A 56,112-nucleotide genomic window follows, 5' to 3' on the forward strand; every position below is an offset into this window, starting at 1 on the left:
CGCCGCTCGTGCTGCAGCTGCGCGATTTCCTGCGCGACAAGTGCGCGGAGTTGCCATAAAGTAACGTTTCATTACAACTCGTTGCAAATGGCAATCATGCGCAGGTCAACGAGGGCGTACTCTCAAGCATTCTGGTTGAAACCGCCTGAAGGATCGCCATGACCCCCAACCGACTGCTGCCGTCCACCCTCATTTCCCTGCTGTTGCTGGCTGGCTGCGCCGGCACCGCCGGCCATGGCAGCGCGCTGGCGCCGGCCGGCGATGCACGCGCCGGCGCGCCGGAAAATGCCGCGCAAGGCATCGCCATGCTCGAGCGCGTCAGCTGGGGCGTGAACGGCGGCAGCGCGCGCCAGTTGCAGGCGGAAGGCTGGCAGCGCTACCTGCAGGCGCAATTGCATCCCGGCAAAGCCAGCCTGCCGCCCGCCATCCAGGCCCAGATCGACGCCATGACCATCAGCCAGGTGCCCCTCGACCAGCTCGTCATGACCATGGAGCAGAAGCGCAAGGAGTCGGCCGCCGTGATGGATGACATGGCCAAGCAGCAGGCGCAAAAGGAGTATCAGCAGGAACTGAACCGCCTGGCGCGCGAGGCGGCCACGCGTTCCTTGCTGTTGGACGTGTATTCGCCCAACCAGTTGCAGCAGCAGCTGGACTGGTTTTGGCTCAACCATTTCAGCGTGCACCAGGGCAAGCACAACTTGCGCGCCATGGTGGGCGATTACGAGGCGAACGCCATCGCCCCACATGCCTTGGGGAAATTCCGCGACTTGCTGGGCGCCACCGTCCACCATCCGGCCATGCTGCGCTACCTGGACAACGAGGCCAATGCCGCCAACCGCATCAATGAAAACTATGCGCGCGAGCTGATGGAACTGCACACCCTGGGCGTGAATGGCGGCTACAGCCAGAAGGACGTGCAGGAACTGGCGCGCATCCTCACGGGCGTGGGCGTGAACCTGGGCGCGGATGCGCCGAAGGTGAGGCCGGCCCTGCAATCGCAATACGTGCGCCGCGGCTTGTTCGAATTCAATCCGAACCGCCACGATTACGGCGACAAGCAATTCCTCGGCCAAACGGTGAAGGGCCGGGGCCTGGCCGAGCTGGACGAAGCGCTGGACCGCCTGAGCCGTAGTCCCGCCACGGCGCATTTCATCAGCGGCAAGCTGGCCCAGTATTTCGTCGGCGACAATCCGCCCGAGGCGCTGGTGGCGCGCATGGCGGCCACCTTCCAGCACAGCGACGGCATGATCGCCGACGTGCTGCAGACCATGTTCACCAGCCCCGAGTTCAGGCAATCGCTGGGCAAGAAGTTCAAGGACCCCATGCACTACGTGGTGTCGGCCGTGCGCCTCAGCTATGACGACAAGCCCATCCTGAATGCAGGACCCATGCTGAACTGGCTCTCGCGCATGGGCCAGCCCCTGTACGGGCGCCAGACGCCGGACGGCTATCCCTTGACGGACCCGTCCTGGGCCAGCCCCGGCCAGATGACGACGCGCTTCGATATCGCCCGCACCATCGCCTCGGGCAGCGCCGGCCTGTTCAAGACGGATGGCCCGCAGCCGCAGGAAAAAGTGGCGTTTCCCCAGTTGGCCAGCGCCCTGTATTTCCAGTCGCTGGAAGCGACCTTGAGCCCCGGCACGCGCCAGGCGCTGGCGCAGGCCGCCTCGCCCCAGGAGTGGAACACTTTCCTGCTGTCCTCGCCGGAAATGATGCACCGTTAGATTGAAAGGAACTGCCATGCACCGTCGTGACCTGTTGAAAGCCCTGGCCGCCGCCCCCTTGCTGGCCCATGCGGGCAAGCTGCTGGCCGCGCCCGCCACCAATGCGAAGCTGCTGTTCGTCTTCCTGCGCGGCGGCTATGACGCGAACAATCTGCTGGTGCCCGTGGGCAGCGATTTTTACTATGCGGCGCGGCCGAATATCGCCATTGCGAAGCCGGGCGCGGAGAACGGCGCGCTGGCGCTGAACGCCGACTGGGCCCTGCATCCGGCCTTGCGCGACACCATCTATCCCATGTTCAACAGCGGCGAGGCGGCCTTCATCCCGTTTGCCGGTACGACGGACTTGACGCGCAGCCATTTCGAAACCCAGGACACGATCGAGCTGGGGCAGGAAATCAATGCGCGCCGCGACTTCCGCTCGGGCTTCCTGAACCGCCTGGCGCAGACGCTCAACGCCAACCATGCCATCGCCTTCACGGACCAGCTGCCGCTGATTTTCCAGGGCGGCATGCAAGTGCCGAACATGGCGCTGCGTTCGCTGGGCAAGTCCGGCATTGATGCGCGTCAAAGCCAGATCATCGCCGCCATGTACCACGGCACGCCCCTGCAGCAGCAGGTGGCCGCCGGCTTCGTCGTGCGCGACGACGTCACGCGGGAACTGACGGGGGAAATGCAGGCAGCCAACCGCAACGCCATCTCTACCCGCGGCTTTGAACTGGAAGCGCAGCGCATCGCCCGCCTGATGAAGGACAAATACAACATCGGCTTCGTCGACGTGGGCGGCTGGGATACGCACGTGGGGCAGGGCGGGGCGAACGGCTACCTGGCGGGGCGCTTCGACGAGCTGGGACGGGGCCTGGCCGCGTTTTCGCAGGAAATGGGCAGCGAATGGCGCCAGACCGTCGTCGTCGTCGTCAGCGAATTTGGCCGCACCTTCCGCGAAAACGGCAACCGCGGCACGGACCACGGCCACGGCAGCGTATTCTGGGTGCTGGGCGGCGGCATCAAGGGGAAACAGGTGGCGGGCGAACAACTGGCCATCACGCAGGCGAATCTGTTCCAGAACCGCGACATGCCCGTGCTCAACGAATACCGGGCCGTGCTGGGCGGCTTGCTGCGCCGCACCTTCGGTTTGAGTCCGGCGCAGCTCGAGCACGTGTTTGCCGGCGTCAAGCCGACGGATCTGGGCCTCGTGTAGCCGCTGGCGCGGGGATGCGGGCGGCGCGGATACGGCAGGCCGCCATGTCCACGCATGGCAGGGGGGATGGGTGTTATGCATCGGCATGCCGCCGTGTTACGCTACGCCTGCGCAACTGGCGCGTAGCTTGGCCCCGTCATTGTTCCCGGTGCGGGGCACGAATGGAGTGGTATGACCGATACCCAGCGCGACATGCTCAGCGCAGGCTTTTCCCTGGCGCTGATAGCCCTGACGGCTTTCGTCATGCAGCGTTTCTTCTTGCCGCTCGTGTGGGCCGGCATCCTGTGCGTGGCCACCTGGCCCCTGTACCTGCGCGTGCGCGCGGCGCTGGGGCAGCGCACCATCGTGGCGGCGGCCCTGCTGACCCTGGCCTTTGCCTGCATCTTCATCATTCCCGTGCTGTTCGGCGTGGCGCAGGCGGCGCGCGAAGTGCCCGAACTGGCCAATTTCGTCGTCCATGCGAATACGGACGGCTTGCCCGTGCCGGACTGGGTGATGCACATTCCCCTGGCGGGCGACGCCATCGGCGACTGGTGGCTGGCCACCCTGAGCCAGCCCCACGGCCTGGGCCACTTCTTTGCGGGCAGCGCCGTGGGCGGCTTTCACTCCGCGCGCGACATGCTGAAAATCCTCGGCGCGGACGTCTTCCACCGCCTCGTCGATTTCGGCCTGGCGTTTCTATGCCTGTTTTTCTTCTACAAGGATGGCGAGGCGCTGACGCGCCAGATCACGGCCATCGGCAGCCATTTTTTGCGGCCCGAGCGGTGGGGCCGCTATGCGCAAAAGATTCCCACGGCCATACGCGCCACCGTCAACGGCCTGGTGCTGGTGGGCCTGGCAGAAGGCGTGCTGATCGGTATTGCCTATGCGATTGCCGGCTTGCCGTCGCCCGCCCTGTGGGCGTTTGCCACGGGCATCCTGGCCATCATTCCATTCGGCGCGCCGCTGGCCTACCTGTGCGCGGCCGCCTTGCTGCTGTTCCAGGGCAGCGTGGGCGCCGCCATCGGCGTGGCCGCGTGGGGCACCGTGGTGCTGTTCGTGGCCGACCATTTCGTGCGTCCCGGCATGATCGGCAATGCCACCCGCCTGCCTTTCCTGGCCGTGCTGTTCGGCATCCTGGGCGGCGTGGAAACCCTGGGCCTCGTGGGCCTGTTCATCGGTCCCGTCGTGATGGTGCTGTTCGTGACCTTGTGGTACGAGGCGAATGTGTTTGAGGCGGTGCCTCCAGTGCAAACACCTGCCAGCCCGGCCGCACCGGAACGCACGCAGTAATGAGGGGTCGGCCAGCGTTGCCGCCGGCCGGTACTGGCGCGTTCCCGGCGTGGCCGGGCGAGGCTTTCAAGCAAGATCGCCGAAAGCCCCGGAATACACCGGAAAAATCGGAGCGGACGGCAATGAGCCGTGGCCAGGAAGCGCAGCTGTACTTTGGTACAGCGAGCATCGCAGGCCGCACATCGCGCCGCGCGGCAGATTTTTAAGGCGTATTTAATGCGCTTTAGATAAGATCAACAACCAACGGCGCATCAGCAGCACTTCAACATAGCCCGGCTCGATGCCCGTACCGCACTCGATCAAGGGATTGACGGTGTAGTAGCGCTTGCGGAAGTCGCGGCAGACGAGGATTTCGCGCTTGCCCATGCGGACGAGGAAAGAGCTTGGGGCGTATTCCAGGCCGAACCGTGAGCCAAAACCGCTATTCAATGTTGCCATGACAATTCCTTTGAGGGAGATGTGTTGAACGAGTCATCAGAATAGCATAACTACTGTATGAATACACAGCTACTGTATGAATAAACAGTATTTTTTTAATGGTGTGGTTTTTTTGATCAGCACCGGGAACAGGGAAGAGGGATCAGTTTGCAACAGAAGAATGACATGGGCATGACCACGGGCTGGACCACGAAACTGCGCCGCTTCGTCGAGGCGCGCCTGTCGCCCGAGGGTGAGCTGGGCCTGCACATGACGGTGGGCGTGGCCGTGATGCTCGTCGCCATCGTCGTGTTCCACGAGATCGCCGAAGCCGTCATGGGCATGGCCCGGATCACCGTGATCGACCTGCAGGTGGCGCAGTGGTTCAACCAGCATGCCGTGCCGTGGGTCACCGGCTGCCTGCTGGTGGTCACGCACCTGCATGGGGTGATCGGCGCCATCACCCTGGCGGTCTTGCTGGGCTGGTACTGGTACCGCCGGGGCGCCACTTACTGGCTGCTGACCCTGGTGATAACCATGCCGGGCGTCATGTTTTTGAACCTGCTGCTAAAGTACATCTTTGTGCGCGCGCGGCCCAGCTTTGACACGCCCATCCTGCAGACGGCCCTGGGCACGTACAGCTTTCCCAGTGGCCATACGGCCACCTCGACGGCCCTGTACGGCTTGCTGGCCGCCTACCTGATTTGCCAGACGGCGCCGGGCGCGTGGGGCAGGCGCATCGCCATCGCGCTGGGCGCTTTCCTGATGGCGGCGCTGGTGGGCTTCAGCCGCATCTACCTGGGCGCGCACTACCTGAGCGACGTGCTGGCGGCCATGGCGGAAAGCTATGGCTGGCTGGCCATCTGCATCGCCGGCGTGTCGACTCTGCGCCGCCGCCGGCACATCCGGCAAACCACATAAGGGGAAACATCCTGAGCAAAATCGCCGTCATCATCAACGCGGGCGCCGGCTGCGGCTATGCGCCCGACTGGGCGCAGCAGCTCGAAGCACAATTCCTGGCCGTGGGACTCGACGCGGCCATCACCCTGGCGCAAGGGGGCGCCGAGATGATCGCCACGGCCGAGCAGGCCCTGCGCGATGGCGCACCCATCGTCGTGGCCGGCGGCGGCGATGGCACCATCAATGCTGTCGCTTCCGTCGTCGTCGGCAGCGGCACGCCGTTTGGCGTCTTGCCGCTGGGTACCTTGAACCATTTTGCCAAGGATCTGAACATTCCCCTCACGCTGGAGGCGGCCATTGCCAACGTGGCGCGGGGCGTGCGCGTGAAGGTCGACGTGGGCGAGGTCAATGGCCGCATCTTCCTGAACAATTCCAGCCTGGGCCTGTATCCCGACATCGTGCGCGACCGCGAAAAGCAGCAGCGCCGGCTGGGGCGGGGCAAGTGGCTGGCCTTCGGCTGGGCCCTGCTGGCCGCCCTGCGCCGCTATCCCTTCCTCAGCGTGCAATTAAAGCTCAACGACGCCGTGCATGCGCGGCGCACGCCCTTCGTCTTCATCGGCAATAATGAATACCTGATGGAAGGCTTGAATATCGGCGAACGCGAGCGGCTCGATGGCGGACAGCTGAGCCTGTACGTGGCGCAGCGTCCGGGCCGCCTGGGCCTCGTGCGCCTGGCCCTGCATGCGCTGTTCGGCAAGCTGTCGCAGGCCAGGGATTTCGACGTGCTGACGGCCACCGACCTGGAGATCGCCACGCACCACCGCCGCCTGCGCGTGGCCACCGACGGTGAAGTGACCATCATGAATACGCCTTTGCACTACCGCATCCGTCCCGCCGCGCTGGACGTGCTCGTGCCCGCGCCCGCCGCGGCGCCAGGCGGGGAGTAGGCCATGCGTACCCTCGTGCATTTGTCCGACCTGCATTTTGGCAGGGTCGATGCGGCCCTGCTGGCGCCCCTGCGCGCGCTCGTCGAGCGCCTCGAGCCGGACGTGGTGGTCGTCTCGGGCGACCTCACGCAGCGGGCCCGCAGCGCCGAATTCCGGCAGGCGCGGGCTTTTCTCGACAGTTTGCCGGGGCCGCAGATCGTCGTGCCGGGCAACCATGACGTGCCCCTGTACAACGTTTTTTCCCGCTTTTTGACGCCGCTGGTGAAGTACCGGCGCCACGTGACGGACGATTTGTCGCCCGAATACGTGGACGAGGAAATCGCCGTCCTGGGCATCAATACGGCCCGCTCGCTGACGTTCAAGGATGGCCGCATCAGCCATGAGCAGATCGATTTCCTGCGCGAACGCCTGGGCCGCTTGCCGCCCGGTTTGACGCGCATCATCGTCACGCATCATCCGTTTGACTTGCCCGAGCACTTCGACGAGGATGACCTGGTGGACCGCGCGCCGCTGGCGCTGCAGATGTTTTCCGAATGCGGCGTGGATTTATTGCTGGCAGGCCATTTTCACGCCAGCCATGCGGGCGATACCTCGGCGCGCTACAAGATCGACGGCTATGCCGCCCTGATGGTGCAGGCGGGCACGGCCACGTCCACGCGGGGCAGGGGCGAGTCGAATTCGTTCAATGTGCTGAAGGTGGAAGCGAGCTGCATCAGAGTCGAGCGCTACAGCTGGAATGAAGACAGTGCCGACTTTGAAAAGGCCAGCACGGAAGCGTTCGAGCGCCAGGGCGGCGTGTGGGCCAGCTTGCGGCCGCTGTGAGGCTTGCGCAGGTCGGAGATTAGCGGGGCGAAGCCGCGCGTAATCCGACAATATTGTTGGCGGTGGCGGTTTGCGTGGTGGTGTCGGCTTACGCTGCGCTAAGCCGACCTACGCCGACCTACGCCGACCTGCACCAGCGTGCGCCGGCCAGGGCCGGCCTTCCACTTTTCTGGCAACTTTGTGTTTTTAGTCATGATAATCTGCTAAGCTTGGCGGCTTTTATTGATGCAGCGACACGATGGCAGGCTTGCCCGTGGAGCGCACTTTTCCCCAAGGATACAATGTCAGCCAGATTGTTTGCCCACGCCGCTTGCCTGTGCAGTCTCTTGATCTCACCTCCCTTGCTGGCCGCCACCGCGGCAGACTTGCCGCCGCCCCCGGGCTGCGATGTGATTGCCGCCGGCGCGCCTGCCCGGGCGGCCACCACCGTGCAGACGGCCGTGTTCCCACCGCCCCAGCTCGACATGCGCACGCCGCTGGAACCGACCGTATTGGCCGGCACGGGACGCAATTATCTGCTCTACGAATTACATCTGCATAACTTTTCCGACGAGGCCATGACCTTGCGCGGCCTGGAAGTCCTCGCGGGCAGCGAACCGCAAGCCTTGCTGGCGCTGACAGCCGCGCAGCTCCGGCAGCGCGTGCGCGTGGCCGGCGCCGGCAGCGAGGAGGGAGCGGCGCAGCTGGCGGGCGGGCAGGGCGCCGTGGTCTATCTGTGTCTGGCGTTTGACGCCAGCGCCGCCGTGCCGGCCACCTTGCGCCATCGCTTGTTACTCGACGGGGCGCTGGCCGACGGTCCTCCCATCGGCACGCGCCATACGCCGCTGGCCGTGCTGGGACGTCCGCTGCAAGGCACGGGCTGGACGGCCGACAACGGCCCCAGCATCGATTCACATCACCGCATGGGCGTGTTCGTGGCCGGCGGCATGGCACAGCTCGCCCGGCGCTATGCGCTCGACTGGAAGAAATATCGCGATGGCAGCATGTTCGCAGGCGATGCGCGCGATGTGCGCAGCTATTTTGCGTATGGCGAAAACGTGCTGGCGGTGGCCGACGGGGAGATCGTCGGGGCGCGCGATGGCATGCCGGACAATATTCCCCGCACCGCGGCGGGCTTCACGCCAGCCGTGGCCATCACGATGGAAAATGTCGCCGGTAATTTCGTCACGCTGGCCCTGGGCAACGGGCAATTCGCGCAATATGTGCACCTGCAGCCCGGTAGCGTGCAGGTGAAGACAGGCGAGCGCGTGCGGCGCGGCCAGTTGCTGGGCAGGGTGGGCAATTCCGGCGATGCGCGGGTGCCGCATTTGCATTTCCAGGTAGCCAGCAATCCCGATATCCTGGCCAGCGAGGGCTTGCCTTTCCTGTTCGAACAGTACCGCCTGAAAGTGGCCGGGAACGCCTGGGAGGCGCGTGCGCGGGAATACCCGATCGGCGACGGCGTCATCGATTTCGGCCGGCCCTAGCCGCCGTTCAAGCGGGCGCGGCCGTTACAGCCAGTAGTGCATGAAGCGCGCCGCCCATTCCTTCATGCGGTCGGAAATCGGCCGCGTTTCCCATTTCGCCCTGGTGATTTCTTCCGAGTCGCGCAAGTCTTCCTGGAAGGCGTTTTCCATTTCGCGGCCGAAGCTGTCGCCCAGCACGATCACGTTCAGCTCGCTGTTGTGCAAAAAGCTGCGCATGTCGATATTCGTCGAGCCAACCGTCGACCAGGCACCGTCGATGACGGCCGTCTTGGCGTGCAGCACGGCCAGTTTCAGATGGAAGATGCGGATGCCGCCGGCCAGCAATTGATCATACAGCGCGTGTCCCGCGTGGAACACGAGGCCGCTGTCGGACACGCCGGGCAGCACCACGGTGACGTCCACGCCCCGTTTCGCCGCCGCCACCAGCGCGTCCACTGTCTGCTGGTCGGGCACGAAGTAGGCGGACGTGATGTGGATGGATTTCTTGGCTTCCTGGATGGCCAGGATGTAGGCCTTGTAGATCTCGAAGCCGCCGTCCGGCTCGCTGGCCACGACGCGCACCAGCTTGTCGCCCACTTCCGACAGGACGGGGAAGTAATTGGCATCCGGCAAGTCGGCCTGGTCCTGCTGGGCCCAGGTGCGGATAAACAGCCACTGGAAGGCGGCCACGGCCGGGCCTTCCACCTTCACGTGCGTGTCGCGCCAGCCTACGTCGCCCTTGTCGGCGGCCTTGTTCTTGGAGCGGAACAGCGAGCTCTTGGCATAGGTGTCGCTGATGTTGACGCCGCCCGTAAACGCCGTCTTGCCGTCGACGATGAGCACCTTGCGGTGGTCGCGGTTGTTGATCTTCCAGTCGTCGCCCTTGAGCTTGGCGGGATTGACGGGGTTGAAGGCCACCAGGTGCACGCCGGCCGCGCGCATGCGCTCGAAAAACGCCTGCGGCACGCCGATGGTGCCCACGCTGTCATAGATGACGTTGACCGTCACGCCGGCCTGCTGCTTTTCGATCAGCATGTCGGCGAACTTCAGGCCCAGCGGGTCCTGGTCGAAGATATACGTTTCCAGGTTGATGCTGGTCTTGGCGTCGCTGATGGCCTCGAACATGGCGGCCATGGTTTGCGGACCGTCAAACAGCAGGGTGACCTTGTTGCCCTTGATCAAAGGCACGCCCGTGGCTGCCTCTTCCAGCGCGGCCTGGGTCTTCAAGTCCATGCCGGACTTGGCCCAGCGCTTGTTGAGCAGGGCGGCGCGGCTGTTGACGTTCAGCACGGCGCCCTTGCCCGTGATCACCTTGGGCTTGGCCACGGGTTCCAGGGTGGTATTGAGGTTCTTGACATTGGGCAGCGCGGCGCATGCAACCAGGGTCCAGCACAGCAGGAGGGCGGTGAGGCAGGGTCGCATGCGACTAGCGGTCATTTGGGAGCCTTGGTGGTAGGTGACAGGTTTGCCGACTCGTCGGCCAGTGCCAGGGGCGGCGGATTTTTCGAGCCGAAGAAGAAGACGATGGGCGACTTCAGGAAGCGCTTGCCCAAAATCTTCAACAATTGCATGCCGTGCTTGAAATGTACCTGGCGCGAACGCAGGGCCACCCACAGGGCGAGGCCGAAGCTGACCAGCAAATTGGCCGTGCCGATGGCGAAGATGCCCGACAGCGACTTGACGGCCAGTTGCCAGCTCATGTTGTGGTCCAGTCCCACCAGGGCCGTGGCGAAGTTGGCGGCCGAGAAGGTGATGTGGCGGATATCGATGGGCAGGCCGATGAGGAAACCGAGGGTGCCGATGGTGCCGAGCAGGATACCGAAATAGAAATTCCCCATCAGGCCGCCCAGGTTGTTTTCCAGGTACAAGCCCAGGCGCTGCAGCCGCTCCTGGCCAATCACGCGGCCCAGGCCGCGCAATTGCGCGATGCGCTGCGCCCAGCGCGTGTACAGCGCCTGGTTGTCGTAGTAACCGGAAATCAGGCCGGCCACGAACAGGCACACGCCGGCGATCATGGCATAGAAGATGGCGGGGCTGCCGATGGGATCGATATCGTGCAGCAAGTGCATGGCCTTTTCCGGCGTCACCAGGTTGTGCCCGGTAATCGCCTTGTAGCCGAGGGCGATCAGCCAGGCCGTGGGGATGGCCGTGGCCAGGTTGCCCAGCACGGCCATGTTCTGCGTGCGGAAGACCTTGTTGATCAGTTCGGCCATGCTGTCGAGGTCGATATTCCGCCCATCCTTGCTGTGCAGGCCGGCGGCGATGCGCGAGGCCGTCATGGCCGGCTGCTTGGTGGCCACCGTGAAGTGCAGCAAATGGATGAACATGAAGCCGATCGAGTAATTCATGCTGAACATGAAGGCTTCGACCAGCGGCGCCGAGCGCAGGTAGGACATCAGTATCTTGAACAGGGCCATGAAACCGATGATCACGCCGGCGCCCGCCGACGAGAGGAACATGGCGCCCATCTCGCGGCGGTTTTCCGCGATGTAGTGCTCGCCCGTGCGGCTGGCGTTTTCCGTCACATTGCGCGCCAGCAAGTTGATATTGTCGGAAAACAGGTCGCTGACCTTGTACTTGTTGTTGTGCGCCTGGATCAGTTCCAGCGCCAGCGCGACGGAACCGGCGCGGCGGCGGCTGACGGGCTGGGCATCGTGCCAGTCCTGCGTGGCATCGACCGTGATGGCGGCGATGTCCACGTTGGCCGATGCAGGCAGCTCGCCGCTCGTGTCGACGAGAAACAGCAGCTTGCGCAGGCGGTCGATGCTCTGCGCCAATGCCACCAGCAAATAGGTGAGGGGAATGCTGGTGCCCTGGTACAGGGCCTTCTTGCGGATCTTGGCGATGACGGCGTCGCACTGGTCCAGCATCACCAGCAGGTGGCGCGCATCCTCGATGTGCTCGATATTTCCGTGCAGCAGGTTCGTATAGGCGTCCAGGTAGGCGTTCACTTCCGTGTTCTGCACCATGAAGGGCGACTGGAAGACTTCAATTTCGCTGTGGAAACGCGTCAGTTCCGGTTCCAGGCCCATGGCGCAGACGCGGTAGGACAAGGTGCGGATGGCGTCAAGCATGCCTGGCAGCATGATATTGCCGTCGCCGACGGCCAGCTCGATGTCGTCGCTGGTGAGCACGTCGAACAGTTCCAGCCAGTCCGCGGCGGGGACGTTGCTGATCCACAAATAATCGGTATTCAGGTACAGCACCTGGTCGAGTGCGTCGTTCAGGTATTCGTCGCCCAGGGCGGGCGGCAGCATGCGGTAGGCGATGCGGCGTTTCAATTCGGTGAAGAAACCGCTGTTCGACAGCACGCCGATGTCCGTATACAGGCTGGCGTGGCGGCGCGCGGCCAGCACGCGCAGCACGTATTCGTGCAGGGCGCGGGCCTGGGCAGGGTTACCTTTGAGAAGCTGGCGCAGGGTGCGCACGTTGGCAATCGCGGTAGCGCTGTCGTGGGGGCGCTTGGGACGCAGTGAGTTAAACAAGTCCACCAGCAAGTCGATATTGCTGGAGTTGGGATCAATGCGTTCGAGGATAGCTAGCATGCAGAAAAAACGGGCGAGCCGCTGTCGGTAAAACCAGTAGTGTACCGCCTGCGTCAAATCCCGCAACGTTCGCCACCGAACATTGCTTCACGGCAGGGCCTGCATTTAACGTCATTTTGCCGCAAATTGCACGAATCATGCTCACTCTTGCGTGTTGTCAGTGTGCGACTCTTCAAGCGAGCTAAGCTGGAGTATCTGTTGTACACCGCACAGATTGCTTGCCAAAAAGCGAGGATAAGGTAACACTTGGGTGTGACACACAGCGCATGTCCTGATCAATACCCGGCAGTTTCTTTTCACGTTACCGAGATATTTATCATGAAGACCTCGTATTTTGCGCTTGCTGTGATAGGGATGGGACCGCTCGCGCTATGCGCCCCGGCCCATGGCGCGGATGGCGCCGGCGGTGCGGCGAACGGCAATGTGGCCGTGTACGGCGTGCTCGACGCGGGTATCGTGGCCGAGCGGGGCTGCGCCGGCAATTGCGCCGGCACCAAGGTGTCGGGCGGCGTCGCTTCCGGCTCGCGCCTGGGCGTGCAGGGCCGCGAAGCGCTGGGCAACGACGTGTCTGCCGTGTTCACGCTGGAGGCGGGCATCCAGAACGACACGGGCCAGTCCGAGGAAGGCCGGCTGTTCGGCCGCCAGGCGTATGTGGGCCTCGACAGCCGCCTCGGCGCGCTGACCCTGGGGCGCCAGTACAACCCGCAATACCTGGCCCTGACCGACGTGGCCGACCCGTTCAAGGGCGGCATGGCCGGCAGCGCCAGCAACCTGGCCGGCTACAGCGTGAAACGCTACGACAACACCATCAAATATGCAACGCCCGCCCTGCGCGGCGTGACGGCCAGCGCCATCTACAGCTTTGGCGAGTCGCCGTACAGCAGCGCCAACAACCGCGCATATGGCGCCACCCTCGGCTATTCGGCCGGCGCCGTGAACGTCAGCATCTCGCACCAGCGCAAGAACAGCCTGATCCTGGCCAGCGGCACCGTGCCCGCCATCGACATGTCGGCCCGCAATACCCTCATCGCCGCGAATGTCGACCTGAAGGTGGCCACGGCCTTTGCCGCCGTCGGCATCAACAAGGGCTATGGCAGCTCGCCGTGGGACCCCAGCAACGACTACAGCTCGCTGGCCCTGTCGATGTCCTCCTCGGACAGCCGCGACACCTTGCTGGGCGTGGCCGTGCCCGTGGGCGGCGTCAAGCTGCTGGCGTCCTGGGTGCGCAAGGATGACCGCGACCTGGCCAACCGCGACGCCAGCCAGGTGGCCGTCGGCCTCACGTATGCGCTGTCAAGACGCAGCGATTTCTATGCCTCCTACGCGAAGATCCACAACAAGAACGGCGCCCGCTACACGGTGGGCAATGCCAGCGACGCGGGACGCGGTGACGCGGCATTCAACCTGGGCTTCCGTCACGGCTTCTGAACGGCGGCGGAGGGCGCGGGGCACGTTGCTCCCAGCCACTTGCCGCTGCTCGTCACGTTCACCTGTTCCGGCGCGCCGCGCGCGCTGGTCGTCACGGCCAGCTGCATGCTGAAGGCCTGGTCGCCGGAAAACAGCACCTTGCCTTCGCCGCTCGATTTCGGCTTCGCGCAGGTGAACGAGACATACATGCCGCCCGCGACGGAAGTGTTGTTCGACTTGCAGTCGCCAGGCTGGCCCGTGGGAATCTGCTTGCGCGCGGCCATGTCCGGCGTCACGCAGGCCGTCACGCGCACGGCGCCGTCGGCGCCCACGGTGGGCATGGCCATGCCGCGGCTGGCCGCCATGGCTTCCAGCTGCTTGCGCTGATCGGGGGGAAGGTTGCCCAGCTGCTGCAGCACCATGGACATGGCGTTGTCGGTGGCGGCGTCGGGCGAGGCCATCTTGCTGTCGACTTGCCACAGGCCCGGCTTGATGGCCGGCGGCTGGGCGTGGGCTTGCGCGCCGAGGGCGGCGCAGGCGAGCAAACTCAAACGTAGCAAGGATAGTTTCATGCGCAAGTCTCCTGATAGGGCAGACTCCAGCATACGGCATGGCAAGCGGGGCACGCTTGCCATTGTGTTACAAACTGTGATCGGGCTCGATGCGGCGCACGTCCACGCTGGCGATGCGGCGCTCGTCGGCCTCGAGGATTTCATAGCGCAGATCGTCGAGTTCCAGCACTTCGCCCACGGCCGGCATGTTTTCGAAATGCGCCAGCAAGAAGCCGGCCAGCGAGTTGTACTCGCCGTCTTCGCTGACCAGGGTTTCCGTCTCGAATACTTGCTCCAGGTAATGCAGGTCCGTCGCGCCATCGATGCGCCAGTGGCCGGGACCGAGCACTTCGACGTCCGGCTGCTCGTCCTCGTCGGGGAATTCGCCGGCGATGGCTTCGAGGATGTCGATGGGCGTGAGCACGCCCTGCACGGTGCCGAACTCGTCGACCACCAGCACCAGCTGGCCGCGCGAGCGCTTCAGGGTTTCCATGGCTTTCAGCACGCCGGCCGCTTCCGGCACGACGACGGCTTCGCGCATGCTGGCCGGGTCGATCTTGCCGTGCGAGACCAGATCCTCGATCAGGTCCTTGCTGCGCGCGATGCCCACGACGTTGTCGAGGTCGTCATTGCAGACAGGAATCATGCTGTGCGGCGTTTCGCGCAGCAGTTGCAGCATCTTGTCGCTGCTGTCGTTCAGGTTCACCCACGAGACGTCGCCGCGCGGCGTCATCACGGAGCGGATCGAGCGTTCGGCCAGGGTCAGCACGCCGCTGACCATATTGCGCTCTTCCACGCCAAAGGCGGACACGTCCGGCAGTTCCTTCACCTCGTGCTCCTCGGCCGCCTCGCGGCCCTTGCGTCCGCCCAGCAGGCTCAGCACGGCCTGCGCCGTGCGGTCGCGCAGCGGGGCGTTCGACTGCAGCTTGAGGAAGTTGCGGCGCGCCAGCTGGTTGAAGAACTCGATGACGATGGAGAAACCGATGGCCGCGTACAGATAGCCTTTCGGGATGTGGAAGCCCAGGCCTTCGGCCACCAGCGACAGGCCGATCATCAGCAAAAAGCTCAGGCACAGCACGACGACGGTGGGGTGGGCGTTGACGAAGCGCGTCAGCACCTTCGAGGCCAGCATCATGACGACGATGGAAATGACGACGGCGGCCATCATCACGTACAGGTTGTCCACCATGCCGACGGCCGTGATGACGGCGTCGAGCGAAAAGACGGCGTCGAGCACGACGATCTGCGCCACCACCAGGCCGAAGCCGGCGTAGACTTTCGGCCCCGTCTGGGCGTGCGTGACGCCTTCGAGGCGCTCGTGCAGCTCGGTGGTGGCCTTGAACAGCAGGAACAGGCCGCCGACGAGCAGGATCAGGTCCCGCCCCGAGAACGAAAAGGTCCAGATGGAAAACAAGGGCGTGGTGAGGGTGACCAGCCAGGAAATCAGCGACAGCAGGCCCAGGCGCATGACGAGGGCCAGGGTCAGGCCCAGCACGCGCGCCTTGTCGCGCTGGTGCGGCGGCAGCTTTTCGGCCAGGATGGCGATGAAGATCAGGTTGTCGATACCCAGTACGATTTCCAGTACGACCAGCGTCAGCAGGCCGACCCAGATTGTCGGGTCAAATAACCATTCCATGTGTGTAACCTTGTAAAGTCAATCAATGTAAAGCGTGCCTGGCGGCCATATGCCCCGGGCGTGTGCGTGCAGCGTGTTGCGGATCAGCGGCGGACGCGCGGCGGGCGGGTGGCCGGCCGCACGTCCGCTTCGGCAAGTGCGCCCGGTCCCGCTTGCCAAATGATGGCGTAAAACGGTACATCCTGGCGCGAGCCGGGGTAGAGCGTGATGGGATCGTTGTCGCATTCTTCGGTGGCGCAGCCGTCGCCGGGCAAGCCCGCATGGGCGCTGGCGTCGGGGCAATCCATGCCGAAGGCGGGCGTGGCGGTGACGCCGGCCGCAATTGCATGCTGGAATGGGGAAGGGCTGGCGTAGGCCATGCTGGCAAACGCCTGGGGTAACGCGATGAAAACAAAAAGGCAGAGCAGGACGAGAGCTCGTCTCATATACAGGCAGATAGTTCTGGAACGGTCGAGTATAACACGCCCGCATAACAGCTTGATGACAGGGGCTTGCGTAGTTGATAAGCATGCCGTAAATTGTGAGAGTAATAATTTCACCCGGCGGCGAAGACGCAGCGCGGGCCGGGTGAACATTCTTGCGCCCGTATCACATTGCGCTTGCGCTCCCTGTCTGCGCTCGCGCGTGTTTATTTCCAACGTCGTGTTACCAGGACTTTGCTTTGAAACCAATTACCGCTCTCCTGCTGGCCGCCGGCATCCTGTCGCCGTCGCTGGCCTTCGCCGCTACCCCGGTGCAAGCCGCCCCGACCCAGAAAACCGGCAAGGCCGCCGCCGGCCGCGCCGCCGCCGTCAAGGTCACTTCCGTCGAAGGCATCACCGAATACCGCCTGGCCAACGGCTTGCGCGTGCTGCTGTTTCCCGACGCCAGCAAGCCTACGCTCACCACCAACATCGTCTATCTGGTCGGTTCGCGCCATGAAAATTACGGCGAAACGGGCATGGCCCACTTGCTGGAGCACTTGCTGTTCAAGCCCAGCGCCAACTTCGGCATCAAGAAAGGGACCAAGACCCCCGTCGAGATCCTGAACTCGACGGGCGCGCAGTTCAACGGCACCACCTGGTACGACCGCACCAATTACTACGCCACCTTCCCCGCCAACGACGACAACCTGCGCCAGATGCTGGCCATGGAAGCGGACCGCATGGTCAACGCGGCCATCGACCAGAACGACCTGTGGAACCCGGTCACGAAAAAAGGCGAAATGACGGTGGTGCGCAACGAGTTCGAGATGGGCGAGAGCGACCCGATCGGCGTGACGAGCGAACGCATCCAGGCCATCGCCTACGACTGGCACAACTATGGCAAGTCGACCATCGGCGCCCGCTCCGATATCGAACAGGTCAACATTCCCCGCCTGCGCGCGTTCTATCATAAATATTATCAGCCGGATAACGCCGTGCTGATGGTGGCGGGCCGCTTCGACGAAGCGAAGGTCCTGGCGCAGATCAATGACTTGTTCGGCAAGATCCCGAAACCGACGCGCGTGATCGAACCGACCTACACGGCCGAACCCGTGCAGGATGGCGAGCGCGCCGTGACGGTGCGCCGCAGCGGCGGCACGCAGTTCGTCGGCGCCGGCTACCACGTGGCGCCGTCCGGCAACCCGGAAGCGGTGGCCATCGAAGTGCTGGGCCACGTGCTGACGGATGCCCCGGCCGGCCGCCTGCACAAGGCGCTGGTGGAAACCAAGCTGGCCAGCAAGATCGAATACAACGCGGTGAGCAACCTGGAGCCGGGCTACAACCTGTTCGGCGCGATCGTGCCCGCCGATGGCAACCTGGACGCAGCGCAAGCGGCCATGCTGAAGGTGCTGGAAGAGCTGAAATCGCAGCCGATCACGGATGCGGAAGTGGCGCGCGTGAAACAGCAGCTGAACAAGCAGGTCGAACTGATCACCTCGAACACGGCGCGCATGACGATTGCCCTGACGGAGTCCTTGGCAGCCGGCGACTGGCGCCTGTTCTTCCTGCAGCGCGACCAGCTCGACAAGCTGACGACGGCGCAGGTGCAGGCGGCGGCCGAGAAATACCTGAAGAGCTCGAACCGCACCCTGGGCCGCTTCATCCCCACCGATGCGCCGGACCGCACCGTCGTGCCGGCCTACGCGGACGTGGCGCCGCAGCTGGCCGGTTACACGGGCCGCGCCGTCGTGGCACAGGGCGAAGCATTCGACCCCAGCCCCGACAATATCGAAGCGCGCACCACGCGCTTTACCTTGCCGAACGGCTTGAAAGGCGCCTTGCTGCCGAAGAAAACCAAGGGCGGCACCGTCAGCGTGGCGCTCAAGCTGCAGCTGGGCACGGAAGACAGCTTGCGCGGCAAGGCGCAGGTGGGCAGCTACACGGCCAACCTGCTGTCGCGCGGCACGGCGACCCTGTCGCGCCAGGAAGTGAAGGACAAGTTCGACCAGCTGGGCACGCAAGTGGCGATTTCGGGCGGCGCCGAGGGCGTGACGGCATTGTTGATGGGCAAACGCGAGAACTTGCCGGCGGCCATGGACCTGCTGGCGCAAGTGCTGCAAAAACCGGCCCTGAACGAAACGGAATTCCTGGAATTGCAGCGCGAACGCGTGGGCCGCGCCGAGCAGGAATTGCCTGAACCGCAGCCGCTGGCCGTAAACGCCTTCCGCCGCCTGCTCGACGCCACGCCGGAAGGCCATGTGCGCCATGTGGCCACCCTGCCAGCCGAGCTGGCGCAATGGAAAGCCATCAAAGTTGCCGATGTGAAAGCCTTCCATGGCGCCTACTATGGCGCGTCGAACGCTACCTTTGCCGCCGTGGGCGACTTCGACCCGGCCGCGCTGAAGGCGCAAGTGGCCAGCCTGTACGGCAACTGGAAGGCGCAGCAGCCCTACGTGCGCATTCCCGACGCCGTCAAGGCCGTCAGCGGTGAAAAAGTGACGCTGGAAACGCCGGACAAGGCCAACAGCGTGCTGTTCGCCATCCAGCCGATTCCCCTCAAGGATGATGCCGCCAGCTATCCGGCCTTGCTGATGGCCAACCACATGCTCGGTGGCGGCGCCTTGCGCAGCCGCCTGGCCGACCGCATCCGCCAGAAGGAAGGCCTGTCCTATGGCGTCGGCTCGCAAGTGTCCGTGCCGTCGCGCGAGCCGGCCGGCTACTGGATGGCCTACGCCATCAGCGCGCCGCAGAACACGGTCAAGGTGGAAGCGGCCCTGCGCGAGGAAATCGCCAAGGTGCTGGCCGACGGCTTCACGCAAGAGGAACTGGCCGAAGCGAAGAAGGGCTGGCTGCAGTCGCAGGAAGTGGGCCGCACGCAGGATGCGGGCCTGGCGCGCGAACTGGCCGGCTACCTGGCGCAGGACCGCACCATGGCCTACGACAAGGACCTGGAAGCGAAAGTCGCCGCCCTGACCCTGGCGCAAGTGAACCAGGGCCTGCGCGACTACCTGAAGCCGGAAGCTGTCTCCGTCGTGACGGCCGGCGACTTTGCCAAGGTGGCGAAGGAAGGCGACAGCGGCGCCAAGGCCACGACGTCGAAGTAAGCTGCTTTAAATAAAGAAGCCCGCTGGCAAGTTACCTTGCCAGCGGGCTTTTTTATGCCTATCTCCCGGCCTTAGCGGGGAGCGAGCTCTGCTACGTAGATCTCGACGCGGCGATTGCGCGCGCGGCCGGCCGCATCCGCATTCGAGGCGATCGGTTCGCGCGCGCCGCGGCCTTCCGTGACGATGCGCGTCGGCGAGACGCCGCGCATGGCCAGGTAGTCGCGCGTGTGGGCGGCGCGTTCCACCGACAGCGGTTCGTTGATGGCATCGCTGCCCGTGCTGTCCGTATGGCCGATGATGCTGACCGTGGTGTTCGGGTTTTCATTCAGGGTGGCGGCAAAGCGGTCGAGGATGGGGCGGAAGTTGCCCTTGATGTCGGCGCGGTTGGTGTCGAAGGAAATATCGCTGGGGATTTCCATCTTCAGGCGGTTATCGGCCGTCTGGCTCACTTGCACGCCCGTGCCTTGCGTGGCCTGTTCCATCGCGCGCTTCTGGTTTTCCATGCGGTTCGACCAGATATTGCCGACGACAGCGCCTGCTGCCGCGCCCAGCAGGGCGCCGCCGGCCGTGCGGCCGCTGCTGCCGCCGCCCGTGGTGCCGCCGATCAGCGCACCGAGGCCCGCGCCGACGCCGGCGCCCGTGGCCGTGCCGCGTTGCGTCGGGGACATGTCCGCACAGCCGGTGGCGGCCATCGCGAGGACCAGCATGCCGATCAGGGATTTGGCGCCAGGGCCGGTTTGGAATACTTTCATGGATTTTCTCCTTGTTTTGTTATCGGGACATACCCAGGACTACGCGTATCAACTACCCGTACGCGTGAACTACCCGCACACGTTACTGCAAAATGGACCGGCTTGCCAGCACGCGCACGGCAGGCGCGCGGCGCACGCAAAAAGAGCGACGCCCGTCTGCACGCGCGCCGCCCCTGTGAGCCTGCGCCGCTGGCCAGGGCTATAAGCCGCGCCCGCTGATCAGGCGCAACAGGATCATGATGACCGCCACCACCAGCAGGATGTGAATGAAGCCGCCGATGGTATAGGAAGTGACCAGGCCCAGCAGCCAGAGAATGATGAGTACTACTGCGATTGTATAGAGCATGATGTGTCCTCCGAGAGTGTGTGTGGATGAGGGCTGCCTGGCTTGCAAGCTGCTAGCGTCTGGCGCCCACATCGGTTTTTGTCATTGCGCGGCGACCGGGTCGCTGAACGCTGATGCCATGACTTATTGTCTACTTTGTTTCTGAATTTATCTGTACGCTGCCGTACACAACCCTTATTTAGCCTTATGTAGCCCGCTTATTTGCCCAGGCCCCGCGCGGGCAGGCGGCGCTGCGGGCGCGCTTGTTCCTGTCCGCCATCCATGCCCGGTATCCAGGCCAGCATGCCGGCCATGCCGACGGCGCCCGCCATGCAGCTGAGCATGCCGCCCGTCAGCAGCAGCATGACGCCGAACACGGGGGCGCTGGCCTGCGCCGGCGCCAGGTCCAGCGCGCAAAAGCCCAGCGCCGTGGCCAGCATGCCGCCGCCGATAAAGCCCAGCCAGATCCTCTTGCTGCCTGCCTTGTCGCTTTCCATAGCATCTCCTTGAAGGACATCCGTTGAAATTTCCTGAATGCATCATCTCGCGTCATGGCTAGCGCATCTGTACGCCAGCGAACATGATCAAAAAGAAAACGCCCGGACGGGCCGGGCGTGTGTCTGATTTGCAACTTCTTCGGGCGGCGGCGCCGCGCGGCGTTTAGCCGATGGCGCGCAAGCCGCCGTTGACGACGCGCACGCGGTCGCCCTGGCGCCAGTTCGGCGCGGCGCTCTGGTGCACGGTGCGCGTCTTGCCGCTATCGAGGCGCACGACGATGTTGTAGCTGCGCGTGGCGCGCACATTGCCTTCGATCTGGTTGCCGGCTACGGCGCCGCCGACGGCGCCCAGCACGGTGGCCAGCTGCCGGCCGTGGCCGCCGCCCACCTGGTTGCCCAGCAGGCCGCCGACGACGGCGCCGCCGGCCGCGCCTACGCCGCTGCCTTCGGCGCGCGTATTGACTTCATGGATGGATTCGACGACGCCGCAATTGCTGCACACCTGGGGTGCCGGGGCGGCCGCCACATATTGCGGCTGCGGCTGGCGCACGGGTTGTGGCTGGGGTTGTTGCTGGACCGGCTGTGGCGGCGGTGGCAGGGCCGCCAGCGGCTGCGCGCCGGCAGGGGGCAGCGTCGTTTGCGGCTGGTTCGCCTGCAGGCTGGCCAGCTGCTCGGCCGAGGCGTTGGCCGACAGCGGCGGCGCTTCGCTTTGCGAGGAGGGCAGCCAGCCCATCAGGGCGGCCGTGCCGACGCCGCAGAACAGCAGTACGGCGACGGCGGCGGCAAGGACCAGCGGGTGGAGGGATTTGGTGGTGGTAGTCATGGAAGGCTCCTTGGTTCTTTTAAGTAATGAATGAGGGTAAAGCGTCTTGCGTCTTGGTCTTGCTGTCTTGCTTGCCGCCAGTGTGCGGCGCTGCGTCCTTCGCTTCCGTGCGTCACCGTACATACAGGACCGGTATCGCACCGTAGGCTAGGTAAAAATTATGTCGAGATGTAACGACAACCAGGAAAAGGCAATGCCAACCATGACCGCCAGCTTGAACTTGTCCCGTGATGCAGGCCGTGCCAGCCTGGGTGCGCCCGTGGCCGCGTCCGCCGCTGGCAACCGCTTGCTGGCGAGCCTGCCCGATGCCGACCTGCGCCACCTGGCAGCCCTCTTCGACAGCGTCACGGTCGAGGTAGGCGACGTGCTGTACGAGCCGGGCCAGCCCATCGCGCACATCTATTTCCCCGACGATTGCCTGATCTCACTGCTGGCCGTGGCGGAAGGGCGCATGACCCTGGAAGTGGGCGCCGTGGGGCGCGAAGGCGTGCTGGGCGCGTCCGTCGCGCTGGGACATGACCTGGCGCAAGTGCGTGCCGTGGTGCAACGTTCCGGCACGGCCAGCCGCATCGCGCGGGCCGATTTCTGCGCCGAATTCGTCCAGCTCGATTCCCTGCAGCGCCTGCTGTACCGCTACACGGACACCCTGCTGGCGCAAGCCATCCAGATTGCCGTGTGCAGCCGCTTTCACGTGCTCGAGGCGCGCCTGGCCCGTTCGCTGCTGATCACGCGCGACCGCCTGCAGTCGGAAAAATTCCACCTGACGCATGAATTCCTCGCCCACACCCTGGGCGTGCGCCGTGTCGGCGTGACCAAGGCAGCAAGCGCGCTGCAACAGCAAAAACTCATCAGCTACAGCCGCGGCAACATCGAGATACTCGATTCGGCCGGCCTGGAAGCCGTTTCCTGCCGCTGCTACGAACTGGTCAAGGATGCCGGTCCCATCGGCATGGCCAACGTCTTCGTCTGACTCCTGCCGTCTTCTGCCGTCATGTCACGGCTTGCCGGCGTCGCGCACGCAAAAAAGCGGGGCGGGCGCCTCGGCACCCACCCCGCTTTTTTTATGCATGCTTACTTCGGCTTGACCTGGTTGCCGATCACGCCACCGACGGCCGCGCCGCCGACGGCGCCGACGGCGCTGCCGCCCGTCAGCACCGAACCGGCGACGGCGCCGACACCGGCGCCGATGGCCGTGTTTTTATCCTGGTTGGACATGTTGGCGCAGGCGGTCAGGCTCAGCAGAAGGGCAGCGACGGAAGTGGTGGCGGCGAGTTTTTTGATGGTTTGCATGATAGTTCTCCTATGAATTCGGACCTCGTGGCGCCGGCATGGTATGGGCCGGTGGGACTTCGTATCGCCACGTCTTGTTGTTTCAGGCACGCTTACAGCATAGGATTGTGGCAATGCAGGGTCTGTTCGGCAACGCACATAGGTGTGTAACAATTGTAAGACCGCCACGTCCCGTGCCGTCAGCGGGCCTGGCGCCGCTTGCCGCCCGGCTTGGGCGCCACCGGCTTGACGCGCGCGCCGGCCAGCAGGGCGGCGCAGGCGCTGTCCTCGCCGGGGCCGGCATTGACCAGCGGCAGCAGGGCCGCCACGGGCGCGACCACGGCCAGCGCCAGGGCGCCGCCGGCGCGCAGGGCCAGCACGCCCTTGTCGACGCTGACGTCGGGCTGGCTGAACGTGCCCTTCACGTACAGGGGCGAGCGCAGGGAAAAGATGCGCAAGCCCTTGCTGTCCGGCTGCAGCGTCAGGTCCAGCCGCTCATTGCCCAGGTTCACCGTGCCGTCGACATGCAGGATGGCGTCGTCCGTGTCGACGATGAACTGGCGCGTCTGCATCAATCCCTTGCTGACGACGAAGTCGGCGGCCATGCAATTGAGCTTGACCTGCTTGTCGCCCACCAGCTTGGTCACGACGATGCTGCCGATATTCAAGCCCATCTCTTCCAGCAGCAGCTTGCTGATGCTGCCGCGGTCGATCAGCGCGCGCACTTCGCCGTTCGAGCTGCCCAGCAGGGTGGCGACGGAATTGCCGGTGGCCGACAGCGAGGCGTCGCCGTTGATCTGGCCCACGCTGGCCTGCAGGGCGGGCAGGCGGGGAAACAGCTGCTGGATGTGCAGATGGCGGGCGCTGGCCTTGAGTTCGGCCGCGATGCCGTTGGCGACGACCTTGCCGCTGCCGTCGAGCTTGATCTGCGACGTGAGGGTGCCGCCCGCCACGTTGAAATTCAGGGGCGTCAATGACAGTACGCCGTCCGTCAGCACGACGTGCGTGTCGAGCTTGCTGATCGGCAATTCGGCGTCGCGCGTGATCTTGTCGGCCGTGTAGCGCACGTCCGCGTTCAGGCTGGTCCAGCGCTCCGTCTTGAAGGTTTCGACTGGTAATACCTTGCCGGCCGGCTGCGTCGACGGCACGCCACGCTCCTTCTTGCTGGCGCTGGAATCGGCGCCCACGAGCGGCCCCAGGTCGGACAGTTGCAGCAGGCGCGAATGCACGTCGCCCGTCAGGCGCTTGCGCGGCGTGCTGGCCGAAAAGGCCAGCTTCCCGCTGATGTCGCTCGATCCCACCTTGCCGCTGAACTGGTCATACACCCACTCGCCGCCGCGCGGCGCCAGGGTGCCCGTCAGGTGGCCCTCCGTGCTGAAATGGGGCGTTTCCGGCAGCAGCACGCCCGTCAGCGGGTACAGGCGGGCCATGCTGGGGCCGGATACTTTCAGGCGCACGTCGAGCGCGGCCAGGTCCGTGGGGCGCGTCAGGGTGCCTTCGATGGCCACGCTGGTGCCGCCCGCGCGCATGTCCGCCTGCACGGGGAAGGGCGTGCCCTGGCGCTGCAGCGACAGCACGCCGCCCGCCTTGCCGCCGCCCTGCACGCTTTCGCCGCGGTAGGTGCCGGAAAGTGTCCAGGCGATACCGTAGCGCTTGTCTTCCGTGAGCGTGTCGACATCGGCGCGCATGGCCGTTTGCGTGACGGCGTCCGTCAGGTAGGCGGTGCCCTTGCTGAAGACCACGCTTTGCAGCTCCAGCTGCCATGGCGAGGACGGGTCCTGCTTTTCGAACGTCCAGTTGTTCCTGCCATCCTTGCTGCGCAGCAAGCGCACCTGCGGCGCATCGAAGCGCAGTTCGGGAATGATGATCTGTTTATCCAGCAAGGCCAGCGGGTTGAGCGAGAACGCCATCTGGCTGACGGTGGCCAGCTGCGGCGGCGCGCCGTCCGTTTCCGCCATGGCGTCCGGATTGCCCAAACGCACGTCTTGCGCCTGCAGGTGGGGCCAGGGCAGGTAATCGCGCCAGGTTTTTTGCCCCCCGGCCGTGGCTGGCTGCTGCCATGTCAGCGACAGGTCGCCCGCGATGGCGAAGGGCCGTCCCAGCGCGTCGCTGGCGCGCGCGTTGAGCCAGGGCTTGGCGCGGTTCCAGTCCATGTTCAGCAGGACGACGGCGGCGGCCACGGGCACGGCGACGAGCACGGCGGCGCTGGCGAGGACGATTTTCTGGCGGTGGGACAGGGAGAGAGTGCGTGGCATCGGGTGATTCTTTCTGGACAAGTAGTCACGATGCTACAGGAATCGCACCGAAGCCGGGTGCGTTTGCGCATTTGCCGGCTGGCGCGTGCGCTGGCGCACGTTGCCGCCGCAAGTATTGTCGATTTCCTACCCTATGTGCGGCACCGAACGGATATGCGGGGAGCGGGGGCCTATAACGTCATACATCAAACGCAGTTCCTGATTTGTTCCACGTAGCAACGACATCATTACCTCACATTCTCCAGGAGAAGAAAAATGACAAACCGAGATTCCATCAAAACCCCCTTGACCGCGCTGGCCGCCTGCGCCACGGCTATCGTCCTGATGACGGGCTGCTCCAGCCTGAAAACGCCGGCCACGGCCGACGTGGCCGTCTCGCGCGCCGCCGTCGATAACGCCGCCAGCGCCGGTGCCGCCGACCTGGCGCCCGATGAAATGCGTTCGGCCCGCGAAAAGATGCGCATGGCCAACCAGGCCCTGAAGGACCGCGACTACAAGACGGCGCGCGACCTGGCCGACCAGGCGCAGGCCGATGCCAAGCTGGCGCAAAGCAAGGCCAATTCGGCCAAGGCCACGAGCGCGGCCGATGAGATCAACGAGAACATCCGCGTCATGCGCGAAGAACTCGACCGTGCCAACCAGCAAGCCCCCAAACAATAACTAACAAGAAGAACAGGACCCCATCATGAAAAAAGCCACCTACACCACCATTCCCGGCCTGCTGGCCATGGCCGCCCTCGTTGCCGCCTGCAGCTCCGCCCCGACCACCACCAGCCTGCTCGACCAGACGCGCGGCGATTACATGGCGGCGCAATCGAACCCCATGGTATCGACGTATGCGCCGCGCGAATTCCGCGAGGCGAGCGCTGCCCTGGAAGCGGCCAACGCGGCCGCCACGCGCCAGGAAGACAGCGAGAAGGTCGACAAGCTGGCCTACCTGGCCAAGCAAAAGATAGCCACGGCGCAAGAAGTCGCCAAGCAGAAGGCGGCCGAAGCCGATATCGCCAATGCCGGCAAGCAGCGCGACCAGTTGCGTCTCGACGCACGCACGCAGCAGGCTGACCAGGCCACGGCGCGTGCCCAGGCCGCGCAAGCGGATGCGGAAGCGGCCAAGGCCCAGGCGCAAGCGGCCGAAGCATCGGCCCGCGATGCGCAAGCCCGCGCCGCCGGCCTGGAAGCGCAGCTGGCCGACCTGGCCGCCAAGAAGACGGAACGCGGCATGGTCATTACCTTGGGCGACGTGCTGTTTGGCACGGACAAGGCGAACCTGACGGCCGATGGCACGAATACGGCGCGCAAGCTGGCCGATGTGCTGAAAAACAACCCGCAGCGCACCGTGCTGATCGAAGGCTTCACGGACAGCACGGGCGGTTCCGCGCACAACCTGGAACTGTCGCAGCGCCGCGCCGAATCCGTGCGCAATGCGCTGCTGGAACAGGGCATCAGCCGCGACCGCATCGCCACGAAAGGCTACGGCGCCGCCTATCCGGCCGCCGGCAATGACAGCGCGGCGAACCGCCAGCTGAATCGCCGGGTGGAAATCGTGCTGTCGGAAGACAACACGGCCATTCCCGCCCGCCGTTAAGAGCCGCGCCGCCTGGCGCGGCAGTAGAAAGGCAGCACCGGCCGCTCCCTGGCCGGTGGATACCCATGCAAGACTTGAAAGGAAGCATCATGACCCAAACATCTGTTGAGATTCCAGCTGGCATCGATACGGCCGCCATCCGCGCCGCCGCCAAGAACCTGGACGACGGCGCCGTCACGGCCGGCTACCAGGGCAATCGCCAGGAGTTGATTACCCTGTTGAATGGGGCGCTGGCCACGGAACTGGTGTGCATCGCGCGCTACAAACGCCACTATTACACCGTGAGCGGGCGCGACAATGGCACCATCAAGGCGGAGTTCCTGGAACATGCGCAGCAGGAGCAGGAGCACGCCGACTGGCTGGCCGAGCGCATCGTGCAGTTGAACGGCAAGCCAGATTTTAATCCGGCAACATTGCTCGCCCGTAGCCATGCCGAGTATGATGACTCCGAAGACGTGCAAAGCATGGTGCGTGCCAACCTGATCGCGGAGCGCGTGGCGATCGAGTCATACCGCCAGATGATCGTCAAGGTGGGCGACAGCGACCCGACAACCCGCCATTTGTTGATCAAGATCATGGCTGTCGAGGAAGAGCACGCCGATGATATGCGCGATCTAATGGAATAGTGTTTTTGAGTAAAGTAGGTATAGTAACTACATTCATCCACAGCTAAGGAGCTAAACCATGTTGGAAAACAATATCACCACCGTCAATAACGATGTGAAAACCCTGGTCAAGGATGCACAGGCCCTGTTCAGCGCCGCCGCCGCCCTGACGGGCGAAAAAGCCGACGAAGTGCGCGTCAAGGGCATGAAGACTCTCGATGCCGCCCTCGTCAAGGCACAGGAAGCGCAAGCGTCGGCCATCGTCGCCACCAAGCAGCTCGCTTCCCAGGCTGACGGCTATGTGAAAGAAAACCCATGGCGCACGGTGGCCGTTGCCGCTGGCGTCGGCGTGCTGGTCGGTTTCATCCTGGGCCGCAAGTAATCCACTTCAGGAGCGATATGGACAAGTCTGCTTCGTCTCACCAGGGGCCTGGATTGATCGGCTCGGTCGCCGGGCTGGCCAAGAATGCCGTCGGCCTGATGTTGTCGCGGCTGGAACTGGCCACCATCGAACTGTCGGAAGTGCGCAATCACATGCTGCAGCTGATTGTCATTTTCGCGCTGGCCACCGTGGCAGGCTTGTTTGCCATCGCTTACGGCAGCGTGCTGGTGGTCTTCCTGGCCTGGGATAGCCTGGGCTGGAAGATCCTGGCGATCATGACGGTCGTGTTCATACTGCTGGCCATCGGCCTGGTCATGTATGCGCGCGCCATGCTGCGTCAAGGAAAGCTGTCCATGCCGGCCACCATGGCCGAATTGAAGGCCGACCGCGACATGTTGATGTAGCGGGCGGGCGGGGACTGCCCCGCCATGCCCGGACTGCCTTACGAGGAGAATTCATGTCGGATAACGACAAACAGGCGGAGCAGGCGGCCCGCAAGCGCCTGCTGATCGCCCAGGGCGAGATGTATCGCGTGGGCATCGTGCATGCGCGCGCCAACGTGGGCTATGCGCTGCGTCCCGACTCGCTGCTGCAGGGCGTGGTCGAGACGGCGGTCGGTTTCGCCGGCCACCGCGTCGAATCCCTGCTGGCGCCCGGCGGCATGCGCCTGCAGGGCGCCATGCCCTACGTGCTGACGGCCCTGTCCTTCATCGGACGCAAGAAGCTCGTCAAGCCGGCCCTGGTGCTGGTGGCCGTGGCCGCCGCTGCGGCCAGCTGGCTGCGCCGCAAGGGCTGAACGCCTGCGCCGGACAAAAACGCCGTCATCGACGGCGTTTTTTTTGCCTGCGCGCATCTCTCGGCGCGGCCTGGCGCAATCCCTTACAATGATTTACGCCGCACCCGCGCGGTGGACAGAGGGGCCATCTTGATGACGAATATGAAGACACCGATCAATCAGTTAAATCCTGCGCGCCTGCGCATCGTGCTGGTGCTGCAGGGGGGCGGCGCGCTGGGCGCCTACCAGGCAGGGGTCTACCATGCGCTGCACGAGCATGGCCTGGCGCCCGACTGGGTGGTGGGCACCTCGATTGGCGCCATCAATGCGGCCATCCTGGCCGGCAACAAGCACGAGGACCGCCTCGTGCGCCTGAAACAGTTCTGGCAGCGCGTGGCGCACCGCGACAGCGTGGACATGAACCTCGTTTCCGACCAGCAGCGCCGCTCGAATATCTGGCTGGCCACTCTCGACACCGTGCTGCGCGGCGTACCCGGCTTCTTCAAGCCGCGCGCCTTCAGCCTGTTTCCCGCCGGCATAGCCGTGCAGGCGGAGGAGGCCAGCTTCTACGATACGAGCGAACTGGCCGGCACGCTGGAGGAACTGGTGGATTTCGATTACCTGAACCAGCCTGGCGGCATGCGCCTGACCGTCAACGCCCTGCGCGTGAAATGCGGCAGCCTCACCAGTTTCGACAGCCAGCAGCAGCACCTGACGTCCGACCACATCCGCGCCAGCGGCGCCTTGCCGCCCGGTTTCGCGGGCGTGCGCGTCGATGGCGACCTGTACTGGGATGGCGGCCTGTATTCGAATACGCCGCTGGAAACCGTGCTGGACGACACGCCCCACGTCGACACGCTGGTGTTCATGGTCGATCTGTGGAGTTCGGAAGGGCCGGAGCCGACCACCCTCGATGAAGTGCAGACGCGGCAGAAGGACGTCACGTTCGCCTCGCGCTCGAAGCGGCACATCGCCGACTACGTCAGCACGCACACCTTACAGCGCAAATTGCGCGAACTGTACGCCAAGCTGCCCGATACGGCGCACAACCGCCAGCAGACGGAAGAGCTGGAGGCGCTCGGCTGCGACAGCACCATGCACATCGTGCGCCTGCCGTATGCGGGGCGCGACTGGCATATGGCGGCCAAGGATATCAATTTTTCCAAGGGTTCCATCGAGTGGCGCTGGGAGCAGGGCTACCAGGACGGTTTGCGCGCCATCAAGGCGGCCGGCTGGCTGGCTTTTGTGACGGAAGACACGCCCCTCGTCGTGCACGAGCTGCCGCCCTACGAGCGCGACGCCGCCTAGCGACGCCTGTCACCACCTGCCGCGCGTCGGCATGGGCGGCCGGCGATGCTCACCGGCCCGGCGCCGCCTTACCAGGGCGGCGCCCCCGTATCAGATGCGGGGCGCTTCCTGGCCACCGCGACCTTGCGCCCGCGACGGTGGTGCCGGGCGTCGCAATCACCTGGCCGTCACTGCGGATGGGCCGCTTCGCGCAGTTTTTCCGCGTTCGCCATGTCTTGCCGGTACGTGTCTTGCGCCTCCTTCAGGCAGGTGGCGCGCGTGGCGGACGGTTCCGAACGGCAGGCTTTTTTTGCCTCGGCCAGGGCAGCGCTGATTTCCTTGCGCAAGGTGCGCAGCTGGGCCTGGGGCGTGCGGTCTTCCTGGTACCAGCGTTGCGGGTCGCCCGGCTGCCGCATGGCCGTCTGTGCCAGACTGAACGGCGCCACGCTGCAGGCGAGCAGGGTGGCGAAGACGATATGGTAGCGTGTCATGATATTTCCTCCTTGAAATAAAAAAGGCGCCGCAGCGCCTTTTTTTACAACCTGCCCGTCAGTAATAGCAGGATCAGTATCACTACGACCAGGCCAGCGATGCCGCTGGGACCGTAACCCCAGTTGCGGCTATGCGGCCAGGTGGGCAGGACGCCGACCAGGGCCAGGATCAAGATGATCAGTATGATGGTGCCCATGGTATCTCCCAGTTATCTTGCAATTTGTGTGGCGGACGACTGCGGGCAGGCGCCGCCAGTGGATTAATAGCGGTAGACGCGGCCGTCGACGACGCGCACGCGGTTGCCAGGGCGCAAGTCAGCGGCGCTGTCCTGCACCACGGTGCGGTACTCGCCGTTATCCAGGCGCACGCTGATCTGGTAAGCCTGCGCCTGCTGGCGGCGTCCTTCCACCTGGTTGCCGACCACGCCGCCGGCGACGGCGCCCGCCACGGTGGCCGCCGTGCGGCCGCCGCCCGAGCCGATGGTGTTGCCCAGGAGGGCGCCGGCGATGCCGCCGACCACGGCGCCTGCGCCGCTGGTCTGGCCGCCGCCCTGCACGATCTGGATGGAATCGACGGTGCCGTACATGGCCGATTCAGGCTGGTTGGCCGGATAGTATTGTTGTGACTGGGACGGACCCGTGGCGCAACCGCTCAGAATGGCGGTGGCGGCGAGCATCAGTGCAGCCAAAGTGGCGTTGGTTTTCATTTTATTCTCCTGACGAGGTGAGGGTGTATGACCATCTTAGTCATGGCCATGGTCCCGGTCTGTACGCTGCCGCACGTAGCTATTTGCCGCCCGCGCCGCCAGGGCAGCGCCGATTTTTTTGCAAAAACGTTGTTATTTCTCCCCATATCGCTCCTTGTTTCAAAAATAATGGCTTGTGTACGGCAGCGTACAGAAGGGGGCCGACTATCCACGTAAAACGGTAGTCATGCCAAGCAGACATGCTTGTCACCACCAGGGAGCAGCAAATGAATAAAAATACGCAGAAGAACAAGTTATGTGCCGCCATCCTCGTCAGCCTCGCTTGCGCCGCATGGGGCGGCCAAGCCGTGGCGGCCACGCCGGAAGCGAAAGCGGCCTACAAGGCAGCCAATGAACGGGCGGCCCTGAATTACAAGCAGGCGCATGCCGAGTGCGAAAAAATCACGGGCAACCCGAAGGATGTCTGCATCGCCGAAGCGAAGGCCGTGCGCACCTACGATGAAGCGGTTGCTCAGGCGCAATACACGAATACCCTGCGGGCCTACACCAAGGCGCGCATCAAGATTGCCGATGCCAACTATGACGTCGACCTGGCGCGCTGCAATGCGCTGACGGGCAACGACAAGGATGTCTGCGTCAAACTGGCCAAGTCCACCAAGGTGGCGGCCCTGGCCGATGCCAAGGCAGACAAGAAAGTCATCGAAGCGCGCAGCGATGCGCGTGAAGCAAAAAGAAAAGCCGAGTACAAGGTCGCAGCGGAAAAATGCGATGCATTAGCCGGCGCAGCCAAGGATGACTGTATCAAGGCTGCAAAAACCCAGTTCGGCTACTGAGCGCCATCCGGCGCCCCGTCACCAGACTGGTATAAGAAGCTCATTGTGAGCACATTGATTGACCACTCCTAAGGAAACCACCATGAAATTCACTAAATCGATCGCTACCGGCCTCTTCGTCGCTTCCCTGTTCGCCGTTGCAGGCTGCGCATCCACCCCGACCAAGGAAGGCACGGGCGAATACATCGACGACGCGGCCATTACCGCCAAAGTCAAGGCGTCCATCTTCAACGAGCCTACCCTGAAATCGACGGAAATCAACGTTGAAACCTTCAAGGGCGTGGTACAGCTGAGCGGCTTCGTTGCCCAGCCAGCGGACGCAGCCAAGGCGGGCGAAGTGGCGCGCGGCGTCAAGGGCGTGAAATCGGTGAAAAACGACATCCGCGTCAAGTAATGGCGAGGCCTGCCGCAGCGTCCGGCCTCCGGGTTGGCGCTGTGGCCTTTCATCGCGCGTAGCGGGAATCTCATGCACATCCAGCCTTCAGATGCCCCGCCCGATCCGGCCGTGGCTGCACCCATTGAGCCAGTCCTGCCGCCTCCGGGCACGCCCGTGGAGACGCTGGACCCCGCCATGCGCCTGCCGCTGCACGTCAATGCGCGCGGCCTGGCGCTGGGCATCATCGCCACCGTCAGCTTCATCTATGCCCTGCAGTGGGCGCAGAAATTCCTCATCCCCGTCATTTTCGGCATCTTCATTGCCTATACGCTCAATCCCGTCGTCGCCTGGCTGGAAAAGATCCGCGTGCCGCGCGCCATCGGCGCCACGGCCGTCACGGCGCTGATCCTGTTCGGCTCCATCGTCATGGTCGAGCGTGTCCAGGGCGAATTCGAATCCATCGTCGAAGAGTTGCCGGCCGCCACGCACAAACTGTCGCGCCTGATCGCCGCCAGCACGGGCGGCAAGAACAGCACCTTCCAGAAGATGCAGGCCGTGGCCAATGAAATCGAACAGGTGGCCGCCGGCGCCGAAGCGCGCCGCAACACGCGCCGCGCGGCCGCCGCCCCCGACGGCCCCAACTTCAAGATCATGGACTGGGTCTGGGCCGGTTCGCTGGGCCTGATGGGCTTCATCAGCCAGGCCACCATGGTCATCTTCCTCGTGTTTTTCCTGCTGCTGTCGGGCGATACCTTCAAGCGCAAGCTCGTCAAGCTGACGGGGCCGTCGCTGAGCCGCAAGAAGGTCACCGTGCACATCCTGGAAGACATCAATACTTCGATCCAGAACTATATGTTCATGCTGCTCGTCACCAACGGCTTGCTGGCGCTGCTGATGTGGATCGCCCTGCGCATCATCGGCCTGGAAAACGCGGGTGCCTGGGCCATCGTCGCCGGCTTGCTGCACATCATGCCGTATTTTGGCCCGCTGCTGATCACCATCGCCACGGGGCTGGTGGCCTTTTTGCAGTTCGAGTCGCTGGAAATGGTCTTGCTCGTGACGGGCACGTCGATGGCCATCGCCACCCTGGTGGGCACTTTTGTGACGACCTGGATGACGGGGCGCATCGCCCGCATGAATCCCACGGCCGTCTTCGTCAGCCTGCTGTTCTGGGGCTGGCTGTGGGGCGTCTGGGGCTTGCTGCTGGGCGTGCCCATCATCGTCATCGTGAAGGTGGTGGCCGAGCGCGTGCAGGGCATGGAAGTGGTGGCGGAGCTGCTGGGCGAATAGTCTGCGGCAACGCCAGAAAAACGGCGCCCGCAGGCGCCGTTTTGCCATGTCCCGCCAGGCTCAGGACTGGTGGCGCTTCAATATCTTCACTTGCACGTCGCCGTCCGGCGTCTTCGGCATGTCCTTCATGCTGCCCAGCTGCAAGGCGAACTGGCGCGTGAATTCGGCGCCCAGGAAGAAAATCTGCGCCGAGTAATACACCCACAGCAGCAGCGCCACGAGCGAACCGGCCGCGCCATAGCTGCTGGCCACGCCGCTGTTGCCGATGTACACACCAATCGCATATTTCCCCAAGGAAAACATGAAGGCCGTGCCCACGGCGCCGATCAGCACGTCGCGCCAGGACAGGCGCACGCGCGGCAGCATTTTATAGATGACGGCAAACAGGCTGGCGATGACGGCAAAGCCGATCAGGTTCGACAGCACGGTAAACAGCACGGCCGTGTCTTTCCACACGCCCTCCCAGAAATTGGCGAGGATGGCCATGGCCGCGTTCACCACCAGCGACACCATCAGCAGGAAGGCCAGCACCAGCACCAGGCCGAAGGACAGCAGGCGCGTGCGCAGCATGTCCCACGCGCCCGCTTCCTTCAGGGGCGGCACTTGCCAGATTTCATCGAGACTGGCTTTCAGTTCCGCAAACACGCTCGTCGCACCGAACAGCAGCAGGGCGCTGGCGATGAGGGTGGCGATGCGGCCCTGTTCATGGTTTTTCGCGCCGGCCAGTACCAGCTGGATGGCTTCGGCGCCCTGCGTGCCCAGCAAACCCTCCAGTTGACCCATCAGTTCGCCGCGCGCGGCGGCCGGGCCATAGAAAAAGCCGGCGATGGCGATCACCAGCACGAGGATGGGGGCGATGGAAAACAGGGTGTAGTAGGCGAGGGCGGCGCCCTTGCTCGAGGCGCGGTGCTCCAGCCATTCGGTGACGGAACAGACGACGACGCTGCGCATCTGCTTGCCGAACGGCGCCAGGCTGGCCAGTTTCGGATAGCGGGTAGAGAAATTCATGGTGGCTTTCAATGAAAAAAAGGGGCCAAAGCCCCTTTTTTAACTGGTGTTGACTAGTGGCGTACCACCGGCATTGCTTACTGTACGCGGCGTTCGATGGTGATCTGTTCCACTTCAACGCGGCGGTTAGGTTCCAGGCACTTGATCAGGTCGGCGCGTTTCTTGTTATCGCACGTGACGACCGGATTGGTGGAGCCCTTGCCTTCGGCCGTCAGGCGGTTGGCGGCAACGCCCTTGGACACCAGATACTCCTTGACGGCGTCAGCGCGCTGCTGCGACAGTTTCAGGTTGTATTTCGGCGAACCGATGCGGTCGGCATAACCACTGATGACGACGTTGTTGACGTCCGGCGCGGCGTTCAGCACGCGGGCGATTTCGTCGAGCTTGGTCTGTGTCGGACCCAGCTTGGCGCTGTCAAACGCGAACAGTTCCGTCGCCGACATCGTCACTTTCTCGAAGCGTGGCGGCGGTGGTGGCGGTGGTGGCGGCGGCACGACCACGACGACTTCTTCACGCACTGGCGGCGGTGGCGGCGGTGGCGCGGCTGGTGTCGGCGGTTTGTCGAAGGCGTAGTTCAGGCCCACGTTGACATACCAGTTGCTGGACTTGCTTTGATCAAACGTGTTGCCACGCAGGAAGCCATGCACATTGCGCACATCGAGCTGGGTCGACCATTGATCGCTGAGTTTGCTTTGGAAGCCCAGGCCCAGGTTCACGTAAGGCGAGCTCTTGCTGCGGTCGCCCAGGGGGCCCGTGTCCTTGTCGCGCTGCATGCCTGCACCGACTACCAGGAAGGGGCTGAACGACGGGCTGCGGTTAAACATGTACAGGCCGTCCACGCCCAGCGTGTTTTGCTGGTAGCGGCGACCGCCATCCTTGGAGCGGGCGTAGGTGGTGCCGAACTGGACATCCCAGTCCGGCGACACTGGCTTACCAAAACGCAAGCCAGCGCCATAGCCGGTTTTATCGGTGGAAAAATCCGAATCTGGCTTCATGGCATTGATGCTTGGTTGAATATACCAGGAGGGGTTGATTTCCTGGGCCTGTGCGCCGAGGGCGGAGCACAGGACTGCGGCGGCAACGGCGATTTTTTTTAGATTATTCACAAGTAACTCCCAACGTTGATAAGAGATTTTCTCTACAGCATCAATACAACAACTGCCAGACATGCTTAGATAGACAACAATTCCAGGTGCGCCTTCTTGCGATAAATGCACTGCTGTTGGACTGGAGAATACGGTTCCAGGTTCAAGCGGTCGGTGCGCTGGCGCACAAAGCATTGTTGTATATCAATAGTGTTGCTGATTCACGACAAATACTTGGATGTTGAAAAAAACTAATTTGAATCGAAGCTAAATTTTTGCCGCAACAGTCTGCTTCATGGCGTGGCGGCAAGGGGCAATCGTACGACTTGTTACCAGCTTGCCACTGTATATTAGCAACAATGATGAGCTTGATAACTAATATTACAGTGATGTTGTATTCCTGCCGCGTTCTGTTGAACGACCATGCTTCTCTTGGGCAACTTTTGCGCGCGGCAGTCAGCTCGGCCACTTTTCATCAAGGAGTCACCCCGTGCCCAAGGCCTTCCGCATCCCCCCTGTCCTGTCCCTGAGCCGCTTCGGCGCCTGCGGGCTGCTGCTGTCCCTGGCGGCCGTGTTGCCGGCCTGGGCCGACAGCGGCGTGGCCCTGTTTTCACCGAGCGGCACGGTCAAGGCCGTGCGCCAGGTGCGCGCCCAGTTCGCCACGCCGATGGTGCCCTTCGGCGACATGGGCTTGCCCGCGCCGTTCGCCATCGACTGCGGCAAGGCCGAGCCGGCCGTCGTGGCGGGCGCGGGACGGTGGGCCGACGAGCGCAACTGGAACTACGATTTCGAGCGCGACCTGCCGGCCGGCGTGGCGTGCAGCTTTACCCTGAAGCCGGGCCTGAAGGATCTGGCGGGCCAGGCCCTGCAGGGTACGGCGTCCTACCGCTTTTCCACGGGCGGACCGGCCATCGTCGAGGCCGTACCCTACGACGGCCAGCCCTACATCGATGAAAACCAGATCTTCGTGCTGGGCCTCGATGCCGTGCCGAACGAGGCCAGCGTGGCCGCGAACGCGTATTGCCGCGCCGATGGCATCAATGAAAAAATCCCCGTGCGGCAACTCAAGGGCAAGGAACAGGAGCAGGTATTGACCCTGCGCAAGAGCTTTCTCGACCGCTATCTGACCGTGTATTTCAAGAAGCGGGGCGTCGTGTGGAAAGTGGGCATGCCTGTGGCCAGCAAGGGCGCGCCGCCGCTGCCCGTCACCGTGCTGCAATGCAAGCGCAGCTTCCCGGCCAACGCCAAGGTGTCGCTCGTGTGGGGCGAGGGCATCGCCAGCGCCAGCGGCATCGCCACGGACAAGGCGCAAAGCCTGCACTTCAAGACGCGGCCCGACTTCACGGCCAGGTTCAGCTGCGAGCGCAGCAATCCCAAGGAGCAGTGCATCCCCTTCCTGCCCATGCGCGTGCAGTTTTCCGCGCCCGTGAGCGCGGCGCAGGTACGCGCCATGACCCTGAAGGGCGGCGGCAAGACGTATGCGCCGACCATCGCGAAAGAAGAGGGAAAGGCGGAATTCCTGCAGGATGCCACCTTCAATGGCCCGTTCCCCGTGCAGACCAGCCTGGTGCTGAACCTGCCGCCGAACCTGAAGGATGACGCGGGCCGCAGCCTGCTCAACCGCGCGCGCTTCCCCATGACGGTGCGCACGGGCGAACAGCCGCCGCTGCTGAAATTCCCCGCCCCGTTCGGCATCATCGAAGCGAAGGGCGACGGCTTGCTGCCCGTGACCGTGCGCAATATCGAACCCGTGCTCTCGGGCAAGGAAATCGCGAACCCATCCGCTGCCGCCACGGGCGCCACCCTGCGCGTGCCCGACAATGACGACAAGTTCGTCATCGAATGGATGCAGCGCCTGGCCGGCAATGGCGACGGGGGCGAATACTGGCAGCCCTACGCCCAGTATGCGGGCAACATGGGCAAGTCCGTGCTGGCCGGCGCGCCGGGCACGCGGCCCATCAGCCTGCCCCGCGCCGATGGCAGGAAGACGTTCGAAGTGATAGGCATCCCCTTGCAGAAGCCGGGCTTTTATGTCGTCGAGCTGGCCAGCCCCATCCTCGGGAAGGTGCTGCTGGGCAAGCCGACCACCGCGTATATCCGCACGGCCGCGCTGGTGACGAATTTGGCGGCCCACTTCAAGCATGGCGCGCAATCGTCGCTCGTGTGGGTGACGTCGCTGGACAAGGGCGCGCCTGTTGCGAAAGCGCAGGTAGCCGTGCGCGACTGCGCCGGCAAACTGCTGTGGCAAGGCGCCACGGGCGCGGACGGCGTGGCGCACATTCCCGGCGAGCTGGCCAATTCCAGCTGCAAGAACAATGGCCGCTACTTTATCAGTGCGCGCAGCGGCGGCGACATGACGTTCACCCTGTCGGACTGGGTGGGCGGCATCGAAGCCTGGCGTTTCAATTTGCCCACGGACGACACGCGCGCCGACAATACCCTGCTGGCCACCGTATTCGACCGCACCTTGCTGCGCGCCGGCGAAACCGTGCATATGAAGCACTTCATCCGCAAGCACACGGGGCAGGGCATGAGCCTGGTCGACAAGAACAACGGCCCCGGCAGCGCCACCTCCGTCGTCATCACGCACCAGGGCAGCGACCAGAATTACCAGTTGCCCCTGCGCTGGTCCGCCAGCGGCACGGCGGAAAGCGACTGGGTGATACCCGCCGACGCCAAGCAGGGCGAATACAGCGTGACCATGGCGGGCCGCCCGTCCGGCAGTTTCCGCGTGGAAGCGTTCCGCGTGCCGACCATGAAAGCCGTGCTGCAGGGGCCAAAGGCGCCCGCCGTGCAGGCGAAGCAGCTGGCCCTCGACGCGCAGATCACGTATCTGGCCGGCGGCGCCGCCACGAATGCGCCCGTCAAGCTGCGCACGGTGCTGCAAGACAAGAGCGTGACGTTTGCCGATTATCCCGAGTACAGCTTCAGCAATGGCGACGTGAAGGAAGGCCTCGTCAAACAGGGCACGGGCTACGACGACGATGAAGGCGAGTGGCAGGATGAAGGCAATGGCGGCAGCGGCGCCGGGCCGGGCGCGACGGCGGCGCGCACGCAAAGCCTGACCCTGGACAAGGCGGGCGGCGCGCGCATCGTCATCGACCAATTGCCGCAGCTATCCACGCCGCGCGACCTGGTGGCGGAAATGGCCTTCCAGGATGCGAATGGCGAGACGGCTTCCGTCGCCACCCGCGTGCCGCTGTGGCCATCGAACTACGTGATCGGCATCAAGCCCGACGCCTGGGCCTTGAGCAAGGATGCCTTCAAGTTCACGGTCGCCGTGCTGGGCACGGACGGCAAGCCCGTGGCGAATGCGCCTGTAGCGGTGGACTTCTTCCAGCGCAACAGCTATTCGCACCGCCGGCGCCTGATCGGCGGCTTCTATGCGTATGAAAACAGCAGCGAAGTGGTCAAGCTGGGCCCGGCGTGCTCGGGCAAGACGGACAACAAGGGCTTGCTGGTGTGCGACGTGAAGGCGCCCGTCAGCGGCAACTTGATTTTGCGCGCGCGCACGCAGGACGGGGCCGGCAATGCGGCCGTCGCCAACCGCGAAACCTGGGTGGCCGGCAGCGGCGACTGGTGGTTCAACGTCAGCGACAATGACCGCATCGATGTCTTGCCTGAGAAAAAACGCTATGAACCGGGCCAGGAAGCGAGCTTGCAGGTGCGCATGCCGTTCCGTTCGGGCACGGCGCTGATCACGGTCGAGCGCGAAGGCATCCTCGATACCTATGTGCGCCAGCTCGATGGCCGGGAACCCGTCGTGAAAATCCCCGTCAAACCGAATTACGCGCCGAATGTGTATGTGTCCGTGTTCGTCGTGCGGGGCAGGGTGGATGGCGTGCAGCCGACGGCCCTGGTCGACCTGGGCAAGCCCGCCTACAAGATGGGCATCGCACCGCTGAACGTGGGCTGGCAGGCGCATGAGCTGAACGTGCTGGTCGTGTCCGACAAGGAAGTGTATAAGACCCGCGACAAGGCGGAGGTGTCCGTACGCGTGCGCCGCGCCGACGGCAAGCCCTTGCCGGCCGGCGCGGAAGTGGCGCTGGCGGCCGTCGATGCGGGCTTGCTGGAACTGATGCCCAACGATAGCTGGAAGCTGCTCGATACCATGATGGCGCAGCGCAGCCTGCAGGTGGAAACGGCGACGGCGCAGATGCAGGTGATCGGCAAGCGCCACTTCGGCCGCAAGGCCTTCCCGGCCGGCGGTGGCGGCGGCAAGGGCGCCAGCCGCGAACTGTTCGACACCTTGCTGTTCTGGAACGCCACCGTCAAGCTCGATGCCAAGGGCGAAGCGACGGTGCAAGTGCCGCTGAACGATTCCTTGACGGGATTTCGCATCGTTGCCATTGCCAGCGCCGGCCAGGAATTGTTCGGCACGGGCAGCACGGATATCCGCAGCTCGCAAGACCTGATCTTGATGTCGGGCTTGCCGACGCTCGTGCGCGAAGGCGACCAGCTGCGCGCAGGTTTTACTGTGCGCAACACCTCGGCAGCGCCCCTGAACGTGGAACTCAATGCCAGCGCGGCCGGTAAGGCGCTGCCGCGCCAGAGTTTGACCCTGGCGGCGGGCGAAGCGCGCGAAACGGGCTGGGATTACCAGGTGCCTCTGGGTGCGCAAACGGTCGTGTGGGAGATCAGCGCCAAGGCGGGTAGCCACACCGATAAACTGAAAATCACGCAAAAAGTGGGCCAGGCCACGCCCGTGCGCACCTATCAGGCCACCTTGCTGCAAGTCGAGAAGCCGACGAATCTGTCCGTGCAGATGCCGGCCGGCGCCTTGCCGGGCCGGGGCGGCCTGCAGACGAGCTTTGTCGCCAAGCTGGGCGGCGAGCTGCCCGGCGTGCGCGAGTACATGGCGGCCTACCCCTACACCTGCTTCGAGCAGAACACGTCGAAGGCCATCGCCCTGCAGGATCAGGAGGCGTGGAACAAGCTGGCCGCCAGCCTGCCCGCCTACCTGGACGGCGACGGCATGCTGAAATACTTCCCCATCATGGAGCAGGGCAGCGACAGCCTGACGGCCTATGTGCTGTCGGCAACGGCAGAAGCGGGCTACGCGATTCCCGAGCAGACGAAGAACCGCATGGAAGAAGCCTTGACGGCCTTCGTGCAGGGACGCATCGTGCGCCGTTCCGCGCTGGCCACGACGGACCTGGCCGTGCGCAAGCTGGCGGCGCTGGAAGCGCTGTCGCGTTCCGGCAAGGTGCCGCCCGATGCGCTGGAGAGCATCAGCATCAGCCCGAACCTGTGGCCGACCTCCGCCGTCATCGACTGGAGCCTGTTGCTGCAGCGTACGCCCGGCCTGGCGCGCCGCGATGCGCTGCTGGCCGAGGCGCAGCAGATCCTGCGTGCGCGCCTGAATTTCCAGGGCACGACCATGGGCTTTTCGACCGAGCGCAAGGATAACTGGTGGTGGCTGATGGTGTCGGGCGACGTCAACGCCAACCGTTTATTACTGGCCGTGATGGACGACCCGGCGTGGAAGGACGACATCGGCCGCCTCGTGCGCGGCAGCATGGGGCGCCAGAAAAAGGGCCGCTGGGATACCACGGTGGCCAACGCCTGGGGCACCCTGGCCATCGCCAAATTCTCGGCCAAGTTCGAGTCGACGCCCGTGACGGGCGCCAGCGCCGTCAAGCTGGGCGGCGATACACAAGCCCTCGTGTGGAATGGCGCGGCGAAAGTCGGCCCCGTGCTGCAGGCGTGGCCGAAGGGCATGGATACCCTGGGCATCGCGCACAGCGGCGCGGGCAAACCGTGGGCCACCGTGCAAAGCCTGGCGGCCATCCCGCTCAAGGCGCCCGTCTCCAGCGGCTACAGCATCAAGAAAACCGTGACGCCCGTGGAACAGAAGACGGCGGGCGCCTGGTCGCGCGGCGACGTCTACCGCGTGCGCCTGGACTTGTCGGCGCAGGCGGACATGAGCTGGGTGGTGGTCGACGACCCGATCCCCGCCAGCGCCACGGTGCTGGGCAATGGCCTGGGCCGCGATTCGCAGCTGCTGACGGCCGGCGAGAAGTCCACGGGCTGGGTCTGGCCTACGTTCGAGGAGCGGGCCTTCGACGCCTTCCGCGCCTACTATGCTTTCGTGCCGAAGGGCAGCTGGAGCGTGGAATACACGGTGCGCCTGAACAATGCCGGGGATTTCAGCCTGCCCGCCACGCGCATCGAAGCGATGTATTCGCCGGAAATGTTTGGCGAAGCGCCGAATGCGAACGTGAAGGTGGCGCAGTGAAGAGTTTGATTTTTATCCTGGGCGGGCTGCTGGCCGGCCCGGTCTTCGCCGAGGCGGTGCCGACGCCGGCCCAGGTGCAAGCCGCTTACCGCAGTTCGGAAGCGCAGCTGCTGGACCGCGGCGGCGCGCCCTTGCAATCCTTGCGCGTGGACATGCAGGCGCGGCGTTTGCCGTGGGTGGCGCTGGCCGACATCTCGCCCGCCGTGCAGCAGGCCGTGCTGCTGGCGGAAGACCAGCGCTTCATGCGCCACGGCGGCGTGGACGTGTCCGCGCTGGCCACGGCCGCCTGGGACAATCTGTTTTCCAAGAAAGCCCGGGGCGCCTCGACCATCACCATGCAGCTGGCGGGCCAGCTGGACGCGGACTTGCAGGCGTCCTCGGGCGGTCGCAGCCTGCGCCAGAAGTGGGACCAGATGCGCTTTGCTTCCGCCATCGAAGATAGCTGGAGCAAGGCGCAGATTTTCGAAGCGTATTTGAACCTCGTGTCGTTCCGTGGCGAGCTGCAAGGCATCGCGTCCGCCTCCTACAGCCTGTTCGGCAAGGCGCCGTCGGGCCTGAACCAGACGGATGGCATCATCCTGGCCAGCCTCGTGCGGGCGCCGAACGCGCCGCCGGCCTCCGTCACGCGCCGCGCCTGCGCGCTGGCAAAAGAATGGCGCATGGACAGCAGCTGCCAGCTGATCGGCCAGAGGGTGCAGACGGCCCTGCAGCGCACGGCCCTGTACGCGGACCTGGCGCCCGCGCCTCAAGTGGCGCAGCAGTTGCTCAAGCAATCGGGCGTTGCCATCCGCAGCACGCTCGACGGTCCCTTGCAGCGCTTCGCGCAGGACAACCTGCGCCAGCAGCTGGCGTCCTTGCGCGAACGCAATGTCAACGATGGCGCCATCATCGTGCTGGACAACCGCAGCGGCGAGATCCTCGCCTATGTGGGCAATGCGGGCGGCAGCCACGTCGATGGCGTGACGGCCCCGCGCCAGGCCGGTTCCACCTTGAAACCGTTTTTATATGAACTGGCCATCGAACGCCGGCTGATGACGGCCGCCTCCGTCATGGACGACTCGCCGCTGGACGTCGCCACGGCGTCCGGCATGTATGCGCCGCAAAACTACGACCGTAATTTCAAGGGCTACGTCAGCGCCCGTACCAGCCTGGCCAGTTCCCTCAACATTCCCGCCGTGCGCACGGTGCTGCTGACGGGACAGGACGGTTTCTACAACCGCCTGAAGGACGTGGGCTTGGCCAGCCTGACGGAACCGGCCGAATACTACGGCCCCTCGCTGGCGCTGGGGTCATCGGAAGTGACCCTGCTGGAACTGGCCAACGCCTACCGCGCGCTGGCCAATGGCGGCCTGTACAGCACCGCCAGCCTGCAGCCGGGCCAGGCGGGCAAGGACAAACGCAAGGTCATGGAAGCGGGTGCCGCGTTTATCGTGGGCGATATCCTGGCCGACCGCGCCGCGCGCAGCATGACCTTTGGCTTGCGCAACGAGCTGGGGACGAATTTCTGGAGCGCCGTCAAGACTGGCACGAGCAAGGACATGCGCGACAACTGGTGCATGGGCTACTCGGAACGCTACACGGTGGGCGTCTGGGTGGGCAATTTCGACGGCAAGCCCATGTGGGACGTGTCGGGCGTGACGGGCGCCGCGCCCGTGTGGCGCGACGTCATGGATTATCTGCACAAGAACGTGCCCAGCCATGCCCCGAAAGCCCCGCCAGGCGTGCTGCAGCAAATGGTGGCGTACCAGCCCGCGCTGGAAGCGCCGCGCCGCGAATGGTTTATCGCGGGCACGGAAAGCGCCGTCATCACCGTCGTGGGCGACACCGTCAAGCCGCCCGCCATCGTGTATCCGGCCGAAGACAGCATCCTCGCCATCGACCCCGACATCCCGCCCGCCCTGCAGCGCGTCTTCTTCCAGGCGCAGGGCAGCCACGCCTTGCGCTGGGTGCTCGACGGCAAGGACCTGGGCGCAGCAAGCGAGAGCATCAGCTGGCGCCCCGTGCCGGGCAAGCACGCGCTGGCCCTCGTCGATGATGCTGGGAAAACTGTAGCGATGGTGGCGTTCCAGGTGCGGGGGAATGCCCTGGCGCAGCTGAACTAGACGGTGTGGCGTCTACCCTTGGCCAGCTTGCTATCCGCCACTTCCGGCGCCAGCCACAGCAGCAATACCCAGACAAGAAAAGAGAGGCTGCGCTGCAGCGGCACGCTGCACAGGCTGAAAATAATGACCCAGGCGAAAGAGTACGTACGTGGTACTTGCGCGTAATCGAGCAGCCACAGCGTGGCGGCCATGGCGATGAACATGACCGGCAGGGCAAACCACCATTTGCGTTCGATTGGCGACATGACTTCCTAAAAAAGTGTGTTTCACCGATTCTAGCGCAAAAGTTGCTAAAAATTACGGCGCGCTGATGATCGTCGTCAGCGCAATGCGGTACGCGGGCTGCACGTCGCCATCCTGGTCAATCTTGTCCGTCATGATCACGCCGAAACCCTGCGCATACCATACGTATTCGCCGCTTTTGCCACGGCTCTTGCCACCCACGTCGCGCAGTTCGAACTTGCAGGCGTATGGGAAGCGGCGGCCGCCCAGTTCCAGGCGCTCCCAGCCCAGGAAGGTGATCGAGAAATCGCGCTTGTCCGTGCGCGTGGAGGTGGTGATCTTGTCGGACAGGCCCGCCAGCGGGTAGTGGGTGTCCGTTCGCGTGTCCGTGAACTGCACGCGCACTTCCTGGCCCGGGCGCATGGTGGCGGGGATAGCTGACTGCGGCGCGTAGACGTTCTTGCTGCGCACGGTGCCGTCTTTGTTGTAATGGACCGTGCCCGTCAGGAAGACCTGGCCGTCGCGGATGTCCTGGTAGGAGGTGGCCAGCAGCACGCCGCCGTCGAGGATCAGCTGGATACCCTTGAGTTTCTTGCCTTCGAAGACTTCCTCGACGTTGACTTGCGCGTCGCCATTGTTCTTGCTGAATTTGACGCCCGTCGTCAATTCCATGCATTCGCCCACCGTGGGGGCTGCCTGCGCACTGGCAGCCGCGAATACGCTGGCCGCCACCATTCCACACCATGCTGCTTTCATTGTCATCCTGGCTATCTTGAAAAGGCGTGATGATAGCGTGCCGTGGAGCTATGTGGCGCAGCGCTGGCGGCAGGGCTTAGCGGGCTGGCGCGATTGGCGTCGCGGGCGGCGAGGTGGCGGGGGCGCTGGCGGCCGGGGTGTCCGGCGTGGCCACGGGCTTGCCACTATATGGCTTGTCCAGGTCATCCGCCGTGGGCTTGCCGCGCCGCGTGCGCTTGTCCGTGCGCGTCTTGCCGGGCTTGGCGTCGTGGATCAGCCTGCCTTTGTTGTCGAGCTTGTCGGACTGGTCCGATTGCTGGCCCCGGTCATTCGGATTGTTGGTGTGGTTGCCCGTCTGGTTGACATTCGTCGTCGACTGGGCTTGTACCCAGGCGCCGCCCACGGTCATCAGGGTGGCGGCGAGCAAGAGAGCGGCGGTTTTCATGGCGGTGTCCTGTGCAAAATGAGGTTGAGCCTGCATTTTCACACAGGCGCCCGCCCGCACGGGTAGGACGCCGCCCCATGGCCGTGTCGGCCATTTGCTCAGCTTATCGGAACTGCTCCGTCGAGATATCGAAGCGCTTGAGCTTGTCGTACAGGGTCTTCTTCGGGATGCTCAAGGCGGCGGCCGCGTCGATGACGTTGCCGTTGTGGCGGCGCAAGGCTTCCTCGATGATGGAAATCTCGAAGGTGTCGACCTGTTCCGCCAGCGAGGCTTCGCGGCAGCCGGCCGGGCTGAGAGTGTCGTCGAGCAGGCCCAGCACGAAGCGGTCGGCCACATTGTGCAGTTCGCGCACATTGCCGGCCCAGCGCTGCGCCATCAATGACGCGACCAGTTCGCCGCTGACGAGGGCGGCCGGCTGGCCGTAGCGCAGCGCCGCCTGCAGCACGAAGAACTCGAACAGCAAAGGGATATCCTCGCGCCGGTTGCGTAGCGCGGGTAAGGTGAGGCTGGCCACGTTCAGGCGGTAATACAGGTCGGGACGGAATTTCCCCTGTTCCGCCAGGACACTCAAATCCTCCTTGGCGGCGGCGATGACGCGGAAATTGACGGAAATCAATTTATTCGAACCGAGGCGTTCGACCTGCCGCTCCTGCAGCACGCGCAGCAGTTTTACCTGCAGGGCCAGCGGCATGCTTTCGATTTCATCGAGGAACAGGGTGCCGCCGTTGGCGTATTCGATCTTGCCGATGCGCTGGCGCTGCGCGCCCGTGAATGCCCCTTCCTCGTGGCCGAACAGTTCCGATTCGAAGATCGATTCGGGCAGGGCGCCGCAGTTGATGGCCACGAAAGGGTGGTCGCGCCGCTCGCTGAAGTCGTGCAGGCAGCGGGCGACCAGTTCCTTGCCCGTGCCCGTTTCGCCGAGGATGATGATGTCTGCGGACTTGGGCGCCAGGTTCAGCACCAGCTGGCGCACCTTTGCCATGGCCGCGCTGCGGCCCACGATGCGCGCCTCGATGCCGACGCGCTGCTCGAGCTGGCGGCGCAGATTCATGTTTTCCAGCACCAGATGGCGTTTGTCCAGGGCGCGGCGGCACACTTCCACCAGCAAGTCGGCGGAAAACGGCTTTTCGATGAAATCGTAGGCGCCACGGCGCATGGCGCCCACGGCCATCGACACGTCGCCGTGGCCCGTGACGAGGATGACGGGCAGGCTGGCATCCTGCGCCACGGCGATATCGAGCAGTTTCAAGCCATCCATGGCAGGCAGCTTGATATCGCTCAATAAAATGCCCGCAAATTCGGGTACCAGGTAGGGCAGCGCTTCCTCGGCCGTGGCGACGGCCGTCACTTGCAGGCCCGCCAGTTCCAGCGATTGCCGGGCGCCCTTGCGCACGACGGCATCGTCTTCCACCAGCAGCACTTGCATGCCTTCAAAATTATTTTCGTGCATCGGGTATGTCCCCAGTCTCTGTATTCTTGTCCCCCGGGTCGCAGCTCAGGGTGATGGTAAATTGCGCGCCGCCCCCTTCCGCGGCGCTGCGGTTGCGCACGGCCAAGGCGCTGCCGGCGGCCCGCAGTATGCCTGCACTGATCGACAAACCCAAGCCCAGTCCGTGTTCCTTGGTGGTATAGAAGGGGTCGAAGATCTTGTCCAGCGACGCGAGCGGGATGCCGGGGCCATTATCCGTGATATGCACGATGGCCAGCGTGCCTTCGCGGCGGGCCTGGAACCAGATGTGCACATCCTGTCCTTCCGGCACGGCATCCATGGCGTTGGTGATCAGGTTGGTGAATACCTGTTCCAGGCCGATGGCGTTGCACAGCACGATGATGTCGTCGCCGGACCAGCTTTCATGCAGGGTCAGGCGCTGGGAATTCTTGCGCGTGCGGATTTGCAGCATGGTTTGCGCGAAGGCCTGGCGCACGCTGACGGGCTTGCGGGCATCGTCGCTGCGCCGCGCAAAGCCTTTTAATTGCGAGGTGACGTAGCCGAGGCGCTTGACGAGGTCGGAAATGGTCGACAGGTTGTCGAGGGCATCGTCGATACGCCCGCGCGCCAGAAACACCTTGGCATTGTCGGAAAAGGTCTGCAGGGCGGCCAGCGGCTGGTTCAGCTCGTGCGTGACGCCGGCCGCCATCTGGCCGATGGCCGCCAGCTTGCCGCTTTGCACCAGTTCCGCCTGGGCGTAGCGCAGGGTCTGCTCGGCCCGCTCGCGCTCGGCCACTTCCGCCTGCAGGCGGCCATTCGCGTGCACGAGGTCGGCCGTGCGCTGCTCGACCTTGATTTCCAGCTGTTCATAGGCGCGCGCCAGGGTCTGCTGCGCGTTGAGGCGGTCGGCGATGCGGCGCCGGCGTTGGCGCGCATACATCAGGGCCAGTAGCAGCAGGGCCCAGCCCAGCGCGGCGGCCATGGCCGCGTTGCGGGCCGCCGCGTTGACCTGGTCCAGTTCGGCCAGCACCGTGATCTGCCATGCCAGGGGGCCGAGGGCGCGGTGCACGGCGAGGTAGTCGGCGCTGCCGGACAGGGCCGGCGACTCGCCCGACTGAGGACGCTCCAGTGTCATCACGCTGGCGCCATCGGCGAACTGGCGCTGCACCTTGTGCGGCAGGATGGGCAGGTTTTCTTGCAGGAACTGGCGCTGTGCGCTGATGTCGCTCTTCGCTTCCGGCGCCAGGGGCGCCAGGGTCTTGAACTTGAAGGCGGGGGTGGTGGCCAGAATGATCACGCCATTCGCATCCTTGACCCAGATCTGCTCGCCCGCGCCCGGCGTGCGCCACGATTGCTCGATCCAGTCCAGGTTGACCTTGGCGGCGACGATGCCGAGGATGCGTCCGTCGCGCAGCACGGGCTGAGAAATGAAGTAGCCCGCCTCGAAGGTGGAGGCGCCGATGCCGTAGAAGCGGCCGATGCCGCCCGCGATGGCATTCTTGAAATAGGGACGGAAACCGTAGTTGACGCCCACGTAGGAGCTGCGGTCTTGCCAGTTGCTCGAGGCCAGGGTCGTGCCCTTGTCGTCGAGTACGTAGACGGCAAAGGCGCCCGCGCGGCGGTTGATGTCGATCAGATAGGCATTGATCTGCGCGACCTTGCCGGGCGTGGGCTGCTCCAGCAGCTGGGCCACGGCATCGCTCTGGGCCACGGCCAGGGGCAGGAATTCGTATTTGTTGAGGGCGCCGCCGATGGAGGCCGCATACAGTTCCGCGCGCGAATCGAGCGTGCGGTGCAGTTCATCGAGCTGGCGCTGCTGGACCCAGGCATACGACGCCCACGCCAGCGCGAGCAGCGAACCCACGGCCAGCAGGGGGCCGAGCGCGGGTCTCAGGGGCCATTTGCCGAGTGCCATGGTGCTCCGTGTGTCGGGTTAAGCTTGCGTGTGCCGCAAAGAAGGAATGGTAGTGTACGGCGGGATTCACCCGAATGGGTGAATCCTGATTTACGACTGACATGCAAAGTTGCAGCGTCTGACAAAACCGTAGCTGAAACCCGCAAGTCGAGGACTGGGGTCGGACCTTAAGGTCCGACCCCGATACTTGCTTTCGGGTTTGGCCGCACGACGACTAATCCGCTGTACTTGCCATGGTTTCCGCGTTGTGATGCCTTTGCTGCTCTTCCATCACCATCTCGCCCAGCATGCGTTTCAAGCGGTTGAACTCGGGGTCGCTCGGGTCGCGCGGGCGGGGCAGTTCGATGGCCACGTCGCGCTTGATGGTGCCGGGACGGTAGGTCATGACGATGGTGCGGTCGGCCAGGTAGATCGATTCCTCGATCGAGTGCGTCACAAACACGATGGTGGTGCCGAAGACTTTCCAGATTTTCAGCAATTCATCCTGCAGGTTGCGCCGCGTCAAGGCGTCCAGCGCGCCGAACGGTTCGTCCATCAGCATGATGGGCGAATCGAGGGCCAGCACGCGGGCGATCGCCACGCGCTGGCGCATGCCGCCCGACAAGTCTTTCGGGTAGCGGGCACGGAATTCCGTCAAGCCCAGCATGCTCAGCAGCATGTCGACCCGTTCCTTGATCTCGGCCGGCGTCTTGCCGGCGATTTCCAGGCCGAAGGCGATATTGCTTTCGATGGTCATCCACGGGAACAGCGCGTATTCCTGGAACACCATGCCGCGGTCGGGGCCGGGCTCGGTGATCAGCTTGCCGCCGGCCAGAATCTGGCCCGACGTCGGCTGCGAAAAGCCGGCGATGGCGTTGAGCAGGGTCGACTTGCCGCAGCCGGACGGCCCCAGCAGGCAGATGAACTCGCCGCTGGCGATTTCCAGGTTGATATCCTTCAGGGCGATGACGTCGGCGCCGCCCGTGGTGAAGATTTTATTGACTGCGTTGATGCTGATGGTGGTCATGGCCGTTCCTCTCAGTGTTCCAGGCCGCGGTGCCACTGCAGCAGATGATTATTCAGGGCATTCATGGCGATATCGATGGCCAGGCCGAACAGGCCGATGGTGAACATGCCGGCGATAATCTTGTCAGACCAGAAATACTCGCGTGCTTCCAGGATGCGGAAACCGAGGCCGCTATTGACGGCGATCATCTCCGCCACGATCACGACGATGAAGGCCGTGCCCATGCCGATGCGCGCGCCGGCCAGGATATACGGCGTGGCGGCCGGCAAAATGACGCGGCGGAACATCGTCATCTGGCTGGCGCCCAGGTTGCGCGCGGCGCGGATGTAGATGCCGTCGACCTGGCGCACGCCGGCGATGGTGTTCATCAGTACGGGGAAGAAGGAACCGATGCTGATCAGGAAGAAGGCGGGCGGGTTGCCCAGGCCAAACCACAAGATCGCCAGCGGAATGTAGGCGATGGGCGGAATCGGGCGCAGCACCTGCACCAGCGGGTCGAACAGTTTATAGATGGTCTTGTTCGTGCCCATCAGCAAGCCCAGCGGCAAGGCCAGGCCGGCGCCGATGGCAAAACCGCCCAGCACGCGCGACAGGCTGGCCCAGGCGTCGTGCGGCAGTTCGCCGGAGAACATCCACACGAGATAATTGCCCGCTTCCGGCGTGTACGCTTGCAGCGGCATCAGGTATTCATACCACTTCACCAGCACGGCCACGGGCGAGGGCAGGATTTGCGGATTGATCCAGCCGAAGGTGGACATGGCTTGCCACAGCAGCAGCACGGCCACGGGCACGGCGGCACCGTGCGCGAAGCGTTTCATCATTTGTATATTCATCGTGACACTTTCCGATTAGCGAGGTCGTGGTTAGCGTGGGACATAGGACTTCTTGGCTTTTTCAAGCAGGTCCAGCTTGACCCAGTCCTTGGCGGCAGGCGGCTTGGCCATGCGGCCCACGCCGAACTTCACCATGTAGTCGGTGGTCAGCTGCACGTGGCTCTGGGTGATGTCTTCCGTGAAGATGGCGTTGTCGATGGCGTCGCGGTAATCCTCGCTCGTGATCTGGTTCTTGAACATGGATTCGCGCACGTATTTTTCCGCCAGTTTCGGGTCGGCCAAAAACGCCCGGGTGGCGGCGACGAAGCAATCCATGAAGCGCTGGGCCACGGCAGGTTTCTCTTTGTACATCTTTTCCGTCATCACGAGGGCGCGCACGGGCTCGCCCAGCGGCGTGTCATACGGCTTGATGATGGCCGAGCCGTATTTCTTGTGGATCGCTTGCGTGGAATACGGCTCGGACTGGCTCATGGCGTCGATATCCTTGGTCAACAGGGCCTGGTTCAGGTCCGGGTAGCCCATGTACAGGATCTGCACGTCCTTGCCCGGCTTGTCGGACCAGGTCAGCTTGGCCTTCGTCAGTTCGGCAAACAGCAGGATTTCCTGCGGGCCGCCGCGCGTGACGCCGACTTTCTTGCCTTTCAGGTCGGCGATGCCCTTGATGTTCAGGTCGGGACGGCCGACGATCTGCACGCCGCCCTTGGCGAAGCCGCCCACGAGGTAGACGGGCAAGCCCGTGGCGCGGCCCGTGATGGCCGCTTCCAGCGCGCTGGCCGAGACGTCGACTTCGCCGGCGATCATGGCGGGCACGATATCGAGGCCCTTGGCGAAGATGCGCTCCTCGATCTTCAAGTCATATTTGGGGGCGATTTCCTTCATGTAGGCAACGGCGCCGTAATGGGCGAATTTCAGGTTGCCCAGGCGTACGACGTCGGCCGCATGGACGGCCAGCGGGAATTGCGCGGCCAGCGCGACGGCGACGGCCAGGGCCTTGGTGTTCAGGAAGGACGAGATGCGGAAGGTGCTTGCCATGCTGTTGTCTCCAAAAAAGGTAGATGGTTTTTATATGGGGTGAGGCTGCCGCTCTGTGGCGGTTATGAAAATATAAAAGCATCTTCCGTGCCAGTGGAGCGCATTTTGGCGTTTATTGCAAGTGATTGTTTCTAAAGGTTTAATTTGCATCTATTGAAACGCGGAAATATTGCGATTCCGCTTTTCCGCACGGAGCGGGGGAATGGCGTGCGGATTGTCGCATTGCCGGGGGAGGGGCGGGGGAGCCTAGGCGGCTGGCTGGGGGACGCCGGATGGAACCTAAGTGGCGCGGGCCACTCCAACCGTAAAAAAACGCGTTGCAAAAAAGCCGGCAACGCGTAACTCCCCCGTGGAGTAGGGACGGCGCCGCGCGGGCGCCTGTGGGATGGCCCGTGCCGGGCTTATTTTGCCGGTGCCGTGGCGGGCGGCAGCGCAGGGGCGGTGGCAGGGTCGGTCAGGGGCGCCGGCGGCGTGGTATTGCCCGGTCCCGCTTCCGGCATGGCCGGCGTGACGGGGGCGGGCATCACCTGCGGCGCGGAGGCGGGGTTGGGCGCCGTTTCGGGCAGCGGCGCTTCGGCGGGTTTTTTACAGGCGGACAGGGTGAGCAGGGCGGCGGCGGCCAGCAGGCAGGCGATTTTCATGATGCTTCCTTTGCAAGAGTTGTCGCAACGCGAACAGCAGGCGGTGCCAGGAGCCAGGTGCAGCGATCGTCACCGGGGCAGCGCAGGCACCGCGCATGAGGCTTGAATTTATTGCAAGATCGCAGGCGCTTCTGTTCGCTATTTCACCTAGCGGGGCCAATACTGGCCGGGATGCGCTTGCGCGCGGGGGGAGGCGCGGCTGGGGGCACGGGTGAGCGAAGGAATCGGGGAAGGACGCGGCGAGGGGAAGGACGCGGCGAGGGGAAGGAATCGGCGGGGGGAAGCAAGCGGCGAGAAAATAATTCCACATGGAAATATTTTTCACTTTCTTGCTTCTAATGTTCGTTAACGCACAGACCAGGAGGGGGGGCGCTGGCATTCTGTGGTCAGACGCCCTGGATTTGTGGCTTTCTGGCATAAAAATTGCCAAGAATTTAACAATCCGGGCTACCGGTAATCGTTAAAAAAGGAGTATTCAAATGCATGCAATGACTCAGTCTCACGTGAAGAGCGAATTAAAGGCAGCGCACCAGGAACTTCGTAGCCCCGAAAAAGGCTCGCAAATGGTCGAACGTGCAGCACCGATCCCTCCGGAGCGCATGAATCCCATTTCCATGGCACCGATCGAGCGCGTGCGTTCCACGTCCGCCACCCTGCGCCGCATCGAAAACATGCAAAAGCTGATCGGCGAACTGTCGCTGCGCGAAATGCTGGCTGACGAAATCGCGTGGTTCCTCAAGTTTTCGCCATCGGGCGCCCGCAAATACATCCGCGACCTGCGCGAAGCGGGCGTGATCGAACTGGCCCGCTACATCGAAGGCACGGCTACCTACCTGGGCAAGGCAGTGTACCAGCTGACCCCCGACCCTGAGCGCGTGCGTGCCTTCCTGGCCGCCATCGTGCAGCCGAAACGCGAAGGCGCGCCACCGCGCAAGGACCGTCCTGGCCTGCGCGAGCAGAGCATGGCAGGCAGCGGCCGCCACTTCCACATCCTGGCCGATGACACGCATTACGCCATCCGCGTCAACCGTGGTCCCGTCACGCGCGATCCGCTCGTGGCTGCCCTGTTCGGCGCGCCGCAGCAAAAGTCGGCCGAGTAAGGCCGGGCTGAGCCGAACCGCGCGGCGGGCGGCCAGCGATGCGCACCGGCCCGGCGCAACCGTACTGAAGTACGGTTGCGCGGCCTGGCCGTACATCGGCCGCTGGCGTTGTAAGGTGTTGTGACGTTGTAATGAAAGCCGGGTCCAGCCCCGGCTTTTGGCGTTGCGGCAAGCCCTTGCACGTAGTCGGATTGAAAAGACTGCAAGCATCCCCATGTGGGCTGGACTGCCGCCCGCGCCTGCGGGTTCACTTGAAGGAGCTTGCCTTGCCTGCCCATGCCGCCATGTTGTCCTCCTGCCCCCTGGCCTTGAAACGGGCTGCCGCATGAACCCGCTCCTGTGGATCGCCCTCGTCACGGCTGCCATCGTCTTTTCCCTGTGGTTCCCCCGCTGGCGCCTGAAACGTGCTTTGGCGAAACCCTTGCCGCCCGAAGGGCTGGCCGTGCTGGAAACGAATATTCCCGTCTACCGCCGCATGCCGGCGCCCCTGCAGGCACAATTGCGCCGCCTCGTCGTGCAATTCCTGTATCAGAAGAAATTCGTCGGCTGCGGCGGCCTGGAAATCACGGACGAGATGCGCTACACCATCGCCGGCCAGGCGTGCTTGCTGCTGCTGAATCGCCAGACGCAGGTGTACCCGGAACTCGACACCATCCTCGTCTACCCCACGGAATTCATCGTCAGGCGCGATGAAGTGGGGCCGGGCGGCGTCGTCACGCCCTCGGCGAACGGTTTATTGGGCGAATCCTGGGGCGATGGCCGCGTGGTGCTGGCCTGGGACCACGTGCAGCGGGGCGCCGCCGACTGGACGGATGGGCACAATGTCGTGCTGCACGAATTCGCCCACCAGCTCGACAGCGAATCGGGCGCCGCGAACGGCGCGCCCTACCTGCCCAGCGTGTCCAGCTACCGCAGCTGGGCCACCGTGCTGTCGCGCGACTTCGACAACCTGCGCCACGACGCCATGGTCCAGCAGCAAAGCGTGATGGACCATTACGGCGCCACGAATCCCGCCGAATTCTTTGCCGTGGCGACGGAAACCTTCTTTGAAAAGCCGTACCAGATGGCCGAGCACCACGAAGCGCTGTACGCGCAATTGCTGCAGTACTACAAGGTCGACCCGCGCGACTGGATGGCGCCGCCTGCCGAGCCGGAACACATGGCTGCGCCGTTTCCCAGCTACGCGCCGCACTGGTAGCGGCCCTTCAGCCCAGCAGCCGCCGTTTCAGCGCGGGATAGCTGCTGCGCGACACGGGGATGCCCGTGCTCGTGTGCGTGTCGAGCGCGTATTTGCCGCCCGCGCCGATCAGCAGGCGCTTGAAGCCCAGGCTGTTGACGAGGTAGGAGCGGTGCACGCGCAGGAAGTGGGGCGGCAGCAGGGCCATGAGCTTGTCGATGGCCAGGTCGTGGAAGCACTGTTCGCCGCTGCGCAGCACGATATTGCTGTAGTGGCCATCGGCCTGCACGTGGTCGATCTCGGCCACGGCGATCCATTCCACGGCGCCCCGCTTCTTCACCGCCAGCGAGGCGGCGCCGGCCTGCCGCTCCGTATAGCGCTGCAAGGCCTTGTGCAGGCGTTCGCGGCTGAAGGGCTTGGCAACGAAATCGAGCACGCCGAACTCGAAGGCCGTGATCGAGCGCTCCGCGTGGGCCGAGACGATGATGGTCTGGAAGCCGGCGCTGCCCGCCAGGCGCAGCAGGTCATAGCCGTCGGCGCCGTGCAGATGCAAATCCAGCAGCAGCAAGTCGACTTGCTCCTGTCCCTGTCCCTGCCCCTGCGCCAGGGCTTCCAGGGCCTGCTCCACGTTGTCGTGCAGCGTCAGCCGGGCGAGCCGGGCGCCAAAATGGGCGCGCACCTCGCGTTCGAGGCCTTGCGCGATCAGCGGTTCATCTTCCAGTATCAATACATGCATGGCGCCGCCGGCAAGGTAAAGGTGAGGTGCCAGCCCGCCGCATGCCGTTCGCTGGCATAGCGGGCGGCATCGCCGAATACGGCGTGCAGGCTGGCGCGGATGTACTGTTCCCCGAGGCCGCTGCCGGCGTGCGGGCGTGCCGCGCCCTGCGGCAGGGACAGGGTGAGCACCTGCGTCTGCGCGAGCCTGGCGCTGTGCAGCACGAAGTGGGCGCCGTGGCGGTAGCGGTTGTGGCTGAACGCGTTTTCCAGCGCCGTCAGCAGGAGGGCGGGCGGCACGCGGATGTCCGCCGCCGCGCCATCGACCTGCAGGCTGCAGGGCTGCTGCAGCCGCGTGGCCATGATGTCCAGGTAGTTGTGGCACAGGGCCAGTTCCTGCGCCAGGGCAATGCTGGGCTGCTGCGCAAATTCGTTGAGCATGCGCAATTCACTGCCCAGGGCCTCAATGAAGGTTTCGGCCGCATGCGGCGATTGTGCGTTGAGTTCGCTGATCAGGCTCAGGGAATTCATCAGGAAATGCGGTTGCATGCTCTTGCGCAAGAGCTGGTTTTCCAGCTGCTGCGCGCGCGCCGCGCTGTCCCGTTCGCGCAGCAGCTGCGCCAGCAGCTGGGCGCACAGGGGCAAGAGCAGCAGGCACACGACAACGGCAAATCCCCCCTCGGCAAATTGCCTGTCCGCCAGGCCGAACAGGGCGCACGCCGCCACCGCGATGGCCGTGCCGCTCCGGCTGCCGGGCAGGCGGTGCCGCAGGGCAGCCACGTTCATGCCCAGGCTGGCCGTCAAGC

53 protein-coding genes (2 of these 53 only partly in view) are annotated in these 56,112 nt (G+C 64.3%); 25 read left to right on the plus strand and 28 right to left on the minus strand.

Going from position 1 to position 56,112, the window contains the following annotated elements; all coding sequences use genetic code 11:
- The 4 genes from AC07VL_RS19510 to AC07VL_RS19525 all read left to right on the plus strand — a co-directional run.
- A protein-coding gene (locus tag AC07VL_RS19510; RefSeq protein ID WP_494807299.1) for a LysR family transcriptional regulator crosses the window boundary here: on the plus strand, positions 1-59 show its 3' end. 844 nt of this gene lie to the left of the window's left edge; only the last 59 of its 903 coding nucleotides appear in the window; its start codon lies beyond the left edge, outside the window; it ends in the stop codon at positions 57-59.
- A gap of 99 nt (positions 60-158) precedes the next feature.
- Positions 159-1,724 carry a DUF1800 domain-containing protein gene (locus AC07VL_RS19515; RefSeq protein ID WP_494807300.1) on the plus strand — a complete coding sequence of 522 codons (1,566 nt, stop codon included), beginning with the start codon at positions 159-161 and terminating at the stop codon, positions 1,722-1,724.
- 16 nt (positions 1,725-1,740) lie between these two features.
- Positions 1,741-2,922 carry a DUF1501 domain-containing protein gene (locus AC07VL_RS19520; protein ID WP_494807301.1) on the plus strand — a complete coding sequence of 394 codons (1,182 nt, stop codon included), beginning with the start codon at positions 1,741-1,743 and terminating at the stop codon, positions 2,920-2,922.
- 171 nt (positions 2,923-3,093) lie between these two features.
- Positions 3,094-4,194, plus strand: coding sequence for an AI-2E family transporter (locus tag AC07VL_RS19525; protein ID WP_494807302.1), 1,101 nt, complete (start codon positions 3,094-3,096; stop codon positions 4,192-4,194).
- Positions 4,195-4,407: 213 nt separating this feature from the next.
- On the opposite strand, the gene AC07VL_RS19530 is transcribed toward AC07VL_RS19525, so the two are convergent.
- A complete protein-coding gene (locus AC07VL_RS19530; protein WP_010396348.1) occupies positions 4,408-4,632 on the minus strand; it encodes a hypothetical protein in 225 nt (74 codons plus the stop codon).
- A 147-nt stretch (positions 4,633-4,779) separates the two neighbouring features.
- Between AC07VL_RS19530 and AC07VL_RS19535 the strand changes: the two genes are divergently transcribed.
- From AC07VL_RS19535 to AC07VL_RS19550, 4 genes are all read left to right on the plus strand, one after another.
- Positions 4,780-5,532 (plus strand): phosphatase PAP2 family protein, encoded by a 753-nt coding sequence (locus AC07VL_RS19535; RefSeq protein ID WP_494807303.1) that lies wholly within the window; start codon positions 4,780-4,782, stop codon positions 5,530-5,532.
- A gap of 11 nt (positions 5,533-5,543) precedes the next feature.
- Positions 5,544-6,458: a diacylglycerol/lipid kinase family protein gene (locus tag AC07VL_RS19540; RefSeq protein ID WP_494807410.1), complete on the plus strand. Its 915-nt coding sequence runs from the start codon at positions 5,544-5,546 to the stop codon at positions 6,456-6,458.
- A gap of 3 nt (positions 6,459-6,461) precedes the next feature.
- On the plus strand, positions 6,462-7,280 hold the full coding sequence (locus AC07VL_RS19545) for a metallophosphoesterase family protein (protein ID WP_494807304.1): 819 nt from the start codon (positions 6,462-6,464) through the stop codon (positions 7,278-7,280).
- Between the two features lie 326 nt (positions 7,281-7,606).
- Complete coding sequence (locus AC07VL_RS19550) at positions 7,607-8,746, plus strand: M23 family metallopeptidase (RefSeq protein WP_494807305.1); 1,140 nt, start codon at positions 7,607-7,609, stop codon at positions 8,744-8,746.
- A gap of 24 nt (positions 8,747-8,770) precedes the next feature.
- On the opposite strand, the gene cls is transcribed toward AC07VL_RS19550, so the two are convergent.
- On the minus strand, positions 8,771-10,162 hold the full coding sequence (gene cls / locus AC07VL_RS19555) for a cardiolipin synthase (protein WP_494807306.1): 1,392 nt from the start codon (positions 10,160-10,162) through the stop codon (positions 8,771-8,773).
- On the minus strand, positions 10,159-12,270 hold the full coding sequence (locus tag AC07VL_RS19560) for a site-specific recombinase (RefSeq protein WP_494807307.1): 2,112 nt from the start codon (positions 12,268-12,270) through the stop codon (positions 10,159-10,161). Before AC07VL_RS19560 ends, cls begins: the two co-directional genes overlap by 4 nt.
- Positions 12,271-12,624: 354 nt before the next feature.
- On the opposite strand from AC07VL_RS19560, the gene AC07VL_RS19565 reads away from it, so the two are divergent.
- Positions 12,625-13,698: a porin gene (locus tag AC07VL_RS19565; protein ID WP_494807308.1), complete on the plus strand. Its 1,074-nt coding sequence runs from the start codon at positions 12,625-12,627 to the stop codon at positions 13,696-13,698.
- Here the strand turns inward: AC07VL_RS19565 and AC07VL_RS19570 are convergent.
- The 3 genes from AC07VL_RS19570 to AC07VL_RS19580 all read right to left on the minus strand — a co-directional run bounded on the left by AC07VL_RS19570 (position 13,686) and on the right by AC07VL_RS19580 (position 16,223).
- Complete coding sequence (locus tag AC07VL_RS19570) at positions 13,686-14,249, minus strand: DUF3617 domain-containing protein (protein WP_494807309.1); 564 nt, start codon at positions 14,247-14,249, stop codon at positions 13,686-13,688. The two genes, AC07VL_RS19565 and AC07VL_RS19570, sit on opposite strands and share 13 nt — an antisense overlap.
- Before the next feature lie 67 nt (positions 14,250-14,316).
- Positions 14,317-15,864: a TerC family protein gene (locus tag AC07VL_RS19575; RefSeq protein ID WP_494807310.1), complete on the minus strand. Its 1,548-nt coding sequence runs from the start codon at positions 15,862-15,864 to the stop codon at positions 14,317-14,319.
- Between the two features lie 83 nt (positions 15,865-15,947).
- Positions 15,948-16,223 carry a hypothetical protein gene (locus AC07VL_RS19580; RefSeq protein WP_494807311.1) on the minus strand — a complete coding sequence of 92 codons (276 nt, stop codon included), beginning with the start codon at positions 16,221-16,223 and terminating at the stop codon, positions 15,948-15,950.
- 302 nt (positions 16,224-16,525) lie between these two features.
- Between AC07VL_RS19580 and AC07VL_RS19585 the strand changes: the two genes are divergently transcribed.
- Positions 16,526-19,372: a M16 family metallopeptidase gene (locus tag AC07VL_RS19585; RefSeq protein WP_494807312.1), complete on the plus strand. Its 2,847-nt coding sequence runs from the start codon at positions 16,526-16,528 to the stop codon at positions 19,370-19,372.
- 71 nt (positions 19,373-19,443) lie between these two features.
- On the opposite strand, the gene AC07VL_RS19590 is transcribed toward AC07VL_RS19585, so the two are convergent.
- From AC07VL_RS19590 to AC07VL_RS19605, 4 genes are all read right to left on the minus strand, one after another.
- Positions 19,444-20,079 (minus strand): YiaD family glycine zipper/OmpA-like lipoprotein, encoded by a 636-nt coding sequence (locus AC07VL_RS19590; RefSeq protein ID WP_494807411.1) that lies wholly within the window; start codon positions 20,077-20,079, stop codon positions 19,444-19,446.
- A 244-nt stretch (positions 20,080-20,323) separates the two neighbouring features.
- Positions 20,324-20,470 (minus strand): lmo0937 family membrane protein, encoded by a 147-nt coding sequence (locus AC07VL_RS19595; protein WP_121670992.1) that lies wholly within the window; start codon positions 20,468-20,470, stop codon positions 20,324-20,326.
- A gap of 197 nt (positions 20,471-20,667) precedes the next feature.
- Entirely contained in the window at positions 20,668-20,946 is a 279-nt protein-coding gene (locus AC07VL_RS19600) for a hypothetical protein (protein ID WP_494807313.1), read from the minus strand.
- Positions 20,947-21,109: 163 nt separating this feature from the next.
- Positions 21,110-21,769 carry an outer membrane lipoprotein gene (locus AC07VL_RS19605; protein WP_494807314.1) on the minus strand — a complete coding sequence of 220 codons (660 nt, stop codon included), beginning with the start codon at positions 21,767-21,769 and terminating at the stop codon, positions 21,110-21,112.
- A 202-nt stretch (positions 21,770-21,971) separates the two neighbouring features.
- Between AC07VL_RS19605 and AC07VL_RS19610 the strand changes: the two genes are divergently transcribed.
- The gene (locus AC07VL_RS19610; RefSeq protein ID WP_494807412.1) at positions 21,972-22,739 is read left to right on the plus strand and encodes a Crp/Fnr family transcriptional regulator; all 768 of its coding nucleotides are present in this window, start codon (positions 21,972-21,974) and stop codon (positions 22,737-22,739) included.
- Positions 22,740-22,840: 101 nt separating this feature from the next.
- Here the strand turns inward: AC07VL_RS19610 and AC07VL_RS19615 are convergent, their stop codons facing one another.
- On the minus strand, positions 22,841-23,059 hold the full coding sequence (locus AC07VL_RS19615) for a YMGG-like glycine zipper-containing protein (protein ID WP_290607284.1): 219 nt from the start codon (positions 23,057-23,059) through the stop codon (positions 22,841-22,843).
- A 179-nt stretch (positions 23,060-23,238) separates the two neighbouring features.
- Positions 23,239-25,293 carry an AsmA family protein gene (locus tag AC07VL_RS19620; protein WP_494807315.1) on the minus strand — a complete coding sequence of 685 codons (2,055 nt, stop codon included), beginning with the start codon at positions 25,291-25,293 and terminating at the stop codon, positions 23,239-23,241.
- Between the two features lie 255 nt (positions 25,294-25,548).
- On the opposite strand from AC07VL_RS19620, the gene AC07VL_RS19625 reads away from it, so the two are divergent.
- The 7 genes from AC07VL_RS19625 (at position 25,549) to AC07VL_RS19655 (ending at position 29,948) form a co-directional block, all read left to right on the plus strand.
- Positions 25,549-25,953: a DUF4398 domain-containing protein gene (locus AC07VL_RS19625; RefSeq protein WP_494807316.1), complete on the plus strand. Its 405-nt coding sequence runs from the start codon at positions 25,549-25,551 to the stop codon at positions 25,951-25,953.
- Between the two features lie 25 nt (positions 25,954-25,978).
- A complete protein-coding gene (locus tag AC07VL_RS19630; protein ID WP_494807317.1) occupies positions 25,979-26,878 on the plus strand; it encodes an OmpA family protein in 900 nt (299 codons plus the stop codon).
- An 89-nt stretch (positions 26,879-26,967) separates the two neighbouring features.
- Positions 26,968-27,504, plus strand: coding sequence for a ferritin-like domain-containing protein (locus AC07VL_RS19635; RefSeq protein WP_290607292.1), 537 nt, complete (start codon positions 26,968-26,970; stop codon positions 27,502-27,504).
- A gap of 58 nt (positions 27,505-27,562) precedes the next feature.
- Positions 27,563-27,865, plus strand: a complete 303-nt coding sequence (locus AC07VL_RS19640; protein ID WP_290607294.1) for an ElaB/YgaM/YqjD family protein — start codon at positions 27,563-27,565, stop codon at positions 27,863-27,865.
- A 17-nt stretch (positions 27,866-27,882) separates the two neighbouring features.
- The gene (locus tag AC07VL_RS19645; RefSeq protein ID WP_290607296.1) at positions 27,883-28,269 is read left to right on the plus strand and encodes a phage holin family protein; all 387 of its coding nucleotides are present in this window, start codon (positions 27,883-27,885) and stop codon (positions 28,267-28,269) included.
- A gap of 53 nt (positions 28,270-28,322) precedes the next feature.
- Positions 28,323-28,661 carry a hypothetical protein gene (locus AC07VL_RS19650; RefSeq protein ID WP_290607297.1) on the plus strand — a complete coding sequence of 113 codons (339 nt, stop codon included), beginning with the start codon at positions 28,323-28,325 and terminating at the stop codon, positions 28,659-28,661.
- Between the two features lie 141 nt (positions 28,662-28,802).
- The gene (locus tag AC07VL_RS19655) at positions 28,803-29,948 is read left to right on the plus strand and encodes a patatin-like phospholipase family protein (protein ID WP_494807318.1); all 1,146 of its coding nucleotides are present in this window, start codon (positions 28,803-28,805) and stop codon (positions 29,946-29,948) included.
- A gap of 167 nt (positions 29,949-30,115) precedes the next feature.
- On the opposite strand, the gene AC07VL_RS19660 is transcribed toward AC07VL_RS19655, so the two are convergent.
- The 3 genes from AC07VL_RS19660 to AC07VL_RS19670 all read right to left on the minus strand — a co-directional run bounded on the left by AC07VL_RS19660 (position 30,116) and on the right by AC07VL_RS19670 (position 31,125).
- The gene (locus tag AC07VL_RS19660) at positions 30,116-30,418 is read right to left on the minus strand and encodes a hypothetical protein (RefSeq protein WP_494807319.1); all 303 of its coding nucleotides are present in this window, start codon (positions 30,416-30,418) and stop codon (positions 30,116-30,118) included.
- A 44-nt stretch (positions 30,419-30,462) separates the two neighbouring features.
- Entirely contained in the window at positions 30,463-30,615 is a 153-nt protein-coding gene (locus AC07VL_RS19665; protein ID WP_010396415.1) for a DUF3309 family protein, read from the minus strand.
- Between the two features lie 63 nt (positions 30,616-30,678).
- Positions 30,679-31,125, minus strand: coding sequence for an outer membrane lipoprotein (locus AC07VL_RS19670; protein ID WP_494807320.1), 447 nt, complete (start codon positions 31,123-31,125; stop codon positions 30,679-30,681).
- A gap of 266 nt (positions 31,126-31,391) precedes the next feature.
- On the opposite strand from AC07VL_RS19670, the gene AC07VL_RS19675 reads away from it, so the two are divergent.
- The 3 genes from AC07VL_RS19675 to AC07VL_RS19685 all read left to right on the plus strand — a co-directional run bounded on the left by AC07VL_RS19675 (position 31,392) and on the right by AC07VL_RS19685 (position 33,624).
- Complete coding sequence (locus AC07VL_RS19675; RefSeq protein ID WP_290607306.1) at positions 31,392-31,958, plus strand: hypothetical protein; 567 nt, start codon at positions 31,392-31,394, stop codon at positions 31,956-31,958.
- 82 nt (positions 31,959-32,040) lie between these two features.
- Positions 32,041-32,352 carry a BON domain-containing protein gene (locus AC07VL_RS19680; RefSeq protein ID WP_215408305.1) on the plus strand — a complete coding sequence of 104 codons (312 nt, stop codon included), beginning with the start codon at positions 32,041-32,043 and terminating at the stop codon, positions 32,350-32,352.
- Between the two features lie 177 nt (positions 32,353-32,529).
- A complete protein-coding gene (locus tag AC07VL_RS19685; protein WP_494807413.1) occupies positions 32,530-33,624 on the plus strand; it encodes an AI-2E family transporter in 1,095 nt (364 codons plus the stop codon).
- A gap of 60 nt (positions 33,625-33,684) precedes the next feature.
- On the opposite strand, the gene AC07VL_RS19690 is transcribed toward AC07VL_RS19685, so the two are convergent.
- A complete protein-coding gene (locus AC07VL_RS19690; RefSeq protein WP_494807321.1) occupies positions 33,685-34,632 on the minus strand; it encodes a YihY/virulence factor BrkB family protein in 948 nt (315 codons plus the stop codon).
- 77 nt (positions 34,633-34,709) lie between these two features.
- The gene (locus AC07VL_RS19695) at positions 34,710-35,738 is read right to left on the minus strand and encodes an OmpA family protein (protein WP_494807322.1); all 1,029 of its coding nucleotides are present in this window, start codon (positions 35,736-35,738) and stop codon (positions 34,710-34,712) included.
- Positions 35,739-36,207: 469 nt separating this feature from the next.
- Here AC07VL_RS19695 and AC07VL_RS19700 point away from each other — a divergent pair, with 469 nt between their 5' ends.
- Together AC07VL_RS19700 and pbpC are read left to right on the plus strand one after the other, a co-directional pair.
- Positions 36,208-41,955 (plus strand): alpha-2-macroglobulin family protein, encoded by a 5,748-nt coding sequence (locus AC07VL_RS19700; RefSeq protein ID WP_494807323.1) that lies wholly within the window; start codon positions 36,208-36,210, stop codon positions 41,953-41,955.
- Positions 41,952-44,057, plus strand: coding sequence for a penicillin-binding protein 1C (gene pbpC / locus AC07VL_RS19705; RefSeq protein ID WP_494807324.1), 2,106 nt, complete (start codon positions 41,952-41,954; stop codon positions 44,055-44,057). Before AC07VL_RS19700 ends, pbpC begins: the two co-directional genes overlap by 4 nt.
- Here pbpC and AC07VL_RS19710 read toward each other — a convergent pair.
- The 9 genes from AC07VL_RS19710 to AC07VL_RS19750 all read right to left on the minus strand — a co-directional run bounded on the left by AC07VL_RS19710 (position 44,054) and on the right by AC07VL_RS19750 (position 52,315).
- A complete protein-coding gene (locus tag AC07VL_RS19710) occupies positions 44,054-44,302 on the minus strand; it encodes a hypothetical protein (protein ID WP_494807325.1) in 249 nt (82 codons plus the stop codon). The genes pbpC and AC07VL_RS19710 overlap by 4 nt on opposite strands.
- Positions 44,303-44,354: 52 nt before the next feature.
- Positions 44,355-45,035 carry a hypothetical protein gene (locus tag AC07VL_RS19715; protein WP_494807326.1) on the minus strand — a complete coding sequence of 227 codons (681 nt, stop codon included), beginning with the start codon at positions 45,033-45,035 and terminating at the stop codon, positions 44,355-44,357.
- Positions 45,036-45,111: 76 nt separating this feature from the next.
- Positions 45,112-45,459: a hypothetical protein gene (locus AC07VL_RS19720; RefSeq protein ID WP_494807327.1), complete on the minus strand. Its 348-nt coding sequence runs from the start codon at positions 45,457-45,459 to the stop codon at positions 45,112-45,114.
- A 103-nt stretch (positions 45,460-45,562) separates the two neighbouring features.
- Complete coding sequence (locus AC07VL_RS19725; RefSeq protein ID WP_494807328.1) at positions 45,563-46,909, minus strand: sigma-54-dependent transcriptional regulator; 1,347 nt, start codon at positions 46,907-46,909, stop codon at positions 45,563-45,565.
- Entirely contained in the window at positions 46,896-48,803 is a 1,908-nt protein-coding gene (locus AC07VL_RS19730; protein WP_494807329.1) for a sensor histidine kinase, read from the minus strand. The genes AC07VL_RS19725 and AC07VL_RS19730 overlap by 14 nt, the downstream gene beginning before the upstream one ends.
- Positions 48,804-49,017: 214 nt before the next feature.
- Positions 49,018-49,809 carry an ABC transporter ATP-binding protein gene (locus tag AC07VL_RS19735; protein WP_290608786.1) on the minus strand — a complete coding sequence of 264 codons (792 nt, stop codon included), beginning with the start codon at positions 49,807-49,809 and terminating at the stop codon, positions 49,018-49,020.
- An 11-nt stretch (positions 49,810-49,820) separates the two neighbouring features.
- A complete protein-coding gene (locus AC07VL_RS19740; protein ID WP_494807330.1) occupies positions 49,821-50,630 on the minus strand; it encodes an ABC transporter permease in 810 nt (269 codons plus the stop codon).
- Between the two features lie 42 nt (positions 50,631-50,672).
- Positions 50,673-51,674 (minus strand): ABC transporter substrate-binding protein, encoded by a 1,002-nt coding sequence (locus AC07VL_RS19745; RefSeq protein ID WP_494807331.1) that lies wholly within the window; start codon positions 51,672-51,674, stop codon positions 50,673-50,675.
- 401 nt (positions 51,675-52,075) lie between these two features.
- Positions 52,076-52,315, minus strand: a complete 240-nt coding sequence (locus AC07VL_RS19750) for a hypothetical protein (protein ID WP_494807332.1) — start codon at positions 52,313-52,315, stop codon at positions 52,076-52,078.
- A gap of 599 nt (positions 52,316-52,914) precedes the next feature.
- On the opposite strand from AC07VL_RS19750, the gene AC07VL_RS19755 reads away from it, so the two are divergent.
- Positions 52,915-53,415 (plus strand): winged helix-turn-helix domain-containing protein, encoded by a 501-nt coding sequence (locus AC07VL_RS19755; RefSeq protein ID WP_494807333.1) that lies wholly within the window; start codon positions 52,915-52,917, stop codon positions 53,413-53,415.
- Between the two features lie 325 nt (positions 53,416-53,740).
- Positions 53,741-54,613, plus strand: a complete 873-nt coding sequence (locus AC07VL_RS19760) for a M90 family metallopeptidase (RefSeq protein WP_494807334.1) — start codon at positions 53,741-53,743, stop codon at positions 54,611-54,613.
- A gap of 7 nt (positions 54,614-54,620) precedes the next feature.
- Here the strand turns inward: AC07VL_RS19760 and AC07VL_RS19765 are convergent, their stop codons facing one another.
- Positions 54,621-55,328: a LytR/AlgR family response regulator transcription factor gene (locus AC07VL_RS19765; protein ID WP_494807335.1), complete on the minus strand. Its 708-nt coding sequence runs from the start codon at positions 55,326-55,328 to the stop codon at positions 54,621-54,623.
- Positions 55,316-56,112 carry the end of a histidine kinase gene (locus AC07VL_RS19770; RefSeq protein WP_494807336.1) on the minus strand. The gene runs 853 nt beyond the window's last position, so the window shows 797 of its 1,650 coding nt (coding positions 854-1,650); its start codon lies beyond the right edge, outside the window; it ends in the stop codon at positions 55,316-55,318. Before AC07VL_RS19770 ends, AC07VL_RS19765 begins: the two co-directional genes overlap by 13 nt.

This window comes from Janthinobacterium sp. GW821-FHT03C08, assembly GCF_059420905.1.

Excerpts from the sequence above, each read along its gene's own strand:
- AC07VL_RS19590 (WP_494807411.1), bottom strand. The coding sequence starts at position 20,079 with ATGCTGGTCCTCGCGATGGCCGCCACCGGCTGTGCGGACATGTCCCCG.
- AC07VL_RS19655 (WP_494807318.1), top strand. The coding sequence starts at position 28,803 with ATGAAGACACCGATCAATCAGTTAAATCCTGCGCGCCTGCGCATCGTG.
- AC07VL_RS19570 (WP_494807309.1), bottom strand. The coding sequence starts at position 14,249 with ATGAAACTATCCTTGCTACGTTTGAGTTTGCTCGCCTGCGCCGCCCTC.
- AC07VL_RS19675 (WP_290607306.1), top strand. The coding sequence starts at position 31,392 with ATGAATAAAAATACGCAGAAGAACAAGTTATGTGCCGCCATCCTCGTC.
- AC07VL_RS19635 (WP_290607292.1), top strand. The coding sequence starts at position 26,968 with ATGACCCAAACATCTGTTGAGATTCCAGCTGGCATCGATACGGCCGCC.
- AC07VL_RS19670 (WP_494807320.1), bottom strand. The coding sequence starts at position 31,125 with ATGAAAACCAACGCCACTTTGGCTGCACTGATGCTCGCCGCCACCGCC.
- AC07VL_RS19645 (WP_290607296.1), top strand. The coding sequence starts at position 27,883 with ATGGACAAGTCTGCTTCGTCTCACCAGGGGCCTGGATTGATCGGCTCG.
- AC07VL_RS19520 (WP_494807301.1), top strand. The coding sequence starts at position 1,741 with ATGCACCGTCGTGACCTGTTGAAAGCCCTGGCCGCCGCCCCCTTGCTG.
- AC07VL_RS19735 (WP_290608786.1), bottom strand. The coding sequence starts at position 49,809 with ATGACCACCATCAGCATCAACGCAGTCAATAAAATCTTCACCACGGGC.
- AC07VL_RS19750 (WP_494807332.1), bottom strand. The coding sequence starts at position 52,315 with ATGAAAATCGCCTGCCTGCTGGCCGCCGCCGCCCTGCTCACCCTGTCC.
- AC07VL_RS19625 (WP_494807316.1), top strand. The coding sequence starts at position 25,549 with ATGACAAACCGAGATTCCATCAAAACCCCCTTGACCGCGCTGGCCGCC.
- AC07VL_RS19745 (WP_494807331.1), bottom strand. The coding sequence starts at position 51,674 with ATGGCAAGCACCTTCCGCATCTCGTCCTTCCTGAACACCAAGGCCCTG.
- AC07VL_RS19615 (WP_290607284.1), bottom strand. The coding sequence starts at position 23,059 with ATGCAAACCATCAAAAAACTCGCCGCCACCACTTCCGTCGCTGCCCTT.
- AC07VL_RS19630 (WP_494807317.1), top strand. The coding sequence starts at position 25,979 with ATGAAAAAAGCCACCTACACCACCATTCCCGGCCTGCTGGCCATGGCC.
- cls (WP_494807306.1), bottom strand. The coding sequence starts at position 10,162 with ATGACCGCTAGTCGCATGCGACCCTGCCTCACCGCCCTCCTGCTGTGC.
- AC07VL_RS19565 (WP_494807308.1), top strand. The coding sequence starts at position 12,625 with ATGGGACCGCTCGCGCTATGCGCCCCGGCCCATGGCGCGGATGGCGCC.
- AC07VL_RS19640 (WP_290607294.1), top strand. The coding sequence starts at position 27,563 with ATGTTGGAAAACAATATCACCACCGTCAATAACGATGTGAAAACCCTG.
- AC07VL_RS19650 (WP_290607297.1), top strand. The coding sequence starts at position 28,323 with ATGTCGGATAACGACAAACAGGCGGAGCAGGCGGCCCGCAAGCGCCTG.
- AC07VL_RS19515 (WP_494807300.1), top strand. The coding sequence starts at position 159 with ATGACCCCCAACCGACTGCTGCCGTCCACCCTCATTTCCCTGCTGTTG.
- AC07VL_RS19530 (WP_010396348.1), bottom strand. The coding sequence starts at position 4,632 with ATGGCAACATTGAATAGCGGTTTTGGCTCACGGTTCGGCCTGGAATAC.
- AC07VL_RS19545 (WP_494807304.1), top strand. The coding sequence starts at position 6,462 with ATGCGTACCCTCGTGCATTTGTCCGACCTGCATTTTGGCAGGGTCGAT.
- AC07VL_RS19690 (WP_494807321.1), bottom strand. The coding sequence starts at position 34,632 with ATGAATTTCTCTACCCGCTATCCGAAACTGGCCAGCCTGGCGCCGTTC.
- AC07VL_RS19580 (WP_494807311.1), bottom strand. The coding sequence starts at position 16,223 with ATGGCCTACGCCAGCCCTTCCCCATTCCAGCATGCAATTGCGGCCGGC.
- AC07VL_RS19620 (WP_494807315.1), bottom strand. The coding sequence starts at position 25,293 with ATGCCACGCACTCTCTCCCTGTCCCACCGCCAGAAAATCGTCCTCGCC.
- AC07VL_RS19560 (WP_494807307.1), bottom strand. The coding sequence starts at position 12,270 with ATGCTAGCTATCCTCGAACGCATTGATCCCAACTCCAGCAATATCGAC.
- AC07VL_RS19575 (WP_494807310.1), bottom strand. The coding sequence starts at position 15,864 with ATGGAATGGTTATTTGACCCGACAATCTGGGTCGGCCTGCTGACGCTG.
- AC07VL_RS19525 (WP_494807302.1), top strand. The coding sequence starts at position 3,094 with ATGACCGATACCCAGCGCGACATGCTCAGCGCAGGCTTTTCCCTGGCG.
- AC07VL_RS19755 (WP_494807333.1), top strand. The coding sequence starts at position 52,915 with ATGAATCCCATTTCCATGGCACCGATCGAGCGCGTGCGTTCCACGTCC.
- AC07VL_RS19730 (WP_494807329.1), bottom strand. The coding sequence starts at position 48,803 with ATGGCACTCGGCAAATGGCCCCTGAGACCCGCGCTCGGCCCCCTGCTG.
- AC07VL_RS19740 (WP_494807330.1), bottom strand. The coding sequence starts at position 50,630 with ATGATGAAACGCTTCGCGCACGGTGCCGCCGTGCCCGTGGCCGTGCTG.
- AC07VL_RS19710 (WP_494807325.1), bottom strand. The coding sequence starts at position 44,302 with ATGTCGCCAATCGAACGCAAATGGTGGTTTGCCCTGCCGGTCATGTTC.
- AC07VL_RS19760 (WP_494807334.1), top strand. The coding sequence starts at position 53,741 with ATGAACCCGCTCCTGTGGATCGCCCTCGTCACGGCTGCCATCGTCTTT.
- AC07VL_RS19685 (WP_494807413.1), top strand. The coding sequence starts at position 32,530 with ATGCGCCTGCCGCTGCACGTCAATGCGCGCGGCCTGGCGCTGGGCATC.
- AC07VL_RS19660 (WP_494807319.1), bottom strand. The coding sequence starts at position 30,418 with ATGACACGCTACCATATCGTCTTCGCCACCCTGCTCGCCTGCAGCGTG.
- AC07VL_RS19765 (WP_494807335.1), bottom strand. The coding sequence starts at position 55,328 with ATGCATGTATTGATACTGGAAGATGAACCGCTGATCGCGCAAGGCCTC.
- AC07VL_RS19610 (WP_494807412.1), top strand. The coding sequence starts at position 21,972 with ATGACCGCCAGCTTGAACTTGTCCCGTGATGCAGGCCGTGCCAGCCTG.
- AC07VL_RS19595 (WP_121670992.1), bottom strand. The coding sequence starts at position 20,470 with ATGCTCTATACAATCGCAGTAGTACTCATCATTCTCTGGCTGCTGGGC.
- AC07VL_RS19600 (WP_494807313.1), bottom strand. The coding sequence starts at position 20,946 with ATGGAAAGCGACAAGGCAGGCAGCAAGAGGATCTGGCTGGGCTTTATC.
- AC07VL_RS19680 (WP_215408305.1), top strand. The coding sequence starts at position 32,041 with ATGAAATTCACTAAATCGATCGCTACCGGCCTCTTCGTCGCTTCCCTG.
- AC07VL_RS19715 (WP_494807326.1), bottom strand. The coding sequence starts at position 45,035 with ATGAAAGCAGCATGGTGTGGAATGGTGGCGGCCAGCGTATTCGCGGCT.
- AC07VL_RS19725 (WP_494807328.1), bottom strand. The coding sequence starts at position 46,909 with ATGCACGAAAATAATTTTGAAGGCATGCAAGTGCTGCTGGTGGAAGAC.
- AC07VL_RS19665 (WP_010396415.1), bottom strand. The coding sequence starts at position 30,615 with ATGGGCACCATCATACTGATCATCTTGATCCTGGCCCTGGTCGGCGTC.
- AC07VL_RS19720 (WP_494807327.1), bottom strand. The coding sequence starts at position 45,459 with ATGAAAACCGCCGCTCTCTTGCTCGCCGCCACCCTGATGACCGTGGGC.
- AC07VL_RS19605 (WP_494807314.1), bottom strand. The coding sequence starts at position 21,769 with ATGACTACCACCACCAAATCCCTCCACCCGCTGGTCCTTGCCGCCGCC.